Below are 57,671 nucleotides of genomic sequence, written 5' to 3'. Positions count from 1 at the left end.
TCATCACCGAAGTCGTCTCGGGACCGGTCGGGCACCTCGCCACGGTCGTCCTGGTGGGTTCGGCGACCACCCCTCCGGTGACCGACGGACTGGGCGCGCGGTCGGCGCGGCTGTACCCCGCGGCCACGCGGAAGGAGGCCCTGGCCCACAAGGAGGCTCCGGCCGACGAGAACGGCGGGAGGTCCGCGGGGGCGCCGGCCGGCGGAACGCACGCCCGCCGTCTCTTCGTGGTCACCGCCGCCCAGTTCCGCGACGAGAGATGGGCCGACGCCCCGCTGCGCGAGACCGACGCGCTCCTGGTACTCGGCTGGATCACCGACGCGGAATGGCACATCGCGGTGAACACGGACGGCTCCCTGGACACCGGCCGCCTGGGTGTCCTCGTCGACACCCACACCGCGCGCTTCGCCTGATCCGTACGACCTGTCCGACCTGTCCGACCCGTGGAACTCGTCCGACCTGTTCGACGGCTTCGGCCGGTCGGCTACTGGCTGGTGCCGGGCACACCGTCCGGCACCAGGCCGCGGTCGGCGAGGCTGCCGTCCAGCCAGGCCGCGGCCAGCTCCGCCCGGGAACGGCACCCGGTGCGCTGGAACAGCTGCGTCAGCCACCGCTCCACGGTCTTCTCGCTCGACGCCAGCCGCGCCGCGATCTGCCGGTTGGTCGCCCCGTCGCTGACCAGCACGGTCAGCCGGACGTCCGCCTCGTTCAACCGGTCGCTGGCCGGCCGCAGCCTCGGCAGTACGAGACTGCGCCGCCGCGCCATGTGCCCCAGCGTCGTCCGCGTGGCGCGCCCGATCCCCAGACACTGCCCGAGGTACGAGGCCTCGGCCAGCCGCCGGTCGGAGTCGTCGCCGATCTCCACCAGGCACAGCCGGCAGAGCAGGCCCATGTACACATCACCCCGCCGGTCCACCGACCGCAGAGCGGCCAGCGCGCCGTCCACCTCGCCGTGCACCAGCCCCCGGCCCAGCAGCACGGTCTCGCGCGTCATCGCGGAGCCCACTTCCTCGTGCAGCGCCTCCAGTTCGCCCAGCGTCCGGCGCATGACCTGCGGCATGCCTTCCAGCAGGGCGTACGACAGATGCCGCAGCAGCACCTTCTCGATGCCCGACAGCAGACCGTCCGCGCGAGCCCGCCGTACGTCCTCGCGCGCTCCCTCCAGTGCCTGGTCCGTCCGGCCCGACCAGTACCGCAGGCTCATCCTGGCCCAGGCGACGAGCGGGTGGGTCACCCCGTCGGGAATCAGCTCCAGCCACGCCCGGGCGTGCCCCAACTCCCCGCGCGCGCAATGGATCTCGGCCGCCAGCGCGCGGGCGCACTGCGCGGTGCCGGCCTCCGTGCCACGGGTCCGGCTGCGTGCCTCGATCCGGCGGGCTGCCGACAGGGCCCGGTCCCAGTCGCCCTCCAGATAGGCGCGGACCATGGCGTGGTGGCGTGCGGCGGTGCTGTCCCCGGACCCCGTGAACCGGTCTCCGAGCACGGCCGCCAGGGCGTCGGCGAGGTCCGCGTGAGTGGCCGCGTGCCGCAGCCGTTCCATGATGCGCGTCCCGTCCGCCTCCGGAGGCAGGGCGCCCAGCGTCTCCAGCAGCTCGGCGCGCCCGCCCGAGGCGGCGGCCAGCAGCCGTAGTTCCGCGGGAGAGGGCAGCGGCCCGGATCCGGGCCGGTGGCCGGTGACCGGGTGGCGCACGGTCGGGCCGGGCTCGCCCTCCGGCGGCCGTGCGCCCCGGCCGGCGACCGGGCCGATCCCGTACGGACCTGCCAGCGCCGCGAATCCCTCCACGGCGGCCAGCTGTGCCGGAACGCCGGTGCCCTGGGCGCCGGAGCCGTCGACGAACGGCAACCGGTGCTCGTGCAGCGCCGCCAGGGCCCACACCTCGGTGACGTACACCAGACGCTCCCGGTCCCGCTCCCGATCCCCGTGCCGCTCCCGATCCCCGTCCCGATCCCCGTCCCGCCCCTCGCCTCGGTCCCGGTCTTCGTCTCCCTCCTGGCTTCCGCCTCCGTCCCTGGCTGCGCCTTCGTCCCCGGCTGCGCCACCGTCCCCGGTGGCCCGCTCGGCGGGTGACGCGTCCAGGCAGGCGAGCAGTGGTTCGCCGAGGGCCAGCGCGCCGGGGTGGTCGGCGTGGCGCAGGCTCAGTTCGGCGGACTCGTACAGCACGCCGGGCGTCCTGCGGTCGTACGGGGCCAGGCGGCCCAGCGCCGAGGAATAGGCGCGGACCGACCGCGGCCAGTCGGATCTGGCGTCCGTACGGGCCGCCGCCAGCAGCACGTCCACCGCGAGCGCGTCGTCCAACTCTGCCCCGGCGGCGGTCACATGGTCGGCGAGCCGGGGGTAGCCGCCCCCCGCCGTCCGCGCGCCGAGCCGGTCGCTGAGCGACCTCGTGATCAGGGCGTGCAACGACGACACCTCGTGGTGGGTGGGCAGGGCGCGCAGCGCCGCGGCGAGCGCCGGGACGGCGAAGGACGCCCGGCCGTCCTCGTCCACCGTCAGGATCCCGTCCCCGACCAGCGGTGTCAGGGCCCGGTCGACGAGGCCGGCCCGCCGGGGGCCTCCCGGCTTCAGCCGGTGCAGATCGTCGAACCGTATCTCGGCGTGTTCCAGGGCGCGGGCCACCGCGGCGGCCGCGTCCAGGTCGGCGGCGTCCGGGGGCTCGCCGGGCCAGCAGAGGCGCGTCAGCCGTGCCAGGTCCGTGGTGAGCCGCAGTGCCTGTTCCGGCTCGGTCAGGCAGACATGGCCGCCGAGTTCGAGGAGGCCGCCTCGCCCGTCCATCGAGTCCAGCACCGACAGCACGGCCTCGGGGGTGCCCGCCATGGGGCCCAGCGCTCGCAGCACCGCCGCCACCAGTGCCGGCTCGACCGGGCGGCCGAGCCCGCGCACCATCAGCGCCTCGACGTCGGCGGGGCGCAGCGGCGGCAGTTCGAGCAACCGGTCGGCCGCCGAGGCCAGTTGGGAGGCTCCGGTGTCTCGCGCGTGCACCGGTCGGCCGGCCATCACCATCGGTACACCGGCCGGGCGGAAGACCCGGAGGAGCAGGCCGAGGGCGGAGGCCGTGGCCGACGGCAGACGCTCGACGTCGTCGATCACCAGCGCGAACGGGGTGTCACGGGCGGTGTCCGTGAGTGCCTCGCTCAGTACGGCGAGCTGGCTCAACTCGCCGTGCTGTCCCGCGGGTTGGCGCGATGTGCGGCGGGTGCCGCCGACGCGGACCGTGTTCCGGCGGTGGGGGACCTTGGCGAGTGCGCTGTGGACGCCGTCGGCCAGGGCGGGGGCACCGGGTGTGCTTCCGCTGTCGTGACAGCGCAGCCGCAGGACCTTGGCGCCCTCCTCGACCGCCGTTCGCCGGGCGTGTTCCAGTACGGCGGTCTTGCCCGTTCCGGCCGCGCCGACGATCAGCAGGACGCGTGCCGGGTCACCGGTGGACAGCAGGGCCCGGGTCACCTCCCGGATCTCGCCGTCCCGGCCTATGACAGGTCCGCCCTGGCCTATGACAGGTCCGTCCCGGCCTATGACAGGTCCGCCGTCGTGCACGCCCACGCCTCCTGATCCGGTCCTCGCCGGACGGGGACGACCAGCGGAAACGGCCACCTGCAAGCAGCCCCCGGCACATGACCATAATGGCTGTCGCCGGCCGAGGGCCCGGACGCAGGGCCTGCCGACGGCGCTTCCACGCGCGGGCGCTGCACCGCCCGCCCGGCACATGTCGTCGAGGAGAGCGCGGTGGACCATGACTGCTCCGTCCGAAGCCCCCTGGCTGCTGCACGGGGGCACGGCCGTGAGCCTGGACCGTACCGCCGGTCGGCCGGTGGGCCGCGAAAGGCAGTTGGACGAGGTCCATGGCCGGCTGGGCGATCCGGGCGGGCCGCGCCTGGTGCTCGTCCGCGGTGAACGGGGCGCCGGGCGGACCGAGTTCGTGCACGCGGTCGGTGAACTGCTCCGCGCCCAGGGGACGGCCGTGCTCGCCGTGGGCTGCGTACCCGGCGACGGCGTACGGCCGTTTCTGCTGGCGCTGCGGCTGGTCATGGCGCTGGAGGAGCACCGCCCGGCCGCGGCACACCGACGATCGACTCGGTCGGCGCGGCCGGCCACCGAGGCCCTGCGGGCGGCCGAGCAGCGTGACGGGACGGCCATGGCGGGACTGCTGCGCGCCGCTCTCGCACAGCCCGGGCTCGCGCCCGTTGTCGTGCTGATGGACGACCTCCAGCACGCCGACGCCGCCTCGCTGGCCGTGCTCCGGGAGACCGACTTCGCGCGAGTGCCGCACACCGTACGGCTGCTGGCCTCGGAAGCGGCCCGCGGTGGGCAGGGGGCGACCGGGTGGGAGAGCGTCGGCGGGACCCACACGCTCGTCCTGTCCCGGCTCGGATCGGAGGAGACCACCACCGTGGTGGCACGGCGGCTGCGGGCCGCGCCCGACACGACGCTGGCCCGGCGGGTGCGGGAGCTGACCCTCGGGGTCCCCGGCGCAATCGACGCACTGCTCACCGGGTGGACGCGGCAGGGCGCGATCAGAGTGGCCGACGGGCACGCCTTCGTCGGCGCGCGAAGACCGACGCCGGTGCTGTCGGACGACGACCGGTTCATGACGGCGCTGGACGCACTGGGCGAGCCGTGCCGCACGGTGGCCGGTGCCCTGAGCACCCTGTGGCCGCTCGGCGGCCGGGCCCTGCTGTTGATCGCGACATCGACCGGCCTCCCCACGAACGAGGTGAGCGACGCGCTCCGCGCCCTGACCGACGCGGACATCACGGAACCCCTCCCGGCGCTGGACGTCGACGGCACGCCCACCCCCGCGCCCACCTCCCAGGACGCCACCCTCCCCGCCCCCGACGACACACCCCCGCCCGGCTGGCGGTTCCGCCTGCCTGTCGTGGCGCATGCCGTTCGGGAGCGGCTCGGGCCCTTGGAGCGCAGCCGGTTGTCCGCCACCGCGGTGGAGGCGCTGTGGGCGGAACAGGACGCGGTGAGGACGGAGGACGCGGAAGGCGTCACCCCGCAGCGGCGAAGACCCGTGGGCGTGGCCCTGCCGGACGAGGCGGACGCGGTGGCCTACCTCGCGGACCGGGTCGCGGAAGCCGGATCGCTCGTCGACCTCGACCGCGCGGTCGCCGAACTGACCGCCGCCGCGCAGAGACTGCACCCCGACTCCGAGGGCAGGGGAGTGCTCCGCTGGTGCCGGGCGGCCTGCCACCTCGTCGAGCGGCCGGCCGACCGCGTCGCGGCCCTGCACCGGTACGCCAAGGCCGCCTACAACGCCGGCGACCACCACACCGCCCGCACCATCGCGGAGTCGGTCCTGCGCAACCTGGCGGACGTCCTCGGCCCCCGGGCGCTGCAGGACACCGCCGCCCTGTTCACGGCGGCGACGGCCAACGACCTGGACTGGCGGGCCCTGTCCCGGCTGGCCACGGCGCGCTGGTGGGACGAGCTGCGGCTGCCCGAACTGGCCGCCGTGACCGGCCGGGCCCTCGCCCTGAGCCAGCTGGAGCGGTGGCAGGAGGCACTGGACCTGCTGTCACGGACCGAACCTGTGTGGGCCACCGATGCCCATGCCCGGGCCAAGCCCGCCTACTTCCGAGCCGTGGCGGAACTGGCACTGGGCCGGCCGGAGCGCTTCCGGGAGTCACTGGCCTTCCCGGAGGCCCCGTACCTCGACACCGGTCACGTCCACGCGCTGGCCACCGCCATGTTCGACGAACTGCTCAGCGGCCGGGACCTGCGCGCGGCCGAGGCCCTGCTGGACGCGCAGGGCCTGACGGCCGATCTGCTGGCCCCGCGCAGCCTGTTCCTGTGGCGCCATCTCCAGGGCCGCTGGGACGAGGCCCTGGAGTCGGCCCGCTGGATGCTGGCGAACAACCAGACGAGCACCCCCGCGGCGGACAGCCATCTCGTCCCGGCGCGGACCGCCGCCGTGCTGCTGGCCCGGGGCCGCCCCACGAGCGCCCGCCGCCTCCTCGACAGCGTGCGCGCGGACACCGCGCGCGGCCCTGAGGAGGGCCCGCTGGAGTACTCCCTCGACGCCGTCGAGGCGGAGCTGCTGCGGGCCCTCGGCGATCCGGCAGGAGCCGAGAAGGCACTGCGCCGCGGCCTGGACGCGGCGGCGGTCCGCGGCCAGATCGCCGGCACCGACGAACTGTGGGCCGCGCTCGCCGAGACGCACGCGGACGAAGGACGTCCGGGCGAGGCGGCGACCTGCCTGCGACACCTGCGGCTGATCTCCGACCGCACGGGGGACGCGCGGACACGGCTGAGGTACCTGCTCGCCTCCGCCCACGTCCAGCGGCAGACCGGCCGGGCCGGTCCCGGCGCCTTCGGCACGGTGCACGGAAACCTGCGCGAGGCAGTGGAGTTGGCCCGCTCCCGCAGCCAGCCGTACGAGACCGCGGTGACCCTCGTCGCCGCCGCGGAGGCGGGCGCCGGCCCGCCCGCCCTGCTGCACGAGGCGTACGAACTGTTCGGCGGGAGCGGCGCCGCACTGCCCCGCTTCCACACCAGGACCGCCATGCGCGAGGCAGGAACCACCGTCCCCGGGCGCAGGGCGGCCACCGCCGAGAACGAGCAGCTGCTCGCGACGCTGATCGCCGAAGGGCTCACCAACCGGCAGATCGCCACGGTGCTGCGGCTCAGCGAGGACGCGGTCGCCAACCGCCTGACCCGGCTGTTCGCCCGTACCGGGCTGCGCTCCCGCACCGAAGTGGTCACCGCGGTGCTCACCAACTACCGAGTCCACCGAGGAGCGGCCGAACAGGGCTGAGTACGGCCGGGCAGGCCCCAACAGGCACCAGCAGGCCCCAGCAGGCCCGAGCAGGCCCGAGCAGGCCCGAGCAGGCCCGGAGCAGGCCCGAGCAGGGCCCCGGTACGCACCGCCCCGGCACCGAACGGCGATTGTTAGCCTTGCGTGTGACCGGATACCCCATACCCGCCCGGACCTCGCGCCGCCGGACCCCGCGATGAACGCCGTCGCCTCCTCCCCCCTCGGCGCCGCCACCACCCTCGCCGAACTCACCGTGGACCCTCACGCACGCCTGGCGCGACTGCGGGCGCACGAGCCCGTGTCCTGGCTGCCCGAGCTGGACGGCTGGCTGGTGACCCGCCGGGACCTCGCGATGAGCGTGATGCGGGACGCCGAGACCTTCACGGTCGACGACCCCCGGTTCTCCACCGCGCAGGTCGTCGGGCCGAGCATGCTGTCCCTGGACGGCGCCCCGCACGCCCGCCACCGTGAGCCCTTCACCGCCCCCTTCCGCCCCCGGGCGGTCCACGACGGCTTCGCCTCCTTCATCGAGGGGGAGAGCGACCGGCTCATCACCGCACTGGCCCCCGCCGGCAGCGCCGATCTGCGACGCGCCTTCGCCGGTCCGCTCGCGGTCGCCGTCGTCACCGAGGCGCTCGGGCTGGTCGGCACGAGCACCGCCACCGTCCTGTCCTGGTACGACTCCATCGTGGCGGCGGTCTCGGACATCACCGCCGGACAGCCGGCGGGTCCCGCCGGCACCGCGGCCTACGCACAGCTGCGGGCGGCGGTGGAGGCCACCGTCGCCGACCGGGACGCGGCCTCCCTCCTCGTCTCCGCCGCCGGACGGCTGACACCGGCCGAGGTGGCGTCCAACGCCGCGGTCCTGATGTTCGGCGGCATCGAGACCACCGAGGGCATGATCACCAACGCGCTGCTGCATCTGCTGAACCACCCCGACCAACTCGCCCTCGTCCGCGCCGACCCCGGCCTGCTGGACGGCGCCATCGAGGAGTCGCTGCGCCTCGAACCGGGCGCCGCGGTCGTGGACCGGTACGCCACCCGCGACACCGTCCTCGGCCCGGTCACCGTCCGCCGCGGCGACCTGGTCACCGTCTCCCTGGCCGGCGCCAACCGCGACCCCGACGTCTTCCCCGACCCCGACAGGTTCGACGTCCGCCGCGACAACGCGCGCCTCCAGCTGGCCTTCGCCCACGGCCCGCACTACTGCCTCGCCGCCCATCTCGCGCGCCTGGAGACCCGTATCGCCCTGAGGCATCTCCTCGAACGCCTCCCCGCCCTGCGCCTCGACCCGGACCACCCCACCGCGCCGTACGGACTGGTCTTCCGCAAGCCGCTCAGCCTGCGGGTGCTGTGGGGCAACCAAGCCTGACCGGCCGCCCGCCGTCCCCGCTGGTCAGCGGAGTGCGATCGTCCGCCGAAGTCGCGCGGCCGACCCTCCCGCGGTGCATTGCGGCCCGCCCCGAACGGTCCGATGGTGGACGCACGTGCCGGGCTGTGAGGAGGACGGGCGATGACAACTGACAGGGGCGCACCGGACGTCGAGCGGCGGCGACTGGCCGAGGCGGACGAGGGAGTGGCGCCCTGGCGGCGCTGGGGGCCGTATCTGAGCGAGCGGCAGTGGGGGACGGTCCGCGAGGACTACAGCCCGGACGGGGAGGCCTGGGCGTACTTCACCCACGACCAGGCGCGTTCGCGCGCCTACCGGTGGGGCGAGGACGGGATCGCCGGTGTCAGCGACGACAAGCAGCGGCTGTGCTTCGCCCTGGCCCTGTGGAACGGCCGCGACCCGATCCTCAAGGAGCGGATGTTCGGCCTGACCAACAGCGAGGGCAATCACGGCGAGGACGTCAAGGAGTACTACTTCTACCTCGACAGCACCCCCACGCACTCGTACATGAAGTTCCTCTACAAGTACCCGCAGGGGGAGTTCCCCTACGGCGATCTCGTCGCCACCAACCGGGCCCGTGGCCGCAAGGACTTCGAGTACGAGCTGCTGGACACCGGAGTCTTCGACGAGGACCGCTACTTCGACGTGTTCGTCGAGTACGCCAAGGCGGGCCCGGAGGACCTGCTGGTCGAGATCACCGCGCACAACCGCGGCCCGGACGAGGCCACGCTCCATCTGCTGCCGACGCTCTGGTTCCGGCACACCTGGTCCTGGGCCGGTGGCACCGCTGTGCCGACTCTGCGGCGAGTGCCCGGCGGAATCCGCGCCGACCACGAGGAGTTGGGCGCCCGCCGGCTGTACTGCGAGGCCGACGCCCCGGCGCTGTTCACCGGGAACGAGACCAACGACGAGCGCGTCTTCGGCAGCCCCAACTCCACGCCGTACGTGAAGGACGGCATCGGCCGTCATGTCGTCCACGGCGACACGGCGGCCGTCAACCCCGCCGGGACGGGCACCAAGGCGGCCCTGCACAGCGTGCTCACCGTGCCCGGCGGCGGGAGCGCGCGCATCCGCCTGCGGCTGACGGACGTCACCGAACTAACCTATCCCTGGAGCGAGTTCGACCAGGTGATGGCGGACCGCCGGGCCGAGGCCGACACCTTCTACGACGGGGTCGTCCCGGACGGGACGAGCGAGGACGAGCGGCGGCTGGTCCGGCAGGCACTGGCCGGGATGCTGTGGAGCAAGCAGTACTACCACCTCGACGTCGAGCGCTGGCTGGCCGAACACGGCGTCGACCCGCTCGGCGCCGACCCCCGGCTGCGCAACAGCAGTTGGTACCACATGGTCAACGACGAGATCATGTCGATGCCGGACACCTGGGAGTACCCGTGGTACGCGGCCTGGGACCTCGCCTTCCACACCCTCGCCCTCGCGATGGTCGACATCGGCTTCGCCAAGGGCCAGCTGGACCTGCTCCTGCGCCGCCTCTATCTGCACCCCAACGGCCAGATCCCCGCGTACGAATGGAACTTCGGCGACGTCAACCCGCCGGTGCACGCCTGGGCGACCCTCTTCGTCTACGAGCTGGAGAAGCAGCGCACCGGACACGGCGACCGCGCCTTCCTGGAGAACGCCTTCCTCAAGCTGATGAAGAACTTCACCTGGTGGCTCAACCGCAAGGACGCCGACGGCAACAACGTCTTCCAGGGCGGCTTCCTCGGCCTCGACAACATCGGTGTCTTCGACCGGAGCGCACCCCTGCCGACGGGCGGCCAGCTCGACCAGGCCGACGGCACCGCCTGGATGGCGCTGTACTGCCAGAACCTCCTGGAGATCGCCATCGAACTGGCCGTCGACAACCCGGTGTACGTGGAGCAGGCGCAGACCCTGTTCGAGCACTTCGCGTGGATCGCGGTCGCCACCAACCGCCTCGGCAGGGACAACGAGAGCCTGTGGGACGAGGAGGACGGCTTCTTCTACGACGTCCTGCGGCTGCCCGACGGCCAGGCGGTCCGGCTCCGGGTGCGCTCCCTGGTCGGGCTGATCCCGCTCGCCGCCACCAGTGTGGTCGGCGGCTGGGCCGACCAGCGGTTCCCCGAACTGGTCGCCGGGGCCAGGGAGTTCATCGACCGGCACCCCGCCGTGCAGGCCGTCGTGTCCGCACAGCAGACCGCGGGACCCGGTGTGCGCGGACGGCATCTGTTCGCCCTGTTCGGCCCGGACCGGCTCCGGCGCGTCCTGGCCCGCATGCTCGACGAGAAGGAGTTCCTCGGCCCGTACGGCATCCGCTCGCTCTCCCGCCACCACGCCGACCACCCGTACAGCTTCCAGGTCAAGGGGGAGACGTACGGTGTCGGCTATCTGCCCGCCGAGTCGGACTCCGGCATGTTCGGCGGCAACTCCAACTGGCGCGGTCCGGTGTGGTTCCCGGTCAACGTCCTGCTGATCCGTGCCCTGCTGAACCTGCACGCGTACCACGGTGAGGAGTTCACCGTGGAGTGCCCGACCGGCTCGGGGCGGCGGATGAACCTCTACGAGGTCGCCCGTGAGATCTCCGGCCGACTCACCGCGACCTTCCTGCGCGGCCCCGACGGGCACCGCCCGGTGCACGGCGCCCAGGCCAAGTTCGCCAAGGACCCGCACTGGAAGGACCTGCTGCTCTTCTACGAGTACTTCCACGGCGACGACGGGGCGGGCCTCGGCGCGTCCCACCAGACCGGCTGGACGGGCCTGGTCGCGGTCACCGCCACGCTGTTCCACCAGGTCGGCTCCGAGGACTGGGGCGCCCTGCGCGAGGAACCCCTGTCCTGAGTCCCTTGTCCTGAGCGCGGCGGGCACCGGGCCGCCTCACCGGCGGCCCGGGGCCCCCGCGCGCAGCCCGTCCATCACGAAGTCCAGGAGGCGGGCCGCGCGCGACTGCCAGTCCCCGTGGGGGTCGAGCTGCCAGAGCCCCGCGATGGCGAGGAGGAAGTCGTCCTCGGTCACCCCGGGGCGGATGGTGCCCGCCTCCTCGTTCGTGCGCAGGAGCAGCAGCGCCGCGGACGCCACCGGAGTGGGTTCGGGCTTCGCCGGGCCGCCGGGCGCGCTGGTGGCCTGCCGGATCGCGTCCGCCAGACCCGCCTTGGTCATGGCGAACCGGGCCAGGTGGTCCATCCACTCGCGCAGCGCCCGCTCCGGCTCATGGGTGTGGAGCAGCTCGCACGCGGCGTCGGCGACCTGCTGCATCTCGTGGCGGTAGATCTCCAGGACGAGCGCCTCGCGGTTGGGGAAATTGCGGTAGAACGTGCCCTGCCCGACGCCCGCCTTCTTGGCGATGACACTGAGCGGGGCGTCCGCACAGAGCGTCAGCTCGGCCACGGCCACTTCCAGGATGCGTTCGCGGTTGCGCTGCGCGTCCGAGCGCAGAGGTGCGTCCTTCTTGTGCCCCACGCGTCCTCCTCGCGGGTCCGTGGCCGAATCCCGTCCTTGCTAAGCGGACAGGTGTCCACTACGTTTTCTCGTGAGCGGACAACTGTCCGGTTAGGTACACCTTACCGGCGAGTCGTCCTGCCTGGACAGATGGCGGTGGTCGGCCGCGGTCCTGCCTGCTTGCATCATGCACGCTTCCGGCCCGCCACCGTTGCCCGGGGCGCCGTCCCCCCACCCGACACCACTCCCGGTCCGTGTTCCGACGCCTCCGCGCGTCCCTTACGTCTATAGCGGTTTTCCGTTCTCTCTGCCTGCCGGACCGTCCTCGTCGGACGGCCCGGGAATGTGAAAGAAGGCTGATCATGGCCACAGCGCCCCCGTCGACGTACAGCGCCGTCACTTTGAACATCAACGGCGAGAAGCACTCCCTGACCGTCGACCACCGCACCACCCTGCTCGACGCCCTGCGTGAGCGCCTCGATATGACCGGCACCAAAAAGGGCTGTGACCAGGGGCAATGCGGGGCGTGTACGGTCCTGATCGACAAACGCCGGGCCGTCTCCTGTCTGCAACTGGCGGTGGCGGCCGAGGGCCGGGAGATCACCACCATCGAGGGCGTCGCCGAGGGCGACCAGCTGCACGCCGTACAGCAGGCCTTCCTCGACCTCGACGGCTACCAGTGCGGCTACTGCACACCTGGCCAGATCTGTTCGGCCGTCGCCGTCATCGAGGAGCACGCCGCCGGCTGGCCGAGCGCCGCCACCGACGACGTACGCCCCGAAGCGGGACCGCCGCCCCTGACCCCCGACGAGATCCGCGAGCGCATGAGCGGCAACCTGTGCCGCTGCGGCGCGTACGTGTCCATCGTGCAGGCGGTCGCCCGCGCGGCCGAGGCCGACGCCGCCGCACGCGCCGCCCAGGCCGAGCAGGGCACCGAGCACGAAGGGGCAGCGGCATGAAGGAGTTCGGATATCAGCGCGCCCTCGACGTCTCCGGCGCCCTCGCGCTCCTCGACGCCGACCCGGACGCCCGGTTCCTCGGCGGCGGCACCAACCTCGTCGATCTGATGAAGACCGGCGTCGAGCGCCCCGGCCGGCTCGTCGACGTACGCGAACTGCCGCTGGACCGCATCGAGTCGACCGAGGACGGCGGGCTGCGCATCGGCGCGACCGTCACCAACAGCGACCTCGCCGCCCACCCCGACGTGCGCCGCCGCTACCCGGCCCTTACCCAGGCGGTCCTCGCCGGCGCCTCCGGGCAGCTGCGCAACATGGCGACCGTCGGCGGGAACCTGCTGCAGCGCACCCGCTGCGGCTACTTCGCCGACGTGACCAAGCCGTGCAACAAGCGCGAGCCCGGCAGCGGCTGCCCCGCCATCGAGGGCGAGCACCACAACCACGCCATCCTCGGCGCCTCCGACCACTGCGTGGCCACCCACCCCTCCGACCTCGGAGTGGCGCTCACGGCCTTCGACGCCGTCGTCACCTACGAGACGGCCGACGGGCCGGGCGAACTGCCCCTCACCGACTTCTACCTGCCGGTGGGCGACACCCCGCACCTGGAGACCGCCCTGCCGCCGGGCGCACTGATCACCGGCGTCGTCCTGCCGCCCGCCCCGGTGGCGGCCAACTCCCGCTACCGCAAGGTGCGCGAGCGGGCCTCGTACGCCTTCGCGATCGGCTCGATCGCCGCCGCGCTCGACGTCCGCGACGGTGTCGTGCACGAGGTGCGCCTCGCCTTCGGGGCCGTCGCGTCCCGGCCGTGGCGCGCCCGCGCGGCCGAAGCGGCCCTGATCGGCGGACCCGTCGACGCCGCCGCCTTCGCCGCTGCCGCCGACGCCGAACTGGCGGCCGCCCGGCCGCTGCCGCACAACGGATACAAGGTGACACTCATGCGCAACCTCGTCGTCGCCGTGCTGAGCGAACTCGCCGAGGAGGCCGCCCGATGACCACCACCACGACCGGAATCAGGGCGGTACCGGCCGTCGGCGCCGCGCACACCCGAGTGGAGGGCCGCGACAAGGTCACCGGAGCGGCCCGCTACGCGGCCGAGATCCCCTTCACCGAACTGGCCCACGGCTGGCTGGTGCTGTCCACGGTCACCCGGGGCCGCGTCAGCTCGGTGGAGGACGGCCCGGTCCTGGACATGCCGGGCGTCCTCGCCGTCCTGCACCACGGGAACGCCCCGCGCGTCGACACCGACTACGTGGGCATGCTGGGCATGCCGCCGGACCCGACCATCGCCGTCTTCCAGCACGACCGGGTGCCGCACGCCGGCTGGCCGGTGGCGCTGGTCGTCGCCGAGACCTCCGAGCAGGCCAGGGAGGCCGCCGAGGCGCTGGTGGTGCACTACGAGGAGGAGGCGCACGACGTCACCTTCGCCGGCGAGCACCCCGACGCGTACTCCGTTCCCGGCCCCGGCGGACCCGCGGTGACGGAGAAGGGCGACCTCGAAGCCGAACTGGCCGCCTCCGCCGTCGTCCTGGACGCCGAGTACACCACGCCCGAAGAGCACCACAACTCGATGGAGCCCCACGCGGCGACCGCCCTGTGGGACGGCGGCCGTCTTGAGGTCGTGGACTCCAACCAGGGCACGATCTGGGTCGCGGCCGAACTCGCCAGTCTCTTCTCGCTCGACCCGGCCTCGGTGCACGTGCGCTCCGAACACGTCGGCGGCGGCTTCGGCAGCAAGGGCGTCCGCGCCCACCAGGTCGCCGCGGTGATGGCCGCGACGATCCTGTCGCGCCCCGTCCGGGTCGTCATGACCCGCCGCCAGATGTTCTCCCTCGCCGGCTACCGCAGCCCAACGACCCAGCGGGTCCGGCTCGGCGCCGACGCCGAGGGACGGCTGCGCGCGCTGGAGCACAGCTGCCTGAGCCTGACCTCGACCGTGCACGAGTTCATCGAGTCCGGCGCCGGTGTGGCCCGCGTGATGTACGACGCGCCCGCCCACCACACCGCCAACCGGGTCGTACGGCTCGACGTGCCGAGCCCGACGTTCATGCGCGCCCCCGGCGAGGCGCCCGGCTCGTTCGCGCTGGAGTCCGCCCTCGACGAACTCGCCGAGAAGCTCGGCATCGACCCGATCGAGCTGCGCACGCGCAACGAACCCGAGGTGGGTCCGGTCTCCGGGCTGCCGTTCAGCACCCGCAACCTCCCCGCCTGCTTCGAGGAGGGCGCCCGCCGCTTCGGCTGGGCCGACCGGGACCCGCGACCGGGCGTGCGCCGGGAAGGCCGCTGGCTGATCGGCACCGGGACGGCGGCGGCCTCCTTCTTCGTGGGAGCGATGCCGTCCACGGCCGCCGCCACCGCGGAGGCCGACGGCACCTTCACCGTGCGGATCAACGCGGCGGACATCGGAACGGGCGCCCGCACGGCGCTCACCCTGATCGCCGCCGACGCCCTTGAGGTGCCGACCGACCGGGTGCACGTGCGGATCGGCGACAGCGACTTCGGTCCTGCGATGATCGCCGGCGGGTCGATGGGCACCCGCTCCTGGGCCTGGGCGGTCACGGCCGCGGCGGGCGAACTGCGGGAGCGGCTCGCCCTGAGCGACGGCATCCCGCCGGAGGGCATCACCGTCCGGTCCGACACCACCGCGGCCGTCGGAGCCCTCGCACAGAAGGAACGGCACTCCTTCGGGGCGCAGTTCGCCGAGGTCGCCGTGGACGTGAGCACCGGAGAGGTCCGCGTGCGCCGCATGCTCGGCATGTTCGCCGCGGGACGGATCATCAACCCGCTCACGGCCCGCGGCCAGTTCACCGGCGGGATGATCTGGGGCATCTCCATGGCCCTGCACGAGGAGGCGGTCAGGGACCGGAACACCGGCGCCCTGTACGGCGCCGACCTCGCGGGCTACCACGTCGCCTCGAACGCCGACGTACCCCTCGTCGAGGCGGACTGGGTCGACGACCCGGACCCGGACGACCCGGTCGGGATCAAGGGCATCGGCGAGATCGGCATCGTGGGCGCCGCGGCGGCGATCGCCAACGCGGTCTGGCACGCCACCGGTGTCCGCCACCGCAACCTGCCGATCCGGCCGGACCGCGTCATCACGGCGGGCCCGCATGTTTGACATCGCCGACGAGCTGAGCCGCTGGGTCGAGGAGGGCCGTGAGTTCGCCGTGGCCACCGTGGTGGCCGTCGGCGGCAGCGCACCGCGCGGCCCGGGCGCGGCCCTCGCCGTCGACGGCGAGGGCACGGTCATCGGCTCGGTCTCCGGCGGCTGCGTGGAAGGAGCGGTGTACGACCTGTGCGTGCAGGCGCTCCAGGACGGCGAGAGCGTCCTCGAACGGTTCGGCTACAGCGACGAGGACGCCTTCGCGGTCGGTCTGACCTGCGGCGGGGTGCTCGACATCATGATCACCCCGGTCGCCGCCGAGGCGCCGGTCCGTGAGCTGTTCCGCTCGGCGCTGTCGGCCGTCACCTCGGGCGAACCCAGGGCACTCGCCCGGGTCGTCCGGGGCCCGGCCGAACTCCTCGGCAGGGCCCTGCTGGTGCACCCCGACGGCTCGTACGAGGGGTCGTACGGCAACGGCTCCGCGGAGCTGGACCGGACGGCGGCGGCCGAGGCGCGGGCGATGCTGGACGGCGGACGCACCGGCACCCTCGATCTCTCGGAGGACGGCAGCAACTGCCCCGGCGGGCTCACCCTGCTCGTCGAGTCGAACGTGCCGCCGCCGCGGATGATCGTGTTCGGTGCGATCGACTTCGCCGCGGCGCTCGTACGGGCCGGCAAGTTCCTCGGCTATCACGTGACGGTCTGCGACGCCCGTCCCGTGTTCGCCACCCGGGCCCGCTTCCCCGAGGCCGACGACCTGGTCGTCGACTGGCCGCACCGCTATCTGCGGGGCACCGCCACCGACGGGCGCACGGTGCTGTGCGTGCTCACCCACGACGCCAAGTTCGACATCCCGCTGCTGGAGCAGGCGCTGCGGATGCCGGTCGCGTTCGTCGGGGCGATGGGCTCGCGCCGCACCCACGCGGACCGTGACCGGCGGCTGCGCGAAGTGGGCCTGACCGAGGCGGAGCTGGCACGGCTGCGGTCGCCGATCGGCCTCGATCTCGGTGCCCGTACGCCGGAGGAGACCGCCCTGTCCATCGCGGCGGAGATCGTCGCGGCCCGGCGCGGCGGAACGGGCGCGCCCCTCACGGGGACGCGCACCCCGATCCACCGTGACGGGGTGCAGCGGGAGGCGGCGGAGGCTGCTTGAAGGCCGGGAACGGGGCCCGGCCGTCGATCATGACGGCCGGGCCCCGTTCCGGTTCAGGGCACGTCAGACGCGGTCGGCCACGATGAGCAGGTACTGGAAACTGCCGTTCCGGTACGCGTCCAGGAACGTTTCCTCGATGCCCGTGACCAGATGCCCGGCCTCCTGGCGCAGCTCCCAGTAGGGGATCGTGTCGGCGGTGAGGTCCTCCACATGAACGGGCACGAGCCGGTTGCGGGCCATCGCGCGGAAGTACTCCGAGCGCGGATGGATGTCGCAGATGTAGTGCGCGTTGATGAGCGACACCTCGCGCGAGGCGCGGCCGTAGGCGTCGTTGTAGCAGCCGGTGATCGTCACATAGCGGCCCCCGCGGCGCAGCAGCCGGGCGTGCTCGGCGAAGAGCAGGTCCAACTCCACGTACATGGTCGACTCGTTGTTCCAGGAGGCCGCGTACGCGCCGGTCTCCAGGCCCGTGTCGAGCATGTTCCGGTGGTGGTAGCGCACCTTGTCGTCGATGCCCCGCTTACGGGCCTGCTCGTTGGCGAAGTCGGCCTGTTTCCGCGAGAGTGTCACCCCGTCGGCGTGGCAGCCGTACCGCAGATGGGCCACCACGCTGCCGCCGCCGCGCCCGCAGCCGGCGTCGAAGACACGGTCGGTGGGGGAGAGGTCGCCGAGCCGGGAGGCGAGCAGGTCGGCCTGGGCCTGCTCCAGCCGGTGCAGTTCGGCGGTGATCCGGTCGGGGCCCGAGCCGGGACCCTCGTCGAGAGCGGCCCGGTCGACTGCTCCGATGCCGTAGTGATGGTGGTACAGGTCGTCGATCTTCCCCAGTTCGAGGTTGACCGGGTTCTCCTCGGCGTTCCAGTAGTCCGCGACGCGGGTCTGGTACGTGGACTGGCTCGGCACCGATGCTGCGGTGGTCTCGGTGTTGGCGATGGTCAAGTGGGCACTCCTCGTGACGCTGTGACGACGGGTCGGAACGGTGGTGCTACCAGTAGTTGGGCAGGTGGTAGCGGTGGGAGTTGGTGGCGTGCCATTCGTGGTTCCCCGACACCCATGCGGCCAGGCCCTCGGCGTAGCGCGCGACGAGGGGCGAGGTGGCGGCCAGGACCGCCGACTCCTCCTCGAACGCTTCCATGATCCTGTTGTGGATCTCGACGGCCCGCAGATAGGCGGCCTTCAGTCCGCACCGCTCGTTGGCGGCGATGACCTGGGGCAGGTTCAGATGGGTGGGGTCGGAGGCCAGCTCCTTGGTGAAGGAGTACAGGTCGTTGACGATCGTGGTGGCGTTGCAGGCGAGCGCGGTGATCCGCTGGATCTCGGACCGGGCGTACAGGGCCGCCGGCAGTTCGTAGCCGTCGACGGCGTCGACGATCGACAGACAGGGCCGGAAGTTGTTGAACTGCCGCATCACCAGGTACTCCCAGATCTGCGGCACGTACCGGATCTCGGACCAGGCGGCCTCCGCGAGATAGCCCATGTGCAGCCGGGCCAGGTCGTGCACGATCCGGTCGCTCTGGCTGGGCGTGGCGAGCTCGCGGTAGTCTCGCAGGGCGTGGTGGTACGAGCGCAGCGGCCCGTCGGCCTGCATGCCGTGACGCCACTCCTCCTCCAGCTCGGGTGTGCCGTGGTACGGATCGAGCGCCGACTGGGCGATGACCAGCCGCCCGCCCAGCCCGCGGGCCGCGCCGCCCCTGCCCTCGACCTCCTCGCAGTAGCAGTCGTCGACGACGTTCTCGGCGAGCAGCAGTTTCCCGGCCGCCATGAGGTGGTCGAGGCTGATCGCGCCGGGGTGCTGGAGCACGACGGCCCGGCCGCACTGGAACCCCGCGAAGTCCCCCGTCCAGCTCTGGGGGAACAGGTCCAGCGCACGGGCCCAGGCCTCCAGCCTGCGGTCGATCTCCGCGGCCTTCTCCGGGTCGGCGGGCACGGCGGGCCGGTACCGCAGCCCGGGCACCGCGCCGCTGCGAGGGCGGGTGGTGGCGCGGGCGAGATTCGGCGGCCCGGGCAGGCGCGCGGCCGCGTGGGAAACGGGCGGGGCGCTCACTCCGCGGTCCGCCCGACCTGGACGTTCTCCAGGATTCCCGCCGCGTCGGGAACGAGGATCGCCATCGAGTAGTAGGCGGTGACCAGATAGTTCATGATCGCGGTGGTGTCGATGTTCATGAACCTGACGTTGAGGCCCGGCTGGTACTCCTCCGGAATGCCGGTCTGGTACAGCCCGACGACCCCCTGGTCGGCCTCTCCGGTGCGCAGGGCGATGACACTGCTCGTGTGCTGCGGGCTGATCGGGATCTTGCCGCAGGGCAGGAACGGGACACCGCGCCACGCGGGCACCTCATGGCCGTCGATGGTGGTGGTGCCGGGCACCAGACCGCGCCGGTTGCACTGCCGGAAGAAGGCCGCGATCGCCTTCGGGTGGGCCAGGAACACCCGGGTCTTGCGGCGCATCGACAGCAGTTCGTCGAGGTCGTCGGGGGTCGGCGGGCCGGAGAAGGTGCTGACGCGCTGGGCGTGGTCGACGTTGTGCAGCAGGCCGAACTCGCGGTTGTTGACCAGCTCCCACTCCTGGCGTTCGCGGATCTCCTCGATGGCCAGGCGCAGTTGCTGCTCGGTCTGGTCCATCGGGCTGTTGTAGAGGTCCGCGACCCGGGTGTGGACGCGCAGCACCGTCTGGGTGAGCGACAGCTCGTACTCGCGCGGGGAGAGGTCGTAGTCGACGAAGCCGCCGGACAGCGTCGGCTCGCCCACGTGCCCCGCCTGCATGGGGACGTCGGCCTCGCCCTTGCGGTTCATGGGCTTGCTCTGCCGCTCGGCGAACGCGGCGAGCTGCGCGGCGAGGGAGGGGGTGCGTGCCACGAACTGTTCGAGGCTGTCCCAGTTGAGCGTCAGCACCGTGCCCGCGGTGTCGGCCCTCACCGAGTGGTGCCAGCGCGGATCCTCCTGGCCGATGGCCTCGTCACCCAGCTGGGCGCCGTCCGTGACGACCCCGGTGACCTCCTCCTCGCCGTACTTGCCGGGGGTGTAGCGGGTGAACCGGCCGTGGACGACGAGATAGGCCTCCGTGACGGGCTGCCCGGCGTCGAAGAGGACCTGGCCGGCGCGGACCTCCCGCACGCGGAACCGCGCGGCGATCTCCTGGAGGGCCGCCGTGTCGGTGTAGCCGCGCAGGGCCGGCAGTTCGGTGAGCGTCTCGGGGATGACCTTGATGTCGTCGGCGCCGTTGTGGTCGAACTGCACCCGTCCCCGGCCGACGCGGAGCTGCAGTCGCCGGTTGACCCGGTAGGTGCCGCCCTTGACGTCCACCCACGGCAGCATCTTGAGCAGCCACCGCGAGGTGATGGCCTGCATCTGCGGCGCGGACTTGGTGGTGGTGGCGAGCTGACGCGCGGCCCGGGTGCCGAGACTGGTGAACGGTGCTTCGGCGTCGGGCGGGCCGACGGTGCTGTCGGGGGGACTTTCCGGGGCGGTCACATGTCCTCCGGGTACGTGATGCGAACGGGCGAGCGGTGCTGGGCGGACGCGGGGCGTCTGTCGGGCGCGGGTTCACGGGGCGCGGGTTCACGGGGCGGTGGAGGTCGGGGCGGTGGCTGTGGGGCTGTGCGGACGACTGGGCAGCGCGGAGCTGCGTGTAAAGCCAAACAGCCGCGGGTGGCGCCCGGGAACCGCGTGAAAGGGGCGTACTCGCGCCTCTGACGTGGGGCTCCGGTGCGCGAGGTGCGTCACCGTCGGCGCCGCGCTCCCACTCCGGCCGCCGCCTCCGTGCGACCGGCGCGAGGGCGCACGAGGGGTTTGCGGCGGCCTGCCCCGGGCGCGGACACCCGCGCCGACCGGCCCTTCGGTCAGGTGATCGAGCGCGGGTCTTGCCGGGGCGGGGGAAAGGCTGCACACTGGTACCGAACGAATGGTCGGTAGGGAAGCTGGTATCGATGACCACGACACACTCCGCCGGGACGCCCGTCCCGGAGCAGTTGTTGCAGGAGCACTTCGACGCGACCATCGCGCGGGACCAGCGGATCGAGCCCCGCGACTGGATGCCCGACGGCTATCGCAGGACGCTCGTCCGGCAGATCGCGCAGCACGCCCACTCGGAGATCATCGGGATGCAGCCCGAGGGCGAGTGGATCACCCGCGCCCCGTCGCTGCGCCGCAAGGCCATCCTGTTCGCCAAGGTCCAGGACGAGGCGGGCCACGGGCTGTATCTGTACTCGGCCGCCGAGACCCTGGGTGCCGATCGCGCCGACCTGACCGAGCGGCTGATCGAAGGCCGCCAGAAGTACTCGTCGATCTTCAACTACCCGACCCCGACCTTCGCCGACGTCGGCGTCATCGGCTGGTTCGTCGACGGCGCGGCGATCTGCAACCAGGTCCCGCTGTGCAGGAGTTCGTACGGGCCCTACGCGCGCGCGATGGTGCGGATCTGCAAGGAGGAGTCCTTCCACCAGCGGCAGGGCTACGAACTGCTGCTGACCATGATGCGCGGCACCGAGGCCCAGCGGGACATGGTCCAGGACTCCGTGAACCGCTGGTGGTGGCCCTCGCTCATGATGTTCGGCCCGCCCGACGGCGACTCGCCCAACTCCGCGGCCTCGATGGCCTGGAAGATCAAGCGGCACACGAACGACGAGCTGCGCCAGCGGTTCGTCGACATGACCGTCCCGCAGGCCGAGAAGCTCGGCGTGACCCTCCCCGACCCGGAGCTGCGCTGGAACGCGGAGCGCGGCCACCACGACTTCGGCACCCCCGACTGGTCCGAGCTCAAGCGGGTCATCGGCGGCGACGGCCCCTGCAACGCCGAGCGGATGGAGCGCCGCAGGAGCGCCCACGAGGACGGCGCGTGGGTACGGGAGGCGGCCACGGCCCACGCGGCCAAGCAGGCACGGCGCGCGCGTGCGCGGACGCAGGAAGGGGCCACGGCATGAGCGACTCCACCCCGGAGGCGACGGCAAAGACCGCCCAGGGCGACTGGCCGCTGTACGAGGTCTTCGTGCGCGGCAAGCGCGGACTGAACCACGTCCACGTGGGCTCCCTGCACGCCGCCGACGACACGATGGCCCTCACCCACGCGCGCGACCTCTACACCCGCCGCAACGAGGGCGTCTCGATCTGGGTGGTGCGCTCCGAGCACATCGCCGCGTCCACCCGCGACGAGAAGGACCCGTTCTTCGCGCCGAGCGCCGACAAGGTCTACCGCCACCCGACCTTCTACGACATCCCCGACGACGTCCCGCACATCTGAGGAGCAGGGCATGAGCGACGACCATGTCTATCTGTCCCTCGCCGAGGGACACGAGGACGACACCCGCTGGGCGTACGGCACCGGCTTCGAGGACCCGCTGCACGGGGTGGACACCACCGTGCTCGAAGGCGTCGCAGCCGACCTGCTGGCCGCCGACTGCGTGGCCCTCGCCGACGACGCCCTGGTGAGCGCCCAGCGGCTCGCCGAGTGGACCACCCGCGCCCCCGAGCTGGAGGAGGAGGTCGCCCTCGCCAACATCGGCCTCGACCTCCTCGGCCAGGCCCGGCTGCTCTATGCACGCGCCGGCCAGGTCGACGGCACCGGGCGCGACGAGGACGCGTACGCCTACTTCCGGGACGCGGCCGACTTCAGGAACGTCCGGCTGGCCGAACTGCCGTGCGGGGACTTCGCGTTCTCGGCCGTGCGGCTGCTGGTGCTGGCCAGCTGGCGGCTCGCCCACTTCGAGGAGCTGTCGTCGCACCCCGACCCGGTCCTCGCGGCCGTCGCGGCGAAGGGCGTCAAGGAACTGACGTACCACCGGCAGTACGCGGCCGAGTGGGTCGTGCGCCTCGGCGACGGCACGGACGAGTCGCACCGCCGTACCCGCAGGGCGATGGAGCAGGTCGCCCCGTACTTCGGCGAGCTGTTCACGGCGTACGACGTACGGGACGAGGTGGTCGCCGTCCTGCGGCAGGTCACCGAGGCGGCCGGGCTGCCCATGCCGGTCTTCCGGCCGCTGGCCGGCGCAGGCAGGGACGGGGAGCACACCGAACATCTCGCGCCGCTGCTGGCCGAGTTGCAGAGCGTGGCCCGCGCCCACCCGGGGGCGACATGGTGACCGCCGTGCAGGACGTGCAGCGCGCCTGGCACATCGCCGAACAGGTGCCGGACCCCGAACTGCCCATGCTCACCCTGGCCGACCTCGGCGTCCTGCGCGGGGTCGAGGTCGGCGGGGACGGCACCGTGGTCGCGCGACTGACGCCCACCTACTCGGGCTGCCCCGCGATGGCCGAGATGCGCGCGGACGTGGCGGCACGGCTGCGCGACGCGGGGTACGCGCGCGTGGAGATCCGTACGGTCCTGGACCCGCCGTGGACCAGCGACTGGATCACCCCCGAGGGGCGCCGCAAGCTCACCGAGCACGGCATCGCACCGCCGGGAGCCGCACCCCGGCGCGCCGCCGGTCCGGTGCCCCTCGTCCTGGCCCCCACCCGCCGCACGGTGGCCTGTCCGCGCTGCGGCGCGGCGGACACCGAGGAGACGTCGCGCTTCTCCGCCACGTCCTGCAAGGCGCTCTACCGCTGCCGCGCCTGCCGCGAACCGTTCGAGTACGTCAAGGAGATCTGATGGCAGGCCTGAGGCAAGAGCCGGCGGGGGACACCACGGACCCGGCGGCCCCCGCCCCGACGGCCCCCGCCCCGGTGGTGCCCGCGCGTGTCCGCCGCCGGCCGGCCTTCCACACCCTGCGCGTCGCCGCCGTACAGCCGCTGTGCGACGACGCGGCCGCCGTGAGCTTCGAGATCCCGGCGGAGCTGGCGGGCGAGTTCGCCTTCGCGCCCGGTCAGTCGCTGACGCTGCGGCGCGTGGTCGACGGGCGGGACGAGCGGCGCTCGTACTCGATCTGTTCGCCGGCCGGTTCGGTGCCGCGCATCGGGGTGCGGGTGGTGCCGGGCGGTCTGTTCTCGGCCTGGCTCGTGCGCGAGGTGCGCCCCGGCGACACGGTCGAGGTGATGGCCCCCACCGGCACGTTCACACCCGACCTCGCCGAGCCCGGCCACCATGTGCTGGTCGCGGCCGGTTCCGGTGTCACGCCGATGCTCTCCATCGCCGAGTCGGTCCTGGCCGCCCACCCGCGCTCGACGGTCACCCTCTTCTACGGCAACCGCCGCACGGACACGGTGATGTTCGCCGACGAGCTGGCGGATCTGAAGGACCTGTATCCGGCCCGGTTCCAGCTCGCCCATGTGCTGTCCCGTGAGCCCCGCGAGGCCGAGGTGCTGTCCGGCCGCCTCGACGCGGAGCGGCTCTCGGCGCTGGTCGATTCGCTGGTCGACGTGGGGTCGGCGGACCACTGGTGGCTGTGCGGGCCGCACGGCATGGTCGTCGACGCCCAGCGGGTCCTGACCGGCCTCGGCGTGCCCGGCGACCGTGTCCACCGCGAGTTGTTCTACGCCGACGACGAGCCCGTACGAGAGGTGCGTCACGAGGAGGCGGCCGTCGAGGGGCCCGTCAGCCAGGTCACCGTCACCCTCGACGGCCGCTCCACCACCGCGGCGCTGGTCCGGGACCGGAGCATCCTGGAGGGCGCCCAGCGGAACCGGCCCGACCTGCCCTTCGCCTGCAAGGGTGGCGTCTGCGGCACCTGCCGTGCTCTGATCACCGACGGCAAGGCCGACATGCGCCGCAACTTCGCCCTGGAGGACGCGGAGGTCGACGCGGGCTACGTACTGACCTGCCAGTCGTACCCGGTCTCGGAGACGCTGACCGTGGACTACGACAGCTGAGGCGGCGGGCGTACGGCGGAGGGGCCCTGGGAGGGAGGGGCGCCGGGGGAGTGGCACCGGCGGACATGCACTCGATCTACTCATAAATCGGGGTTATGAGGTCATAGATCCAGCCCGGCTACAGACTTAGGATAGCCTTAGTTTAGGCTCCCGGTGAGTACTCCTGATCACCGCTCGAAGGGAACCTGATCATGCCTCGCCCCCTGCGGGTAGCCATAGTCGGAGCCGGCCCCGCCGGGATCTACGCCGCCGACGCGCTGTTGAAGTCCGCAGTGGCCGCCGAGCCCGGTGTCTCCATCGACCTCTTCGAGCGGATGCCGGCCCCCTTCGGCCTGATCCGTTACGGCGTGGCCCCCGACCACCCGCGCATCAAGGGCATCATCACGGCCCTGCACCAGGTGCTCGACAAGCCGCAGATCCGACTCTTCGGCAACGTCGACTACCCGGGCGACATCAACCTCGACGATCTGCGCGCCTTCTACGACGCGGTGATCTTCTCCACCGGGGCGACCGCCGACCGGCACCTCGACATCCCCGGTATCGGGCTCGACGGCTCGTACGGCGCGGCGGACTTCGTGTCCTGGTACGACGGGCACCCGGACGTGCCGCGGACCTGGCCGCTGGAGGCCGAGAAGGTCGCCGTCCTCGGCGTCGGCAACGTGGCGCTCGACGTGGCCCGCATCCTCGCCAAGACCGCGGAGGAACTGCTCCCCACGGAGATCCCGCCGAACGTCCACGAGGGGCTCAAGGCCAACAAGGCCCTGGAGGTCCACGTCTTCGGCCGCCGCGGTCCCGCGCAGGCGAAGTTCAGCCCGCTGGAGCTGCGGGAGCTGGACCACTCCCCGAACATCGAGGTCATCGTCGACCCCGAGGACATCGACTACGACGACGGCTCGATCGCGACCCGGCGCGGCAACAAGCAGGCCGACATGGTCTCCAAGACGCTGGAGAACTGGGCGATCCGCGACGTCGGCGAGCGGCGGCACAAGCTGTTCCTGCACTTCTTCGAGTCGCCCACCGAGATCCTCGGCGAGGACGGCAAGGTCGTCGGTCTGCGCACCGAGCGCACCGCCCTGGACGGCACCGGCAACGTCAAGGGCACCGGCGAGTTCAAGGACTGGGACCTCGGCGCGGTCTACCGCGCCGTCGGCTACCTCTCCGACAAGCTGCCCAAGCTGCCCTGGGACGTCGAGTCGGGCACCGTTCCGGACAAGGCCGGCCGGGTGATCGAGGAGACCGGCGAGCACCTGACGTCGACGTACGTCACCGGCTGGATCCGGCGCGGTCCGGTGGGCCTCATCGGTCACACCAAGGGTGACGCCAACGAGACGGTCGCCAGCCTGCTCGACGACCACGGGAACGGCCGTCTGCAGACGCCCGCCTCGCCGGAGCCCGAGGCGGTGGACGCGTTCCTCACCGGGCGCAACGTCCGCTTCACCACGTGGGAGGGCTGGTACCGCCTGGACGCCGCCGAGAAGGCGCTGGGCGAGCCCCAGGGCCGCGAGCGGGTGAAGCTCGTGGAGCGCGAGGACATGCTCGGCGCCAGCGGGGCGTAGCCCCCGCGGGAGGCGTACGAGCAACGAGTCGACGGGAGTGGCCCCAGCTGTGACAGCTGGGGCCACTCCCGTTTTCGCGTCCCCTTCCCGTCTGTTTTCCGTCCGCACGGCTTGCAATGTGAAACCGATCGGTTTACCTTCATGGGGAAGGGAAACCGATCGGTTTCCGTGTGGTGGGTCCGCTGAGGTTCGGAGAGAGTCATGACCGCAATCGAGGGTTCCGTCGTCCTGGTCACCGGCGGCGGCAGGGGAATCGGCAAGGCGCTGGTGGAAGGCCTCTTCGAGCGGGGCGCGAAGAAGGTGTACGCCACCGCCCGCGACCCGCGGACCGTCAAGGACACCCGTGCCGTACCGCTGGCCCTGGAGGTCACCGACCCCGCGTCCGTCGCGGCCGCCGCGGAACAGGCCGGTGACATCACCGTCCTGATCAACAACGCGGGTGTCTCCATGAAGACGTCGTTCCTGGACTCGCCGGTCGACGACGTGCGCAAGGACTTCGAGACGAACTTCTACGGGCCGCTGCTCACCGCTCGCGCGTTCGTCCCCGTGATCGAGCGCAACGGCGGCGGCCACATCCTGAACGTCCACTCCGTGCTGTCGTGGATCGGCCTGGCCGGCTCCTACAGCGCGTCCAAGGCGGCGCTCTGGTCCCAGACCAACTCCCTGCGGCTCGACCTCGCCCCGCGCGGGATCAGTGTCACCGGGCTGCACGTCGGTTACGTCGACACCGACATGACCGCGGCGATCGACGCGCCCAAGTCCTCGCCCGTGGACGTGGCGGCGCAGGCGCTCGACGGCATCGAGAGCGGCGCCTTCGAGGTGCTCGCCGACGATCTGACCCGCCAGGTCAAGTCCGGCCTGTCGGCCGACCTTTCGGTCCTGTACCCGCAGCTGGTCGCCTGACCGGCAGCCGGCAGCCGGCAGCCGGCATCCGGCATCCGGCAGACACGGTAGACCGATCGGTTTCTGCCGACCGAGCGACGGAGGTAGCCTCGCCCCATGGCCACCACCACGGACAAGACATCCACGAGGGACCGGCTGCTCGACGCGGCCACGGAGCTCTTCTACCGCGACGGCGTCTCCCTCGGCGTCGAGGCGCTGTGCCGGGCCGCCGGGGTGTCCAAGCGCTCCATGTACCAGCTCTTCGCGAGCAAGGACGAGGTCCTCGCGGCGAGCCTGGAGCGGCGCGCACCGGAGTACGGGCGCATGCTGCACCTCGGGCCCGAGGACCCGCGGTCGCCGCGGGAGCGGATCCTGTACGTCTTCGAGCAGTTGGAGCGGGTGGCTGCGCAGGACGACTACCGGGGATGCCCGTATCTGTCGGCGCTGGTCGAGCTCAAGGACCCCGGGCATCCGGCGAGCGTCGTGGCCCTGCGGGTCAAGGGCGCCCTGGTCGAGGCGTTTCGCGTGGACGCGGAGCGGGGTGGTGCGCGTGATCCCGAGCTGCTGGCCCGCCAGCTCACGCTGATCTTCGACGGGGCGAGTGCGCGGGCGGGGGCGAAAGCGGAGACGCTTTCAGGGCTGACGACCACTACGGCGGCGGCGCTGCTGGACGCGGCGGGGGTGAGCTAGCAGCTCGGGTGCGGGCCCGGTGGGGGCGGGCCGCGCAGTTCCCCGCGCCCCTAAAAACGGGGCTGCGCCCCAGTTTTTCCGCCCCGCAGGTCCCGCAGGCCCCGCAGGCCCCGCAGGCTGCTTGGGGGCGCGGGGAACGGCGCAGTCTTTTGTCTTTAGGGGCGCGGGGAACTGCGCGCTCAGCCCCCACCGGGCCCGCAGCCGAACGCCAGCCGCCCCTCTTGGGGGCGCGGGGAACTGCGCAGACCGCTCACACGGGGGACCCCCCGAGCCACTCGTACGCCACCCGCGCCGTGAACTCCCCCTGCCCGCCCCGGAAAACCAACCCCGCCGCCGCGAACGCGGGATCCCCGGCCCGCGTCACGACGTACGGCACGGCAATGCACCGCATCCCAGCCGCCCCCGCCGCCAGAACCCCCGGCACCGCGTCCTCCACCACCACACAGCGCCCCGGTGCGACCCCCAGCCGCCGCGCGGCCTCAAGGAAGACGTCCGGCGCGGGCTTGCCGTGGGCGACCTCCTCCGCCGACACGACGACCCGCAGGCGCTCGTCCAGACCCGTACCCGCGAGGATCGCCTCGATGGCAGGCCGCGACGATCCCGAGGCCACCGCCAGCGGAACCCCGTCACCGGCCAGCAGTTCCACGAACGCGCGCATCTGCGGGTAGACCGGAGTCGACGCACGGGCCAGCTCCAGATACCGCCGGTTCTTGTCGGCGAGCAGTGCGTCGGCCGAGGCGTCGAGCCCGTACCGCTCCTTCCAGAGAGCGATGGTCTCCTGCGTGCTGATACCGACGTACCGCTCGTGGTCGGCCCAGGTGAAGTCCGTGACGCCCTGCTCGGCGAGCGTCCGCCGGCCCGCCTCGTAGTAGTTCGGCTCGCTGTCCACGAGGGTGCCGTCGAGATCGAAGATGACCGAGATGCCGTCGAGATCGTTCATGCGGTCCAGGATGCCAACGATCAGTTCCGGGCCGTACGGCCGATCGACTCGACGAGCGGCAGCACCCGCTGCGGCACCCGTTCCCGCAGTGCCACCTCCGTCCGCGTACGAACGACCCCCGGCAGACTGATCAGCGCCTGGATCACGTCTTCGAGGTGGCCGTTGTCCCGCGCCACGACCCGCGTCAGCAGATCCCCGCCACCGGTGATCGAGAACGCCTCGATGATCTCCGGCACGGCGGCCAGCGCGTCCCCCACGTCGTCGAGATGCCCCTGCGTGACCTCGATGTGCACGAACGCGAGCACCGGGTGGCCGAGCGCGGCGGGGGAGAGCGAGGGGGCCGACCCGGTGATCACACCGTCCCGCTCCAGCCGGTCGAGCCGCGCCTGCAGCGTGCCGCGGGCCACCCCGAGGACGCGGGCGTACTCCCGCACGCTGGTGCGCGGCTGCTCCAGGAGCAGCCGGAGGATTCGGGTGTCGAGCTCGTCCACGGCCATGGTCCGTTGGTCTCCCTGCGGTCCTGAGTGATCGTTCCCGACTGTACCAATGGCCCAGTGGGTCGGAAGCCTGTTGAGCCATTGCCCCTCTGCTGCTTAACGTGGCCGTATCGATGGCGTCGTGAAGCGCCGGACGGCAAGGAAGCCGGACCGGACGCACGACGCCATTCCCATGCTGTGGGCCGCGTCCGCGGGACCGCATGCGCAAGGTGTCGTCGACGCGAAACGGGGGCGGGCAGCCGACGGTGAAGAAGATGTTCATGGCACCGGACCCGGGCCTGGTACGGCTGCGGCTCTCGCTGCGCGCGGTGCTCGGCATCGGTCTCGCGGTGGCCCTGTCGGAGCTGGCCGGGCTCTCCCTGCCCGCCTCGATCACCGGCGGCCTCACCGCGCTGCTGGCGCTGTTCACGGTCGGCGACGCGACCGTGCGGGGCCAGGCGGTCACCACCGCCCTGCTGCCCGCCGTCGGCTTCCCCGTACTCGCCCTCGCGGCCGTCCTGCACGCGGTACCGACCGCTCGCGACGCCGTCTGGCTGGCCGTGGTCCTCGGCGGGGTGTACGCCCGCCGCTGGGGCCCGCGCGGTCACGCGCTCGGCATCTTCGCGTTCATGACCTTCTTCATCACCCAGTTCCTGCACGCGGTTCCGGCCCAGCTTCCCCAGCTGTACGCCGCGATGACCCTGTCCCTGGCCGCGTCCTCGGCGGTGCGGTTCGGCGTGTGGTGCATCGAGCGGCGCACGCCGGCCCCGGTCGTGCCCGCGCCGCCCACCGGCCGCGGCCTCGCCCGGCCGACCACCCGGCAGGCCTTCCAGGCGACGGCCGCCTGCGCGTTCGCGATCGCCGCGGGCCAGGTCCTGTCGCACGAGCGCTGGTACTGGGCCGTCGGCACCGCCTGGTGGATCTTCGTCAACACGTCCTCGCGGGGCGAGACCCTGGTCCGGGGTTTTCGGAGGGTCCTGGGCACGGTCATCGGTATCGCCGTCGGCCTGGTCATCGCCGTTCCGCTGGACGGAGCCGTCGCTCCCACCGCGGGGCTCGTCGCGGTCTGCGTGTTCGGCATCTTCTACGCGGCCGCGGTGTCCTACACGTGGATGATGCTGGCGGTGACCGTGATGGCGGGCCTGCTGTACGGGCTGCTGGGGGTGCTCGACCCGGGGCTGCTCCTGCTGCGGGTGCTGGAGACGGGCGCGGGGGCGCTCGGCGCGGCGCTCGCCGTCCTGCTGGTGCTGCCGGTCACCACGCACGCCACCACCGACGCGTGGATCGAGCGCGCGCTGCACTGCGTCCATGCCTGCACCTCCGAGGCCGCCGCCCGGCTGGCCGGGTCACCGGCCGCCGACCCGGCCCGGTACGTCGCCGAGCTGGAACTGCTGCTGGGCCGGGTGCGGCTCTCGCTGGCCCCGCTGGTCCATCCGCTCGCCCCGCTGCGGGCCCGCAGGACGAGGGCCCGCCAGGTCGTCGAACTGCTGGACCGGTGCGCCCAGGAGGTCCGCGGCCTGGCGTCGATCGCGGCCGATCCCGATGCCTCCCACGACGAGCGGCTCGCCGCCGCGTGCCGGCGGGTGGAAGCGGCGGTGGAGGCCCTGACCGGGCCCGCCGCGGCACGCGGTGGGATCGACGTGCCCGCACCCGCGGCGCACCCCGCCGGCGGTGAGCAGGCGCTGACGCATCTGCACGGTCTGGAACAGGCGCTGAAGGCACTCGCCGTCCCCTTGCGCAGCCACCCGGTCAGCCTCGCCTGACACCGCCCCGGCTCCGCACGGGCCCCGTACTCCTTCAGGCGCAGTCGGTGTCGACGACCGCGGAACGGGTCGACACCGGGCCCCGCTCGACGGGCAGGGACGCATCGCGTGCCCAGGCCGACCAGGAGTCCACGAACAGGCCTACCTGCTGGCCGAGCAGGGCTCCGGCGAACACCAGCAGCGCGCTGGACACCCCGCCGCCGCAGTAGGCGCCGACCTCATGGCTGCCGATCGCCCGCCGGGACAGGAACCATCTCCGCAGATCGGTGGGCGACCTGAGCAGCCCTTCGGGGGTCATCAGTTCGGCGGAGTGGGCGTGGATCGCGTGCGGGACATGACCGGTCCTGGGATCGTCCAGCGTCCCGTTGTACGCGCTCATGGGCCGCGAGTCGAGCAGTGTGCCGTAGGCCGCGACCTCAAGGACGTCCGCGATGCCGAGCACCCGTCGGCCACCGCCCTCGGACCAGGACGAGGGCGCGGGCGAGGGCGCGTGCGCCGGGGCGGCCGGCCGCCGCTCCCGGGCGGGGCCCGTCGGGCCGCCCGCACGGGCCCAGGCCGGCAGGCCGCCGTCCAGGACGCGCACCGAACGGAAGCCCGCCCAGGTGAGGACGAACCACGCGCGCGCGGCGGACGACAGCTCCTCGACGCGGCGGGTGTAGACGACGAGGTGGTCGTCGGGCCCGACACCGTGCGCCAGCAGGGTGGCACGCACGTCACCCGGCTCCGGCAGCGGAAGATGGCCGCTGCGGGCCGTCGGCCGGCCGGCGAAGTCGGACGTGACCGAGGCCGGGATCGCGCCGGGAACGCTTCCCCGGATCGGGTCCGGGCCCGGTGCCATCACCCGCCAGGGCGCGACCTCGACGAACACCGACCGTGCGTGGTGGGCGGCCGCCGTCCGCGCGTCCACCAGGTGGGCGGATCCGGCCGCCGTCATCCCGGGGACCCCGAGGTGTGCGGGACGAACACCACCGGAAGGCTGTCCTTGAGGGCGTTGTAGATGCGGCACCGCTTCTTGTACTCGGCGACCAGTTCGTCGGCCGTCACATGGTCGACGCCGTCGATGAAGCACTCCATGATGAGCGTGCCGAGGTAGTCCCCCTCGACCCTGCGCTCGATGCGGGCGAAGATCTCGACCCGGCGCTCCGGCTGTCCGCCCTCGACGAAGTCGTGCCGGAACGCGTTGAGCGCACAGGAGACGAGGGAGGCGACGAGCAGGTCGAGGGAACTGGCCTCCTCGCCGCGCCCGCCGCTGCGTACCGATCCGTCCGACGCGATCTCGAATCCGGGCCCGGCGATGGCGTAACGGCCGCGGACCTCGGTGGTCCGCCCGTGCAGGTTGCTGACCACGGTCATTCTGTCGCTCACCGCAGGAAGTCTAGGCACGGGGTGCGTGACGGACCGTGGAGTCCGGGATCTGGACACCGTTCGTCGTGGCCACCCGGAGCTGGTCGGCCAGCAGCGAGACGACCCGGGTCAGGGAGCGGTTGTCCTCCTGGAGGACGGCGATCCGATGCTCCAGTTCCTCGATCCTGGCGTGCAGTTCGCGCTGGCCCGTCGTCCTGCGCTCCTGGCGGCCGACGGTCGCGGCGCGCGGTTCCCAGCCGTCTCCGTGACCGTCGGCGAAGACGGCGGGGGCGACGGAGCCGGGGACCGGGTCGTAGTCGTAACTGCCGTCGTCGTAGCGGGTGAGCCACTTGCGCAGGGACTGCGGGCCGACCTCGAACTCCTCGGCGACCTCCCGGACGATCGAGCGGTTCTCGGGCTCTTCGAGCCGCCTCTGCCGGACCCGTTCGACCGCCAGACGGCGGACCTCGTCGCTGTACTTCTTGTCGAACACCATGCCGGTTTCCCCGTTCAGGAGACTGCAACACTGTCGTCACGATACTTAGCGCGCACCCGTGTAAACATATCGGCTACGAGGCAGCAGTATCCAGCTGTGAGCGCGTCGTATCTTCAACCGGCCTTGATACGGGAAGTTTTATGTATCACTGCCGCACCTTCGCCTGAGGCAAGTGCAACTACGTGGCGCCGACCGGTCATTGACGACAGCGCGGGCGCCACCGCTCGCCCCTGAGCCGATCGAGAGGAAACCACAAGTCGTGTTCAGTTCACGTCCGCGGCACTGGCTTACCGCAGTGGGCGCCGCGCTGGCGCTTCTCGCCACCGCCGCCTGCTCGGGCAGCGGCAGCGGGGGGCAGAGCGGGGCAGGGGCCGATGTGGCCAAGAAGGACCGCTACGGAGGCACGCTCAACATCGGCCTCAGCGCCGATCCCGGCGGGGTCGACGCCGCCGTCGTCAACCAGGTCTGGCGCACGGTGGCCCGCGCACTCGCCGACTCGCTCGTCTTCTACAACCCCGAGACCAAGAAGGTCGAACCGTGGCTCGCCACGAGCTGGACGGTCAGCAAGGACGCGCGGACCTATGCGTTCGAACTGCGTGACGACGTCACCTTCCACGACGGCACCAAACTCACCGCGAAGGTCGTCAAGGCCAACCTGGAGAGCCTGAACCGGCCCGGCATCCACTCCAGCGCCAAGACCATCGTGCAGGGCATCAGCAAGATCACCACACCCTCCGAGCACAAGATCACCGTTGAGTTCGCGGAGCCGAACGCCGCCTTCCTGACGTCCCTCTCGCGCGCGTACGTCGGCATCGTCTCGCAGAAGACGGCCGAACTGCCCGTCGAGAAGCGGCAGAAGTGGCTGGACGGATCGGGCCCCTTCTACCTGGAGGAGTACACCCCGAACCAGCGCATCGTGCTGAAGAAGCGCAAGGACTACGACTGGGCGCCGAAGTACTTCGAGCACCAGGGGTCGGCCTATCTCGACGAGGTCGTCTACAAGATCATCCCCGAGGACTCGGTGCGCAACGGCGCGGTCATCGGCGACGACGAACTCCAGTTCATCTACTGGGTGAACGCCAAGTACGTCACCCAGCTGAAGAGCGCCGGGCTGACGATCTCCAAGACGCTCAACCCCGCGACCGGACTCGAACTGCCGCTGAACACCTCCTCCAGGTTCCTCAAGGACGTACGGGTCCGCCAGGCGCTCCAGATCGGCGTGGACCGCGAGCAGTTCGTCAAGATCGCCTCGGGCGGCGTGGACCAGCCCGCGACCGGCCCGCTGAGCAAGGACAACCCCTACTACTCCGACCAGAGCAAGCTCCTGAAGTACGACGCCAAGAAGGCCAAGTCGCTGCTGGAGCAGGCCGGCTGGACCAGGACCGGCTCCGACGGCATCCGCCGCAACGCCGACGGCGAACGGCTGTCGCTGCGCGCCCCGCGGGACGACGCGAGCCTCCAGGTCCTCCAGGACCAGTGGAAGAAGCTCGGCATCGAACTCGTCCTCGACCCACCGCTGGCCGCCGAGGCCAACGAGGCACTGCTCAGCGGCAAGTACGACGTCGCCTACTGGTACGCCTCCTCGCCCGACCCCGACGTCCTGCGCGCCAACTACGGCACGACGGACGGCTCCGACCGGAGCTTCGTCGCGGACGACGACAAGACCGGCAAGGAACTCGACAAGCTCCTCCAGGAGCAGAACCAGACCATCGACAAGGACGAGCGGCAGGCACTGGTCGACCAGGCGTCCCGCATCCTCGTCGACCAGGCGTACGAGGTACCGGTCTCCAACGACGTCGACATCTGGGCCCACTCGCCCCGGCTGCACGACATCACGCCGGTCGGGCTCGACCAGTACCTGATCAACGCGTGGCTGGCGAAGAAGTAGACGATGGCACGATACGGTCTTCGGCTCCTCTACGGCGTCATCGTGGTCTGGGGTGCTTTCACCGGGGCGTTCTTCCTGCTGTACATCGTCCCCGGTGACGCGGCGGGCGGACTCACGGCGGGCGCCGACGGCGCCGACGTGGAACAGCTCCTGGCCGAGCAGCGCGAGTTGCTCGGCCTGGACCGCCCCGTGCTGGTCCAGTACTGGGACGCGCTGACCGGAGCCCTCCAGGGGGACTTCGGCCAGAGCGTCTACCAGCGCCGCCCGGCGGTGGAGGTGTACTTCGAGTCCTTCCCCGAGACGCTCAAGCTGGCGTTCCTCGGGCTGCTCCTCGCGGTCGTGCTCGGCGTGACGCTGTCGGTGCTCATCGAGCTGACCGACTGGAAGTGGGCGCGCGAGCTGCTCATCTCGCTGCCGCCGGTCGCGGTGTCGCTGCCCCCCTTCCTGGTGGGCCTCGTGCTGCTGCAGGTGTTCGCCTTCCAACTGCACTGGATCAAAGCGGTCGGTGACCAGAGCTTCCTTGGACTGCTCATCGCCTCGGTGGCCCTCGCGGTCGCCGGCGGCGGCAGCATCTCCCAACTCCTCACCGCCAACCTTCGCGGCGCGCTGACCTCGCCCTACATCGAGACGGCCCGCAACTGGGGGCTCAGCCGGTTCGACATCGTCGTGCGGCACGCCCTGCGCAACGCCGCGCTGCCGGTGGTCACCTCGCTGGGCACCACCGTCGGCGTGATGGTCGGCGGGACGGTCCTGACGGAGACGGTGTTCTCCCGGCTCGGCGTGGGACGGCTGGTGGTCGACGCCGTGGACGGCCGTGACATGCCCGTCGTCCTGGTCGCGGTCACGATGAGCGCGGTGATCTTCGTCGTGGTGAACCTCGCCGTCGACGCGGTCTACCCGCTGCTCGACAAGCGGATCTCGTGGGACGGATGACATGACGACACTCGAAGCCAAGGAAGCGGCGGCGCCCACGGCGGTGCCCGGGCGGCGTCCGCGGCTGCCCGGGAACGCCGGCCGCCGGCTGGCCGCGCTGCTGCGCTCACCCGGACTCCTCGTCGCGTACCTGTGGATCGCCGTGGTCCTGCTCGCCGCGATCCACCCCGGCCTGTTCGCCTCCGGCGACCCGCTGCGGCAGGACGGCTCGCAGATGCTGCTCGCGCCGGGCGCCGACCATCTCTTCGGCACCGACGACTTCGGCCGCGACCAGTTCACCCGCACGGTGTGGGGCACCCGGCTGTCGCTCCAGGCGGCGGTCGTCGCGGTCGCCATCGGTCTGGTGAGCGGCTCGCTGATCGGTCTCGTCGCGGGCGCGCTGCGCGGCAGGACCGACAGCGTCCTGATGCGGATCGTCGACATCATGCTGGCGGTGCCGAGCCTGATCGTCTCCCTCGCGATCATCTCCGCGCTGGGCCGCGGGACGCTCAACATCGCGGTGGCCATCGGCATCAACAGCACGGCCGGCTTCGCCCGGCTGATGCGGTCCGAGGTGCTGAAGGTCGGCAACGCCAAGTACGTCGAGGCCTCGGTCTTCGCCGGGCACGGCTATGTCCGCCGCCTGTTCAAGCACGTCGTGCCCAACGCGTCCCGGTCCGTGCTGGCCGCGGCGACCATGGACATCGGCACGGCGATCCTGACCGTCGCCGCGCTGAGCTTCCTGGGACTCGGCGCGCCCCCGCCGACACCCGAGTGGGGCCTCCTGGTGGCCGAGGGACGCACCTTCATCGGCGTCCAGTGGTGGCTGAGCCTGCTGCCCGGCCTGGTCGTCGTACTCACCGTTCTCGCGGTCTACCGCATCGGCAGGTCGTTCAACCGAGGGAGGACCCGTGTCGTCGCCTGAACAGGTGCCGTCGACCGTGGAGGAGGACGCGCCGTTGTTGCGACTGCGGGACGTGAGCGCCGAGTTCACCGTCCCCGGCCGCGCCGCCGTACCCGTGCTGGACGGCGTGAGCCTGGACGTCGCGGCCGGCTCGATCCGGGCCGTCGTCGGCGAGTCCGGTTCGGGGAAGTCCACCCTGGGCCGGATCGTCACCGGCACCCTCGCCGAGAACGGCCGGGTCACCGCGGGCGAGGTCGTCCTCGGCGGCCGTACCCTCACCGGACTGTCCGAACGGCGCTACCGGGCCGTGCGCGGCAAGGAGATCGGCTACATACCCCAGGACGCGCTCCTGGGCCTCAACCCCCTGCTGCCGGTCGGCGTCCAGGCCGGGGAACCGCTGCGCGCCCACGGCCTGGGCTCCCGCACGGAGCGCCGCGAACGGGTCATCGACCTGTTCGCGAAGGTCGGACTGCGCGACCCCGCACGGTTGTACGGCCGCTATCCGCACGAGCTGTCCGGCGGAATGTGCCAGCGGGTGCTGATCGCCGCCGCGATGAGCACCAGGCCCCGGCTCCTGATCGCCGACGAGCCCACGACCGCCCTCGACGTCACGGTGCAGCGGACCATCCTCGACCTCCTGTCGAGCCTGGTGGAGAGCGACGGTCTCGGAATCCTGCTCATCACCCACGACCTGGGGGTCGCCGCGGAGCGGGCCGACGACATCGCCGTCGTCAAGGACGGACGGATCGTGCGCGGCGGGCGCACCGACGAGGTCGTCGCCGATCCCGCGGACGCCTACACCGAGGACCTGCTGCGGTCCTCCTCGCTCGGCTTCTCGGGCCGGCAGGCCGCGACCGCCCGGCTGGAGTACGCCCGTACCGTGCCCGCGGACTCCCCGGTCGTCGTCGAGGCCGAGGGCGTCGGCAGGACCTTCACCTCCCGCCGCGGCGCGGAGCCCGTCACCGCGGTGGCCGACGCCTCGTTCCGGGTGCGCAGGGGGACCACGCTGGGCATCGTCGGCGAATCGGGATCGGGCAAGACCACCCTCGTACGCATCCTCGCCGGCCTCACCCCGGCGGACACCGGCACGGTCGCCATCGACGGCGAACCGGTCGTCCACCACCGCCGGGGCACCGGACAGGCCGGCCTCTACCGCAAGGTGCAGATGGTCTACCAGGACCCCTTCGCCTCCCTCAACCCGCGCTCCACGGTCCGCGCGATCCTCGACGAACCCCTGCGGGGCCACAAGTACGGGACGGCGCAGGAACGCGCGCGCAGGATCACCGAACTGCTGGAGGTGACCGGCCTGCCCGCCGAGCTGGCCGACCGGTACACCGCCGAACTCTCCGGCGGCCAGCGGCAGCGGGTGGCCATCGCCCGCGCCCTGGCACCACGGCCCGACGTCGTCGTCCTGGACGAACCGGTCTCCGCCCTCGACGTGACCGTGCAGCGCCAGATCATCGGCCTGCTCGACTCGCTCCAGCGCGAACTGGGCCTGACCTACGTCTTCATCTCGCACGACCTGGGCGTCATCGCCGAGGTCTCCGACGAGATCGTCGTCCTGCAGCACGGACACATCGTCGAGCGCGGCCCGGCCCTCGGCGTCCTCACCGAGCCGCGGACCGACTACGTCAAGGAACTGCTGGCGTCGATCCCCGGTGCCGCCGCGCCCGGCCCGGCCGCCGGCGCGGGATCCGACCCGGCCGTCCTCGTGGGACCCGGCGGATCCGCGACAGAAAGGAACACCTGATGCCCGAGCGGCAACTGCACCTGGGCTACATGCACTGGCTCAACGGCACGCACTGGGGCGGCTGGCGCCACCCGGACGCGCCCACGGCCCAGGCCTTCGAGCTGGAGTACGCGACCAGGGCGCTGCGGATCGTCGAGGACGCGAAGTTCGACTTCTTCTTCCTCGGGGACACCCTCCCGGGCGACATCGTGGGCGAGCAGTGGGTCACCACCCACAACACCGGCCGCCTCGAACCCTTCACCCTGGCCTCCCAACTCGCCCTGAACTCCTCGAAGATCGGGCTTGTCGTGACGGCGCACCCGACGTTCTACGAGCCGTACATCCTGGCCAGACTGACCGCGTCCCTCGACCACCTCAGCGGCGGACGGCTGGCATGGAACGTCGTGCTGGGCGCCTCCGACCTGGCCGCCCGCAACTTCAGCCTCCCCGACCTGGGCGGCGCCCACCGCTACGAGCGCGCCGACGAGTTCATCCACGTCGTCCGGCGGCTGTGGGACAGCATCGAGGACGGCGCCTACCTCCAGGACAAGAGGACCGGGCGCTACATCGACGAGACGAAGGTCCACCGGCTCGACTGGCAGGGCAGACACTTCCAGGTCGCCGGCACCCTGCCGCTGGAGCGCCCGCCGCAGGGCCACGTACCGCTGCTGTACGCCGGTGCCTCCGAGCTCTCCCGCGAGCTGACCGCGAAGTACGCCGACGTCAACTTCACCGGTCCGGCGACACCGGAGGACTCGATCGCGTTCAACACCGATGTACGCCGCCGCGCCGAACGCCTGCGCGGACGGGTGGACCCGATCTTCTTCCTGCCGGGCATCACGCCCCTGGTCGCCGACACCCGGGCCCGGGCGGTCGAGCTGTACGAGGAACTGAACGAGCTGCTGCCTTTCGACGACGACATCGTCGAGGGCGACCAGGACGAGTCGTACTGGTCGGGGCCGGACTGGGCCCGGATCAAGGCCTCCCGGTTCCCGCTGCCCAAGGGCGTCCGCAGCGTCCGCTCGCTGTCGGAGCGCGTCGGCGCCGACCTGCGCCCCCTGGGCGTCGACGGCACCGTCAAGCCGGACACCGCCGACCGGTTCAACGATTACGGCCGCACCCTGCTGACCGCGCTGGCCCAGCGCACCGGCCGCACCGTGGACAACGGCGGCGTACGGGTCAGGGACGTCCTCGGCGCTTCGATCGCCGGGAACTTCCCCCTGGTGATCGGCACGGCCGAGCACGTCGCCGACACCCTGATCGACTGGTTCGACCGCGGCGCCGCCGAAGGGTTCAACGTGAGCGTGCCCCATCTGTGGGAGCCGCTGGAGCGCTTCGCGAACGAGGTGGTCCCCATCCTCCAGGAACGCGGCGTGTACCGCGCCGAGTACACGACGGACACCTTCCGGGGCCACTTCGGCCTGGACACACCCCCCAACAGCTTCGCCGCCCCCGACCCGGAGGAACGATCCGCATGAGCACCCGACGCAAGCTCCGGCTGGGCCTGGCCGCCTACGGCACCGGCTGGGACCTGGACGCCTGGCGGCTGCCGGAGGCCACCAACGCCGGCCTGCGCGACCCCAGCGTCATCCTCGACATCGCCAGGACCGCCGAGCGCGGCACCCTGGACTACGTCTTCGCCGGCAGCGCGCTGGGCAGCGAACCCGACCGCCTCAACCGGATCTTCCGCTGGGACAACTTCGTGTACGCCGGACACGCCGCGGCGATCACGAAGAACCTCGGGTTCGTCATGTCGGTCAACTCCTCCTTCGAGCACCCCTACGGCGTCGCACGGCAGGTGGCGACACTGGACAACTTCAACCAGGGGCGCACCGCGCTGAACGTCGTCTTCGGCATCGACCGCGACGGCGACCCGGTCGGCAACTACGGCAAGAACCCGGTGCCGACCGAGGAGACGAAGTACACGCGCGCCCGGGAGTTCACCGAGGTCGTCAACCGGCTGCTGTACGACAGCTGGGACGACGACCTCCTGCTCGACGACAAGCGCGGCGGCGCACTGGTGAAGCCGGGGTCCTGGCATCAACTCGACCATCACGGCGAGCACTTCGACGTCCGCGGACCGCTGAACGTACCGCCGCCGGTGCAGTCCCACATCCCCGTCGTCCAGGTCGGCCTCTCCGAGGAGTCCCTGCGGTACGGGGCCGACTTCGGGCAGGTGCGCTTCTCGCCGTACTTCGGCATCAGCCGCGGCAAGGAGGAGTACCGCAGGCTCAAGGAGCGCGTCGCGGCCAACGGGCGCGACCCGGAGAAGTTCAAGATCATTCCAGGGATCACCTTCTACCTCGGCGGCACCGCCCGGGAAGCGCGCGCGAAGTTCAACGAGATCAACACCCTGGAGCTGACGGAGGCCGTGCCGGCGGCCTTCTCCGAGGCCCTCGGCATCGACCTGTCGAGGGTCCGCGACAGCGAGCGCGTCCTCGACGTCGTCGACATCGAAACCCTCGCCGACGACGCGCTCAGGCCGCTGCTCAGCGACCGGGCGCGCGACACCAAGGACGACCGGGAACTGCTGCGGCAGATCCTCGCCACGCAGATCGGCGAGGACGCCACCCTGCGCGAGCTGTACCACTACGTCCAGCGCGCCCGGCACGCCCAGCAGCCGGCCGTCGTCGGCGACGCCAAGGCCATCGCCGACTGGCTGGAGGAGAACCTGGAGGAGGAGGTGCTCGACGGCGTCCAGCTGTTCCCCCCGTACCACCGCGGACCGGCCGACCTCTTCGTCGACCTCGTCGTCCCGGAACTGCGGCGCCGCGGCATCTTCCGCACCGAGTACGAGGCCTCCACGCTCCAGGGCCTGCTGGACACCGACGACACCTACTGATGACGCCCACTGGCAGCGCCCACTAGCGCCCACTGAGGAGAGAGGCCAACCGTGCCCCCCGCACTTCCACTCCCCGACGGACACCGCCGGCTCGGCTCGTCGGGTCTCGTCCTGTCCGAGATCGGCATCGGCGCCAGCACCTTCGGCCGGTCGGGCATGCGCGCGACCGGCCAGGAGGCGGTCACCGCGATCGTCGACCGCGCCGTCGACCTCGGCATCACGTACTTCGACCTCGCCGAGGGCTACGGCGACCGGCCCGGCCAGAGCGAGGAACTGTTCGCCGCCGCACTCGGCGACCGCCGCGAACAGGTCGTCATCGGCACCAAGTTCGGCCTGAACCTCAAGACCGAGCGCGGTGCCGCCTACAGCCGTCCCGGCTCCCGCAAGTACATCGTCGCCGCGGTCGAGGAGTCGCTGCGCCGACTGCGTACCGACTACATCGACCTGTACCAGATTCACTTCCCGGACCCCCTCACACCGATCGACGAGACCCTGTCGGCACTCGACACGCTGGTGCGATCGGGAAAGGTACGGTACGTCGGCGCGTCGAATTTCAAGGCTTGGCAGATCGTCGACGCGGAACACACCGCCCGAGCGCAAGGCCTCACCCGGTTCGTCTCGTCGACCGACGAATACAGTCTCCTGTGGCGGAAACCGGAGGAGGAACTGATTCCGGCGCTCGGTCACCACGGTCTCGGATTCATTCCGTATTTCCCGCTGCAGAACGGACTGCTCACCGGAAAGTATTCGGCGGGAAACGCTCCGGAGAATGCGAAGATAACCAACCTGAAACGCTATCTGCTGCGTTCGGCGCCGTGGGCCGCACTGGCGAGGTTCGAGCAGTTCGCGCGCGACCGGGACATCACCCCGAGCGCGGCGGCGCTCGGCTGGCTGCTGGCCCAGCCGACGGTCACCAGCGTGATCGCGGGGGTGACCGTGCCCGAGCAGCTCGACGAGAACGTGCGTGCCCCCCGGTGGGTCCCGACGGCCGACGAGGAGGCCGAGCTGCGCGGTCTGTTCACCGGCGACCTCTCGGGCGGCCCCGGTGTGGTCGACCGCGGGTGAGCCGCCCGGCGTTCCAGGGGTGCGGTGGGCCGCGACGCCCGGTCGCCGGAACGCCCGTGGGGCCGGGGGCGTCGCGCCCCCGGCCCTCCCGTCGTCACCGCGCCGCGGGCGGCCGGGCTCCGGGGTCGGTGCCGGTCGTGGTCGGCCGCGCGGGATCCGTGATCCAGGCGGACCACGAGCCCGGGTACAGAGCCGCCTCCACCCCCAGGGAAGCCAGCGCCAGCACCGTCGTCGTCGCCGACACCCCACCGCCGCAGTACGCGCCGACCGCGCGTCCGTCCAGGTGGTCGGCGTACAGGGCCCGCAACTCCGCGGCCCCGCGCAGCCGGCCCCCGGAGAAGTTGTCCGAGCCGGGGACGCTGTACGCGCCCGGAATGTGGCCCGTACCCGTCCGCCGCGGATCCCCGGCGTACGCCTCCGGGGAGCGCGCGTCGACGAGGTGCCCCGCGGTGGCGAGCCGTCCGGCGTCCTCCGCGGTCAGGACGGGGAGCGAACCGGGCCGCACGACGGCCGTGCCCGCGGCCGGCGGCGGCACGGCGGTGTCGAGCGGGCCGCCGAACGCCTGCCAGGCGGCGAGGCCGCCGTCCAGACACCGCGTGTCCGCCACCCCGGCCCAGCGGAGTATCCACCAGGCCCGGGCGGCCACGGCGGGATTGCCCCGGGTGTGGACGACGACCGTGCCGCCGTCGTCCACACCCCAGTCGCGCAGCCGCCCCTGCAGGTCGCCCACCTCCGGGAGCGGTCCTTGACCGGAACTCCCGGTGGGCGTTCCGACCAGGTCCGCCTCGAACTCCACATAGTGCGCACCGGGAATGTGCCCCGTCGCGTAGGAATGCCGAGGATCGACACCGTCCCCGTTCTTTCTTCCCACTTCGAGGACGACGGGCGGCGTGCTGATCGACGTGCTGCCGGACAGCACGGCACCGAGTTCACTCGCCGAAATGATGACGTTCCTGGCGGAGGCCGGGCACATTACTTCTCCTCTTCGCTCGCTTTTTCCATGAAGATACATCGCGAGAGGCTTTGTTCTATATATTTTTTATTACACCCTGACGAAATTGCCCATCAGTGCATCACGACCGTGAAGGAAAACTCCGGATGTCAGCCCTCGTCCCCTCCGGCAGCCCGTACCGGGCAGCACCCGACCGTTACGACCACCTCGCATACCGCCGCGCCGGGACCTCGGGTCTCGACCTGCCCGCCTTCTCCTTCGGGCTGTGGCAGAAGTTCGGCACCGACTACCCCTACGAGACACAGCGCGACATCGTGCTGCGCGCCTTCGACCTGGGGATCACCCACTTCGACAACGCCAACCGCTACGGCCCGCCGCACCGTGCCGCCGAGAAGTTCTTCGGACAGGTGCTGCGCCGGGACCTCGCCCCCCACCGGGACGAACTGATCCTGTCGACCAAGGCCGGCAACCCGATCGGGCCCGGCCCCTACCAGCGGGGCGGCTCCCGCAAGTCACTGCTGACCTCGCTCGACCACAGCCTGCGCGACCTCGGCACCGACCACGTCGACATCTTCTACAGCCACAGCCCCGACGCCGCCACGCCCCTGGAGGAGACGGTCGGTGCGCTGGCGAGCGCGGTCACCTCGGGGAAGGCGCTGTACTCGGGCATCTCCAACTACCCCGCCGAACGGGCCCACGAGGCCGCCGTACTGCTGCGCCGCGCCGGAGTGCCGCTGCTCGTCCACCAGCCGCGCTACTCCCTTTTCGACCGGCGCCCCGAGCGCGACGGGCTGATCGAACTCGCGGCCCGGGACGGCTTCGGTCTCGTCGTCTACAGTCCGCTGGCCCAGGGACTGCTCACCGACAAGTACCTCACCGGCACGGTCCCCGCGAGCGCCCGGGCCCACAACAGCTCCTTCCTGTCACCGGACGTCATCGACGACACCTACCGCAAGCGGGCGACGGCGCTCGACGAACTGGCCCGCGGACGCGGCCAGTCCCTGGCCCAGCTCGCCCTGCAGTGGGTCCTGCGGCTCCCGCAGGTCACCAGCGCACTGATCGGGGCGAGCTCGACCTGGCAACTGGACCACAACGTGAGGGCGCTGGACTTCCCGCCGCTCACCGAGGAGGAACTCGCCCTGATGGACCAGCACGGCGTCCACGGAACCGCCGTGCATGTCTGAACGGCACCACCGTTTGGTCTAGGCCATTCGCTGCTACCGTCGCCCCCAGGAAACCGAGCCCCAGGAACCGGGAAGGGCGTGGCGATGACATGGCACCGAGAGGGGACGCAGTGACGGACGGCGGCGGCGGACGGCGGCGACGGGCGTACATCGGCTCCTTCACGGCGGCGGGAGGCCTGGGCGTGCTCACCGCCGCCGTGGACGGGGACACCGGCGCGCTGACGCTGCTGAGCGCCGTGAACAGCGTCGCCGACCCCTCGTACCTGGCCCTGTCGCCGGACGGGGACATGCTCTACGCGGTGAGCGAGACGACCCGGGGCGCGGTCGCCGCCTACCGGGTGAAGGGCGACGAGCCGTCCCTGGCCGGCCCACTGACGCGGGTGGGCGGCAGCGGACCCACGCATCTGAGCCTCTTCGACGGTCATGTGCTGACCGCCAACTACGGATCGGGCAGCGTCAGCGCCCTGCCCGTGCGCCACGACGGGAGCCTCGGCGCCGTCTCCGGGGTGCTGCAGCACGAGGGCGCGGGACCGCACACCCAGCGCCAGCAGGGCCCGCACGCCCACCACGTCCAGCCCGATCCGAGCCGCCGGTGGGCGGTGAGCGTCGACCTCGGAACCGACTCGGTCCGGGTGTGCGCGCTGCGCGACGGCACGCTCGCGCTGCACCGGGAGATCGCGCTGCGGCCCGGTTCGGGGCCCCGCCATCTGGCGTTCCACCCGGACGGCGAGCGCGCGTACGTCCTCAACGAACTCGCGCCGACCGTCACCGCCTGCCGCTGGGACGCCGTCGAGGGCGCGCTCAGGCCGGTGGGGGAGACCTCCGTGCTGGCCGACCTCCCGGACGGCGACGCCTACCCGTCCGGCATCGTCGTGTCGCCCGACGGCCGCTTCGTGTGGACCGCCACGCGCGGCCAGGACGTCGTCTCCGTGCTCGTGCCCGGCGCACCCGACGAGGGCCTGAAACTGGTCGCCACGGTCCCCTGCGGCGGCGTCTGGCCGCGCGCCCTGACCCTGGACCCGACGGGCCGCTTCCTGTACGTGGCCAACGAGCGGTCGGGGCATGTCGCGTGGTTCTCGGTGGACCCCGACACGGGCATTCCGCAGCGCGGCGGGTCGGTCAAGGCACCCGCGGCGTCCTGCGTGGTGCTCGACTAGGCGTTCTGCCGAGGGGCCGCCGAGGGGTTGCTGAAGGGCGTCCCAGGAGGCTCGGCAACCCCGAAGGGCCCGGCTCCGGTCTCGGAGCGGGCCCTTCGGGGTTGGTGCCTGCGCGCGACTGCCCGGTCGGCGCCTCAGCGGACCGGCGCGCCCTGCGGCTGCGGCGGCGCGATACCGAGCGCCGACGTGTACTTGGCGAGCGCCAGCTTGCCGATCGCCGGGTACGGGCCCAGCGCCTCGGCGGCGGAACAGCCCGCCTCCTTCGCGGCCTCGTCGAGCAGACCCGGGTCGAGCTCGGGGCCGATCAGATACGGGGCGAGCGCGAGCTGCTGGGAACCGGAGTTGCGCAGCTGCTCCGCGGTGGCCGCGATCGAGCCCTCCTCGTCCAGCGCCGCCGCCATCACGGGCACGGCGAGCCGCGCGGCGAGCAGCATGCCGGTGATCCCGGCCGCCTGCACGGCCTCGTCACCGCCCACGGACGCCAGGATGATGCCGTCCGCGGCCGTCGCCACGGTGAACAGCCTGGCCCGGTCGGCGCGCGCCAGGCCCGCCTCGGACAGGCGCACGTGCAGCGCCTCGGCGAGCAGCGGGTGCGGGCCGAGCACATCCGTCAGGTCGGCCGCGACACGGCTGTCCATGACGGCCTGGCGGACGCGGCGCAGCAGCGCGTTGTCCGGACCGGCGAGCAGCGGCACGACCACGGCGACGGGTCCGTCGGGCTCCACCACGTCCACACCGGCCGCGCGGGCCTGCTCGAAGCGCTGCGCACGCTCCTCGGAGGCGTGCGCCAGCACCGACTGGAGGGTGGGGAACTCGTCGTCGTCCCCGTCGAGGTACCCGATCCTGGCGTCGAGGCCGGGCAGCTCGGAGCGCGCGATGCTCACGATCTCCTCGGCGAGGCTGCGGGTGGCGGTGCTGGGCGTGCCCGGCACCGCGAGGACGAGCGCGGGCGCGCCCTCGGGAGCCGCCAGCGGTTCCGGCCGGCGGTGCCGACCGGGCTGGCGGGGTCGCGGCATTCGTACTGGCAGGCCGGACGCGGGCCCAGTGGGGGAGCTCATGGCGCCGAATGTTACTGGTTTCCTGGGCTCCCCTGTTCGGGGAGGGTGCAGGTGAGCGGTATCCGTCCGGTTTTGTCTGATGAGTTACGCGCGGAGCGATCTCCCTGGTTATCTGTGGATCACGGAGAGCGATCTTGCGCACGGATGTCCGAGGCTCCCGCGCCGTCCGAGAGGTCCCGTACGACGAGGAGCATGCTGTCGTCGCGGGGCAGCGTGAGCCGGTCGTCGGCCAGCTCGACGGCGATGCCGACGGCCCCGTCGAGCGGGTCACCCGCGGCCGGCACCTCGCGCGCGTACGGCAGCCGCTCCGCCAGCGCGGCCCGCAGCGGTACGAGGAGGGGGTCGCCCATCCTGAACAGCCCACCGGTGAGTGCGAGGCGCACCTCGCCCGCCCCCGCGGCCCCGCCGGACGGCACGTCCGCCTCGGCGGGGCACACCGCGGCGGCCGAGTCGGCGATGTGCCGGGCCGCGGCGGCCAGGACCCCGAGCGCGGTCGGGTCGCCGCCGTCGGCGCAGGCGGCCACCTCGGGTGCGAAGGCCGCCAGCACGGCCGGCCGGTCCGGGCGCGGATAGAGCCGGCCCGGGACCGCCGGGGCGGAGCCGAACACGGCCTCCACGCGGGCCAGGAGCGGCGCCGAGCCGCCCGGCCGCCCGTCGTAGGCGCGCAGGGCCGCGTCGAGCCCGGCCTGGCCGATCCAGGCCCCGCTGCCGCTGTCGCCGAGCAGATGGCCCCAGCCGTCCGCCCTGCGCCACGTACGCAGGTCCGTGCCGATCGCGATCATCCCCGTACCGGCCGCGACGACCGCGCCCACCCGCTGCCCCAGCGCGCCCGTGTACGCCGCGACGGCGTCGGCGACCAGCGCCAGCCGCCGTACGCCGAGTTCGCGGGCCAGCGCCGACGGCAGCTCGGCGCGCAGCGAGTCACCCAAAGTGGTGAGGCCCGCGGCGCCGACGGTGACGGCCCGGAGCGTGCCGACCCCGGCGTCGGCCGTCAGCTGCCGGGCCATCGGGACCAGTTGCTCCAGCAGATGCCCGGCGTCGATGCCGCGCGGCCCGGTGCGCACCGGTTCCCCGGACGTCAGGGGAGCCGTCACCGGGCCCCCGTCGACGGCCAGGACGACCCGCAGGCCCGATCCGCCGGAGTCCACCCCCAGGACACCGGATCCGCCGCCCGGCCCGCTCCCCGAACCGGTCACGGCAGCCGCCAGTCCACTGGACGCGACAAGCTCCACCCCTTCCCTCGTTGAGGAGGAAGGGTAGCGCTCGGCGGACAGTCTCCGCGGGCGGCCTTCTCATACGCGCCGGGTGCGCACCGGGCATGGGTGAGGCCCTGGTGTGAGCCAGTAGAGTGACGCGCCGTGGCTCCACGACCTTTACACGAACTTGTCGAAGCAGGCTGGGCGAAGGCCCTTGAACCTGTGTCCGAACGCATCGCCGCGATGGGCGACTTCCTCCGGGCCGAGATAGCGGCCGGCCGGACCTATCTACCGGCCGGGGCGAATGTGCTGCGGGCCTTCCAGCAGCCCTTCGACGACGTCCGCGTCCTGATCGTCGGTCAGGACCCCTATCCCACGCCGGGGATGGCCATCGGGCTGAGTTTCGCGGTGGCGCCCGAGGTGCGGTCCCTGCCGGGCAGCCTGGAGAACATCTACCGGGAGCTGCATACGGACCTGGGCCTGCCCAGGCCGTCCAACGGGGACCTCACCCCGTGGACCCGGCAGGGCGTGCTGCTGCTGAACAGGGCACTCACCACCGCCCCGCGCAAGCCGGCCGCGCACCGGGGCAAGGGCTGGGAGGAGGTCACCGAGCAGGCCATCCGGGCGCTCGCGGCCCGGGACAAGCCGCTGGTGTCGATCCTGTGGGGGCGCGACGCCCGCAACGCCCGGCCGCTGCTGGGCGACCTGCCCTCCGTGGAGTCGGCGCACCCGTCGCCCATGTCGGCCGACCGCGGTTTCTTCGGCTCGCGGCCGTTCAGCAGGGCCAACGACCTGTTGACCCGGCAAGGTGCCGAGCCGGTGGACTGGCGGCTGCCGTAGGCCGGGGCGGGCACGACGGCCCGAGGTGACCCGGGGGCCCCGGAACCGACGTGGGGGCGGGTGTCCGGGGCTGTGACCGCAGCCCCGGACACCCGCCCCCACGGTGTGCCGCCTCAGGCGGCCGAGGGCGCTTCCTTCACGGGGGAGGCGCGGTCGAGCTCCCGCTCGGTGCGCCGCAGCACGATCGAATCGGCGATCTCGCCGCTGCGTACCGCCATGTTCGACAGCAGGGACGACGTCAGACCGTGGCTGTGCTCGGTGCCGCCCTGGAGATAGACACCGCAGGTCAGATCCGAAGCGGTGACGAGGCGGTAGTCGCGTTCCACCCGGTGTCTGCCCGCCGCGTCGCGCTGGAAGTGCTTGTCGAAGTCGCCGAGGAGGCGGGCCGGGTCCAGGCCGTCGTAGCCGGTGGCGAACACCAGCGCGTCGACGGCCAGTTCCTCCGTCCGGTCGTCGAGCAGCGAGCGCAGCATCACCCGGGTCCCGCTGCCGGCGCGGTTGACCTCGGCGACCCGGGTGAGGTTGCGGAAGTGCAGCCGCCGGCTGCCGCGTACCTGCTCGTCGTACGAACGCTGGTACAGGGCGCGGATGACATCCGCGTCCACCACCGAGTAGTTGGTGTTGCGGTGGTAGCGCCAGAACGCGTCCCGGGCCCGCTCGGTGCCGAAGTAGTACTCGTCGACGGCGTCGGGGTCGAACACCTGGTTGGCGAAGGGGGTGTCGTCGGCGATCGAGTACCCGTAGGACGGGATGACCGCGGAGATCTGCGCGTGCGGCAGCGAGTCGTAGAGGAACCGGGTGATCTCGGCCGCGCTCTGCCCGGCGCCGACCACCGCCACACTCTTGAGGTCGTCCGGGGCGTGGGCGCCGAACCTGCCCAGGAACTCCGAGCTGTGCCAGACCCGTTCGTCGGTCGCGGTGCCCTCCGGCAGCCGCGGTACCAGGCCCGTCGAGATGGCCACGTTGTGCGTGGTGACCACGCGGGTGGTGCCGTCGCTCCCGCGCACCTCGACCTCCAGGAGGTCGGGTGCCTGGCCCCCGGCCTCGGCGCAGGGCCGGATCGAGGTGACCTCGGTGCCGTAGGTGACCTGGTCGCCGACGCCGGCGGCCGCCCACTCCAGGTACTGGTGGAATTCGTGCCGGGTCGGGAAGAAGTCCTGATTGTTCACGAACTGCACCAGCCGGTTCGAGGCGTGCAGAAACGAGATGAAGCTGAACCGGGACATCGGATTCCTGAAGGTCGCCAGGTCCTTGAGGAATGAGATCTGCATGGTCGTGGACGGCAGCAGCATGTTCCGGTGCCAGCCGAACGTGGGCTGCTGCTCGAAGAAATGGGACGTGACCGGAGGCTGCTGAGCGCTCGCCCCGTGCTCATCCAAGGCGATCGCGAGCGACAGGTTGGACGGGCCGAAGCCGATACCGACCAGGTCGTAGATCTCTTGATTGCGCCTACCCGCTGTGCCCATAGAAGACTCTCCCGCTGCGTCTGGGAAACTGGGCCGGTAGCCCGAGAGACGAATCCGCAGTGTGCTCCAGAAAGTCCGCCAAAGGCAACTCGAAGAAGGCACGAAGGCTGTTCCTGAGATTCTCCGGATGTCCGATACCTGAAATCGTTGTCCCGTTGACGGGACGGCGGTACGGTCGGCGCGGATTTTCTGAAATCTTCGCGTGGCGCGGCCCATGGCTTATCTGTCCGAGTAGTGCGATCAGTCATGCCCTGAGCCATGCCCATGCTCTGAGAGAATTGCCGAAGGGGTGAATCCGGATGTTCGTGCCCAGCTTTTATCGCGAACCGGACAGTTCATGGATGGTGGACCTGATCCGTGGTAATCCATTGGCGCTCGCGGTGGTCAATGGCAGCCCCGAGGACGGTCCGTTCGCCACGCATCTGCCGGTCATCTTCGACCCCAGGACGTCCGGCGACTGGTCCGGAGAGCTGCCGGGGGCCACGCTGCTCGGCCATATGAACCGGGACAATCCGCACTGGGCGGCCCTGGAGACGGGCGGCGTCCTGCTGCTGACGTTCACCGGCCCGCACTCCTATGTGTCGCCCACGGTGTACGAGGTGACCCCGGCCGCCCCGACCTGGAACTTCACCACGGTGCATGTCCGGGGCAGGGTGGAGAAGATCGACTCGGTGGAGGAGACTCTGGACGTGGTGCAGTCCACCGTGCGCGCCTTCGAGGGGGCGTTCGGCAACGGCTGGGACATGACCGGGTCGCTCGACTACTTCCGCAAGATCGTGCCCGGCGTGGGCGCCTTCAGGTTCACGGTGACCGGGGCGGAAGGCATGTTCAAACTGAGCCAGGAGCAACCGGGCGAGGTGCGCGAGCGTGTCCGGGAGTCGTTCGGGCGGAGCGCCTGTACCCACAAGCGCGAGACGGCCGGGCTGATGAGCCGCCTGCCGTGACGTGGCGGAGGCTCCGGTGCCGCGGACCCGGGCGCCGGCGGCGCTGCCCGGGGCCGCCCGGCGTTCTCCCCGGGCCCGGCCGGATCACCGGGGCGCCCTCCAGGGGCCCGCGGTCACGCCAGGTGGTGTGACCGCCACCCACGTTCCGGATCCCCGAAGTCGATGCCCGGCCACCCCGTGGCCCGTGCCTCCTCCAAGGACGGCTGTCGGCACCTTCGGGCACCGGCGCCTGTCCCGTCGACGGGACGCGCATGCCTGCCGGGGCAACCACGGGCGAACGCATCTCCTCGCACGCTCCACGACCGTGGGGTGTTCGACTCGCCCCCGTCCACCGGCGGGCGGCCGGACGGGGCTCCCCCGAGGGATCGGGCCGACAGCGGGCGAAAGAGTGACGGACACGCACTCTCCGAGGGGCCCTTCGAATAGGAAAAGACCGATTTCGGGCCAAAAGTGCGACTCCATGGAGTGGAGTGCATTTTTTTAGGACTCTGCAAAGTAGTGTTCGATGGCGCCAGGGTCCTTGAACCGGTCGCGGGGTCGGGGATCTACTCGGATAGAGCCAGGAGGGTGCACGCTGTAACTGCGTCCCCCTGGCGACACGGGGTCTTTAATCGGCCAGAAACCATGGCCGGGTGAACGGGGGTGAGTCGGATTAGTTTATCCGGAGAGCTTTTCGGGCTGAATGGTTTCCGCGGTTGCCGATGTGGCCGTCGAATTCCCTGCTTATGGGAGCCATTTTTGGAGGTACGGTGAAAAATCGGCCCGAAGAGCTTGAGAGTCAAAAGGTCGTCCTGTTCGGCAAGGTCTCTGAAGGAGGACTTCGGCAACGAAGAGCCGGGAGCCACGAGGTACACCGCACCCAGGTGCTCACGACGGGGGTGGGACTCCAGATACCGGCGGGACTCACCTTCGACGACTGGGAACGCGCCGGCCGTCAGCTCTCCGGAATTCTCAACTCGTCCTCGTGGTGGCTCGGTGACTGGCTGGCGTACGGCAAGGACCATTACGCCGACCGCTACCAGCGTGGAATCCGCGCCGCGGGTCTGCAATACCAGACCCTGCGGAACTACGCCTGGGTGTCACGGCGCTTCGAGTTCCACCGGCGCCGCGCCGCTCTCAGTTTCCAGCACCACGCGGAACTGGCGTCCATGCCCGTCGACGAGCAGGATCTGTGGCTCGACAGGGCGGAGCGGATGAAATGGACCACCAAGCAGCTCCGGAACGCGATCCGCGCCGAGCGTGAGGGCGACTCGCTCCGCAAGGAGGAGACCGGCGCCACCCGGCGCCTGGCGGTACCGGACAGCCGGCTGCAGTGGTGGCACAGAGCCGCCGCGCAGCTCGGCAGCGACCTGGACCAATGGGTGCTGTCCACTCTGGATGACGCAGCCGAGCGTGTCCTGAAGGATGTCGCCGCGCGGACCGCGCTCACGGACTGACCGGACCGGTCACGGCGGAGGCGGTCGAGCGGGACCGCCTCCGCCGTACGCCGTGAGGCCGGCCCGAGCCTCCGGAGCCGCCGGCCCGTGATCCCCTGATGCCAGGGACGCCACGCCGGGACGCGGCCCCGGTGGACCCAGCCCCGGGAGACGCAGCCCTAGGAGTGGAGTCTCATCCCGTCGGGCGGGCCGTCCGGGCTCGCGGGCGAACGGCACACCACGATGTCGCCGGTGACGGTACGGGCGCTCACGTGCACATGCTCCTCCAGTAAGGGTCGACTCTCCAGCAGTGAAAGGGACTTGTACGCCTTGCCGGATCCGCAGTCCAGATCCAGTTGGGCCGTCGTTCCGTCGGCGATGCCGATGTCGATCTGCCCGGACGTGGTGTCGGCGGAGACCGACCCCCGTACGACCTCCTCCAGCAGGATGTCCCCCTGGCTCGTCAGGGCCTCGACGCCGGCACGCGCCGAACCGATGCGTATGCAGCCCGCATCCGTGCGGGCGCGGACGATTCCGGCGACATCGCCCACCTCGATGTCGCCCTCGCCGGTCGTCCGGATGGTCGCACTGCCGTCGATCCGGTCGATGCGCACCTCTCCGCTGTTCGCCGTCGCCTCGGCATCCCCGCCCACGTGGTTCACCGTGATCTCGCCGAAGGCGGCGTCCAGGCGGACGGTTCCCGTGCGGTCGAGCCGGATGTGTCCGAGTCCGGTAGTGAAGCGACACCTGCCCAAGGTTCCACTGCACCGGAAATCCGTGGCGACCGCCTCGCCGTGGATGTTCGACCCGGTGGGCAGTTCGATCACGAGGGTCACCGCTCCCACCACGCCGGCGGAACAGCCCGGTTCCGGCACGCTCACGAGCAGCCTGCCGCTCGTGTAGTCGACGCGCGCGTGCTCCGCCGTACGGACGTCGACCGGGTCGCCGGGGTCCTGGGGGCGCATGCCGACCCTGGTGTTCCTCCGGTCCGTCGCGAGGATCTGGGCCTGGCCGAACGCCAGCTCAAGAACCACCTGGATCGGCCCGGGGGTGTCGAATGTCAGCATGACGTGGCTCCTCCGGGAGCTCGGCGGCGGTCGTGGCCGGGCGAGGGCGGAAGCCTCTTCGGCGCTGTGCGGTCACATCCCGCTGAAGGGTCCCCGAGGACGGTCCGGGGACGAATGGATGGCTGGCCGTGAACAGGAACCGTCCCCCAAATCTCGAACCGTGCCGCGGCCGCCCGTGGGCCGCCGCGCGTCGCCTTCACCGGTGCGCCGGGGGCGCCCCGCCCGGTCGTGCAACGGAACTTTGCGGAACCTCACCACACCCGGCACCCGGCTACCAACCGGCGCGCCGCTCTGGAACGCGTGATGACGTGCATATGCCTGTCGTACATCTCGTCGCCGGGCGGGCGGAGTGGGGCCCGTGCCGTACGGCCGGCTGTGACGCCTTGTGGCGTCATCGTAGCGAAATGACTATTTCACGAGGAGTGGATATTCAGACACTCTGGGTGAGTGTGAGGGGTGACGCTCAGCTCGGTCTCTGTGGTTACTCCTGGGTATTCGGTTCGCGTGCGTATGCGGTCCGGGCGCGGTCCGAGCGGTTGGCCCGTTGTTGATCCGGACCCGTGTGCGCCACTTTGGCGCCATGTCGACATCTGGTGTCCGGGACGGCTTTCCCCACGTCCGCGGTGTCGTGCGCCGCGCATCGCCCCGCCCTCGACCGCTCGGCGGGCGGCGCGGGTCCCGGTGGCGTGATCCGGACGCCCGAGGACCGTGAGGCGGCGTGCGGGACCGGGTCGACCGGCGGGGCGCCGCAAAGGTGTTCAGGGCCCGGAGACGGCTGATCGCGGCACCGGAGGAGGGGCCGCGTCGTGGGTTCGCCGGGCGGGTGCCGGGGTCGGGCGTGCGCCGGCGGCGGGCGCTCCGCGCTGCCCTGGGCCGTCGGGCCGCGGCGCCAAGAGCGTTCCGGTGAGGGCTGCTTGGGCCGTCACCGGCACGTGAGGACGGCCGTCACCCGGCCCCGGGAACGCCGAACCGGGAATCGGCCCACGCCCGAGCCGACCCGCGCCGGAGCAGGTCCATGCCCGAGCAGATCCACGCCCGAGTCGGCCCACGCCCGAGTCGGCCCACGCCCGGTCCGGGTCACGTCCCGGGCGTCCGGCCGTCCCGCCCCGGCGGCAGGAGGGGGAGGGGAACGCGCTGTGTCAGCCGCGCAGTTCGAGCATGCAGCACTTCACGCTGCCACCCGCCTTGAGCAGCTCGCCGAGCTCCGTCCCGATGGGCTCGTACCCCTGCTCGCGCAGGCGCGCGGCGAGCCCGGTGGCCCGCCGGGGGAGTATGACGTTCCGCCCGTCCGACACGGCGTTGAGGCCGAAGACCTCGGCGTCCGCCACGTCGGCGCGGATCGCGTCGGGGAAGCGCTCGGCGAGGAGCTTCTGACTGGCCGTCGAGAATGCCCCGGGGTAGTACATGACGTGTCCGTCGCCGAGCACCGACAGGGCCGTGTCCAGGTGGTAGAAGCGCGGGTCGACCAGCATGAGGGACACCACGGGGCGGCCGAAGAACTCCTGTGCCTCGCCGTGCGACCGGCTGTCGCTGCGGAAGCCGGTGCCGGCGAGGATCACGTCGCCGGCGAGGAGGAAGTCTCCCTCGCCCTCGTTGACGTACTGCGCCATCTTCACCTCGGGCCAGCCGCGTTCACGGAACCAGTCCAGGTAAGCGGCGGACTCGTCGGCCCGCTGCTCGTGCCGGAAGCGGGCGACCAGGACCTTGCCGTCCACGACGGTGGCGCCGTTCGCGGCGAAGACCATGTCCGGCAGGCCGGCCACGGGCTCGATCAGCTGCACGTCGTGACCGAGGGCGGCGAACGAGTCGTGCAGGTGCTTCCACTGGTCGAGGGCCACGTCGGCCGAGCTGGGTCTGCTCGGTTCCATCCACGGGTTGATGGAATACGTGACGTCGAAGTAATTCGGGCGGCACATGAGATAGCGCCTGGGCGACGCCTGCCGGTCGCCCGACCGGCGTGCTTCCACGGAACTTTCTGACACGTTTACCCCTTTGGTTCGCCAGATCGTGTCTGGAACGGAGATGCGGCACCGGATGCGGATGAAGCGCGGGTCGCGCGCCACGGGAATCGCCGCCGAAGGGCGGACCTTCACACCGGTGAGCGGAAACGCCGGGACGGGAGTCATGTCCTGTCGGCGGGACGTCGGCCGACGAGGACGGGATCGGCGCACCGGAGATCTCCCGGCCCGACCACTCTCCCTCGGTGCACCGGAAAGACGATAGCCGGAACAACCAAGGGGCCGTACGGTTCGCGGCATTGCGTTCCGAAGAAAGCACCGGGCGCCCGCTCCCGGCCGTGGACGCGCATTCTGCGCCGTGGTGCCGGGCGGTGAATTCCGGGCCGGTGGAGCCTCGTTGTTTCAGGTGGAGGAATGCGCGGAAAGGCTTCCTCAGGGGTGCTCTCGGCCGTCGTCCCTCGTCTCAGGGGCGGTGCCCTGCCGGCGTCCTCGCTGACGTCCTTCGGACGGGACGAGGTGGGTGAGGCGTTCGTACACGCAGGCCGCCGAGGTCAGGACCATGTGGTGGTACCAGCCGGGAAGTGAACGGCCCTCGAAGTCGAGCAGCCCGAAGTCCCGTTCCAGGTGCTCGATCGAGGACGCCGTCCCCGCGGCCAGGTCGGCCAGCGAAGCAACGTTGTCAAGCTGGGGGTGGGTGAGATTGGTGACCCACATCTGGCGCGGACGGGTGCCCGAGGGCACCTCGGCGAAGAGCCGGTACGGGGGTCCGACCTGCCCGCGCTGGGGTCCGGTGAGGTGGACCAGGGCCGTGTGCATCCGGGTGCCGCGTCTGCTCCCGTCGGGTGCGGTGACGACGACCCCTTCGGGCGGGCCGAGCGCGGGGCCCGCCTTGGTGAACAGCCGGGCGGTGGTGGTCGGTTCGGGTTCGCCGGCCGGGAGGACCGTCAGGTTCTGCGGCACCGCCATGACGAAGTCACGTCCCCGGCGGCCGAGTTCATGGATGAGCAGGGGAGTGTCGGGGACGCTGCTCAGGTCGGCGACGACCGTGTGGGACATACCGGCCGTGCGGGCGCCGAGCGTGTCGACCAGATGGAGCACCTGCATCCAGACGGGGCGGTACGGAACGCTGTCGGGGATGCGTGTGCGGCGGCGCAGCTCTTCGTCCTCGGCCCACGGGGCCGGCAGATGCAGGCGCCAGTCGACGGGGACCTGCACGGCACCGAAGCACATGAGCGCCCCGAGTCCCAGCTGTCCGTTGAGGGTGCGTCCCGAAGGGGGATCGAAGTAGCGGTGCACCCCGACCGAGTTCTCGCCGCGCTTGGGGAGGACCGCCCGGCCGATCGCGCAGACGGGGTCGGGGCCGTACCGATGGGCCCAGTGCGTGAGCGCGCTCAGTACCGGATCCCACTCCCAGGGGCTGAGGCTGACCAGTTGCCGCAGCGATTGGATGGCCGTGGCGGAGGTGGAGACGGTCTGGGCGAGGCGGCGGACGGATTTCTTGCCGGGCGTGGCGAGCAGCGCCTCGACGTAGGTGTGCGCCCACCGGCGTTGGTCGGCGCGTCTGAGACTGCTGAAGATCGTCTCGGTGAAGCAGGTGAGGGAGGTCTCCAACTCCCTGGTCGACTCGCTGAAAACTGTGTCCGAAGATCGGGTTTGGGGCGTGGTCATGGCGCAATAACTCCCCCGAGGTTACTGTGCGTTGCGGTCGCCGAGTCTAGGTTGGCTTCGCTTGTGGCGCCACCAAGTTACCTCTGTGGCTGAAAGTGGTGCCTAGCATGGCGCAACATGGCTCCTTGTGTTGCGCCGCGCACTCCTCGTGTTCGGGGAGCCGTCTTCCCGACCGCGGGCCGGACAGCAGAAGGCGGGCCGCCTCGCGGGAGGCGCGAGGCGGCCCGCCTTCTCGCCGCGCGGGGGACACGGCGGTCCGAGGGGGAGAGGTCAGGCGCTGTCCGCGGCCATCGCCTCACGCAGGCTCCTGGGCCGCAGATCCGTCCAGTTGGCCTCCACGAAGTCGAGGCACTCCTGGTGCCCCGCCTCTCCGAAGACGATCCGCCAGCCGGCGGGTACCTCGACGAAGGACGGCCACAGGGAGTGCTGTTCCTCCTCATTCACCAGGACGTAGAACCTGCCGTCTGCGTCGTCGAACGGGTTGCTGCTCACGGTCGCCTCCGATTCAAGTCGGTTGTGATGTGCTTCTCCGAGGGGGCACCCATGGCTTCGAGCCGACCGGTGTCCCGTCGGACAGGACGGCGGGCCGGACGCCGAGCGGCTGGCCGCCGGCGCCCGGACGGATGTCCGTAGAAGTCGTTCTCCCATGATGCATCGTCATTCCGGAGAGCAAACAGTGCTGTTGCCCAGCAGCCGTTCTATACGTCCGGGAAGACTTGCCGAAGGAACTCCTAGCATATGTCCGATGTCCTGGCGACGGGACATGTCATCGGT

47 protein-coding genes (1 of these 47 cut by a window edge) are annotated in these 57,671 nt (G+C 71.6%); 29 read left to right on the top strand and 18 right to left on the bottom strand.

What is annotated here, in order from left to right; genetic code table 11:
- Positions 1-413: the end of a hypothetical protein gene (locus tag J8N05_RS37110; protein ID WP_210891020.1), read on the top strand. It extends 496 nt beyond the left edge of the window; only the last 413 of its 909 coding nucleotides appear in the window; its start codon lies off the left edge, out of view; the stop codon is at positions 411-413.
- Between the two features lie 71 nt (positions 414-484).
- On the opposite strand, the gene J8N05_RS37105 is transcribed toward J8N05_RS37110, so the two are convergent.
- Entirely contained in the window at positions 485-3,538 is a 3,054-nt protein-coding gene (locus tag J8N05_RS37105) for a helix-turn-helix transcriptional regulator (protein WP_210891019.1), read from the bottom strand.
- Between the two features lie 190 nt (positions 3,539-3,728).
- Between J8N05_RS37105 and J8N05_RS37100 the strand changes: the two genes are divergently transcribed.
- The 3 genes from J8N05_RS37100 (at position 3,729) to J8N05_RS37090 (ending at position 10,959) form a co-directional block, all read left to right on the top strand.
- Positions 3,729-6,755, top strand: coding sequence for a helix-turn-helix transcriptional regulator (locus J8N05_RS37100; RefSeq protein ID WP_210891018.1), 3,027 nt, complete (start codon positions 3,729-3,731; stop codon positions 6,753-6,755).
- Positions 6,756-6,951: 196 nt separating this feature from the next.
- On the top strand, positions 6,952-8,127 hold the full coding sequence (locus tag J8N05_RS37095; protein ID WP_210891017.1) for a cytochrome P450: 1,176 nt from the start codon (positions 6,952-6,954) through the stop codon (positions 8,125-8,127).
- A gap of 141 nt (positions 8,128-8,268) precedes the next feature.
- The gene (locus tag J8N05_RS37090) at positions 8,269-10,959 is read left to right on the top strand and encodes an MGH1-like glycoside hydrolase domain-containing protein (protein WP_210891016.1); all 2,691 of its coding nucleotides are present in this window, start codon (positions 8,269-8,271) and stop codon (positions 10,957-10,959) included.
- A gap of 36 nt (positions 10,960-10,995) precedes the next feature.
- Here the strand turns inward: J8N05_RS37090 and J8N05_RS37085 are convergent, their stop codons facing one another.
- Entirely contained in the window at positions 10,996-11,577 is a 582-nt protein-coding gene (locus J8N05_RS37085) for a TetR/AcrR family transcriptional regulator (protein WP_210891014.1), read from the bottom strand.
- 341 nt (positions 11,578-11,918) lie between these two features.
- Here J8N05_RS37085 and J8N05_RS37080 point away from each other — a divergent pair, with 341 nt between their 5' ends.
- Genes J8N05_RS37080 through J8N05_RS37065 form a run of 4 tightly spaced genes read left to right on the top strand, consistent with a single transcriptional unit; the run spans position 11,919 to position 16,768 of the window.
- Entirely contained in the window at positions 11,919-12,515 is a 597-nt protein-coding gene (locus J8N05_RS37080) for a 2Fe-2S iron-sulfur cluster-binding protein (protein ID WP_210891012.1), read from the top strand.
- Positions 12,512-13,504, top strand: a complete 993-nt coding sequence (locus J8N05_RS37075) for an FAD binding domain-containing protein (RefSeq protein WP_210891010.1) — start codon at positions 12,512-12,514, stop codon at positions 13,502-13,504. Before J8N05_RS37080 ends, J8N05_RS37075 begins: the two co-directional genes overlap by 4 nt.
- Positions 13,501-15,630 carry a xanthine dehydrogenase family protein molybdopterin-binding subunit gene (locus J8N05_RS37070; protein WP_210891009.1) on the top strand — a complete coding sequence of 710 codons (2,130 nt, stop codon included), beginning with the start codon at positions 13,501-13,503 and terminating at the stop codon, positions 15,628-15,630. The genes J8N05_RS37075 and J8N05_RS37070 overlap by 4 nt, the downstream gene beginning before the upstream one ends.
- Positions 15,623-16,768 (top strand): XdhC family protein, encoded by a 1,146-nt coding sequence (locus J8N05_RS37065; protein WP_210891008.1) that lies wholly within the window; start codon positions 15,623-15,625, stop codon positions 16,766-16,768. Before J8N05_RS37070 ends, J8N05_RS37065 begins: the two co-directional genes overlap by 8 nt.
- A gap of 63 nt (positions 16,769-16,831) precedes the next feature.
- Here the strand turns inward: J8N05_RS37065 and J8N05_RS37060 are convergent, their stop codons facing one another.
- From J8N05_RS37060 to J8N05_RS37050, 3 genes are read right to left on the bottom strand one after another with little or no spacing between them, the layout of a single operon-like run.
- Positions 16,832-17,704 (bottom strand): geranyl diphosphate 2-C-methyltransferase, encoded by an 873-nt coding sequence (locus J8N05_RS37060; RefSeq protein ID WP_210891007.1) that lies wholly within the window; start codon positions 17,702-17,704, stop codon positions 16,832-16,834.
- 46 nt (positions 17,705-17,750) lie between these two features.
- On the bottom strand, positions 17,751-18,809 hold the full coding sequence (locus J8N05_RS37055) for a family 2 encapsulin nanocompartment cargo protein terpene cyclase (protein WP_210891006.1): 1,059 nt from the start codon (positions 18,807-18,809) through the stop codon (positions 17,751-17,753).
- Entirely contained in the window at positions 18,806-20,236 is a 1,431-nt protein-coding gene (locus J8N05_RS37050; protein ID WP_210891005.1) for a family 2B encapsulin nanocompartment shell protein, read from the bottom strand. Before J8N05_RS37050 ends, J8N05_RS37055 begins: the two co-directional genes overlap by 4 nt.
- Before the next feature lie 455 nt (positions 20,237-20,691).
- Here J8N05_RS37050 and paaA point away from each other — a divergent pair, with 455 nt between their 5' ends.
- The 8 genes from paaA to J8N05_RS37010 all read left to right on the top strand — a co-directional run bounded on the left by paaA (position 20,692) and on the right by J8N05_RS37010 (position 27,633).
- Positions 20,692-21,684, top strand: a complete 993-nt coding sequence (paaA, locus tag J8N05_RS37045; protein ID WP_210891004.1) for a 1,2-phenylacetyl-CoA epoxidase subunit PaaA — start codon at positions 20,692-20,694, stop codon at positions 21,682-21,684.
- Positions 21,681-22,001, top strand: coding sequence for a 1,2-phenylacetyl-CoA epoxidase subunit PaaB (gene paaB, locus J8N05_RS37040; RefSeq protein ID WP_210891003.1), 321 nt, complete (start codon positions 21,681-21,683; stop codon positions 21,999-22,001). Before paaA ends, paaB begins: the two co-directional genes overlap by 4 nt.
- A gap of 10 nt (positions 22,002-22,011) precedes the next feature.
- Positions 22,012-22,839 (top strand): 1,2-phenylacetyl-CoA epoxidase subunit PaaC, encoded by an 828-nt coding sequence (gene paaC / locus J8N05_RS37035; protein WP_210891001.1) that lies wholly within the window; start codon positions 22,012-22,014, stop codon positions 22,837-22,839.
- A complete protein-coding gene (paaD, locus tag J8N05_RS37030) occupies positions 22,833-23,348 on the top strand; it encodes a 1,2-phenylacetyl-CoA epoxidase subunit PaaD (protein ID WP_210890999.1) in 516 nt (171 codons plus the stop codon). The genes paaC and paaD overlap by 7 nt, the downstream gene beginning before the upstream one ends.
- On the top strand, positions 23,348-24,505 hold the full coding sequence (paaE, locus tag J8N05_RS37025; RefSeq protein WP_210890997.1) for a 1,2-phenylacetyl-CoA epoxidase subunit PaaE: 1,158 nt from the start codon (positions 23,348-23,350) through the stop codon (positions 24,503-24,505). The genes paaD and paaE overlap by 1 nt, the downstream gene beginning before the upstream one ends.
- Before the next feature lie 191 nt (positions 24,506-24,696).
- On the top strand, positions 24,697-26,061 hold the full coding sequence (locus J8N05_RS37020) for an FAD-dependent oxidoreductase (RefSeq protein ID WP_210890995.1): 1,365 nt from the start codon (positions 24,697-24,699) through the stop codon (positions 26,059-26,061).
- A 201-nt stretch (positions 26,062-26,262) separates the two neighbouring features.
- Entirely contained in the window at positions 26,263-26,964 is a 702-nt protein-coding gene (locus J8N05_RS37015; RefSeq protein ID WP_210890993.1) for an SDR family oxidoreductase, read from the top strand.
- 96 nt (positions 26,965-27,060) lie between these two features.
- The gene (locus J8N05_RS37010; RefSeq protein ID WP_210890991.1) at positions 27,061-27,633 is read left to right on the top strand and encodes a TetR/AcrR family transcriptional regulator; all 573 of its coding nucleotides are present in this window, start codon (positions 27,061-27,063) and stop codon (positions 27,631-27,633) included.
- Positions 27,634-27,883: 250 nt separating this feature from the next.
- Here the strand turns inward: J8N05_RS37010 and J8N05_RS37005 are convergent, their stop codons facing one another.
- Positions 27,884-28,573, bottom strand: a complete 690-nt coding sequence (locus J8N05_RS37005) for an HAD family hydrolase (RefSeq protein ID WP_210890989.1) — start codon at positions 28,571-28,573, stop codon at positions 27,884-27,886.
- A 20-nt stretch (positions 28,574-28,593) separates the two neighbouring features.
- Entirely contained in the window at positions 28,594-29,070 is a 477-nt protein-coding gene (locus J8N05_RS37000; RefSeq protein WP_210890988.1) for an Lrp/AsnC family transcriptional regulator, read from the bottom strand.
- Positions 29,071-29,324: 254 nt separating this feature from the next.
- Here J8N05_RS37000 and J8N05_RS36995 point away from each other — a divergent pair, with 254 nt between their 5' ends.
- Entirely contained in the window at positions 29,325-30,812 is a 1,488-nt protein-coding gene (locus J8N05_RS36995) for an FUSC family protein (RefSeq protein ID WP_210894074.1), read from the top strand.
- Positions 30,813-30,846: 34 nt separating this feature from the next.
- Here the strand turns inward: J8N05_RS36995 and J8N05_RS36990 are convergent, their stop codons facing one another.
- The 3 genes from J8N05_RS36990 to J8N05_RS36980 are packed head-to-tail and all read right to left on the bottom strand — an operon-like array spanning position 30,847 to position 32,652.
- Positions 30,847-31,746, bottom strand: a complete 900-nt coding sequence (locus tag J8N05_RS36990) for a sulfurtransferase (protein WP_210890986.1) — start codon at positions 31,744-31,746, stop codon at positions 30,847-30,849.
- Positions 31,743-32,177, bottom strand: coding sequence for an OsmC family protein (locus tag J8N05_RS36985; RefSeq protein WP_210890984.1), 435 nt, complete (start codon positions 32,175-32,177; stop codon positions 31,743-31,745). The genes J8N05_RS36990 and J8N05_RS36985 overlap by 4 nt, the downstream gene beginning before the upstream one ends.
- Positions 32,178-32,187: 10 nt before the next feature.
- Entirely contained in the window at positions 32,188-32,652 is a 465-nt protein-coding gene (locus tag J8N05_RS36980) for a hypothetical protein (RefSeq protein ID WP_210890982.1), read from the bottom strand.
- Positions 32,653-32,911: 259 nt separating this feature from the next.
- Here J8N05_RS36980 and J8N05_RS36975 point away from each other — a divergent pair, with 259 nt between their 5' ends.
- Genes J8N05_RS36975 through J8N05_RS36945 form a run of 7 tightly spaced genes read left to right on the top strand, consistent with a single transcriptional unit; the run spans position 32,912 to position 41,992 of the window.
- Positions 32,912-34,540: an ABC transporter substrate-binding protein gene (locus tag J8N05_RS36975; RefSeq protein WP_210890980.1), complete on the top strand. Its 1,629-nt coding sequence runs from the start codon at positions 32,912-32,914 to the stop codon at positions 34,538-34,540.
- A gap of 3 nt (positions 34,541-34,543) precedes the next feature.
- A complete protein-coding gene (locus tag J8N05_RS36970) occupies positions 34,544-35,473 on the top strand; it encodes an ABC transporter permease (RefSeq protein ID WP_210890978.1) in 930 nt (309 codons plus the stop codon).
- Position 35,474: 1 nt separating this feature from the next.
- Positions 35,475-36,377, top strand: coding sequence for an ABC transporter permease (locus tag J8N05_RS36965; RefSeq protein WP_210890976.1), 903 nt, complete (start codon positions 35,475-35,477; stop codon positions 36,375-36,377).
- Positions 36,364-38,106, top strand: a complete 1,743-nt coding sequence (locus J8N05_RS36960; RefSeq protein ID WP_247706841.1) for a dipeptide ABC transporter ATP-binding protein — start codon at positions 36,364-36,366, stop codon at positions 38,104-38,106. The genes J8N05_RS36965 and J8N05_RS36960 overlap by 14 nt, the downstream gene beginning before the upstream one ends.
- Complete coding sequence (locus J8N05_RS36955) at positions 38,106-39,563, top strand: NtaA/DmoA family FMN-dependent monooxygenase (RefSeq protein ID WP_210890974.1); 1,458 nt, start codon at positions 38,106-38,108, stop codon at positions 39,561-39,563. The genes J8N05_RS36960 and J8N05_RS36955 overlap by 1 nt, the downstream gene beginning before the upstream one ends.
- Positions 39,560-40,927: an NtaA/DmoA family FMN-dependent monooxygenase gene (locus tag J8N05_RS36950; RefSeq protein WP_210890972.1), complete on the top strand. Its 1,368-nt coding sequence runs from the start codon at positions 39,560-39,562 to the stop codon at positions 40,925-40,927. The genes J8N05_RS36955 and J8N05_RS36950 overlap by 4 nt, the downstream gene beginning before the upstream one ends.
- Before the next feature lie 51 nt (positions 40,928-40,978).
- On the top strand, positions 40,979-41,992 hold the full coding sequence (locus tag J8N05_RS36945) for an aldo/keto reductase (protein ID WP_210890970.1): 1,014 nt from the start codon (positions 40,979-40,981) through the stop codon (positions 41,990-41,992).
- Positions 41,993-42,086: 94 nt separating this feature from the next.
- Here the strand turns inward: J8N05_RS36945 and J8N05_RS36940 are convergent, their stop codons facing one another.
- On the bottom strand, positions 42,087-42,965 hold the full coding sequence (locus J8N05_RS36940; protein WP_210890968.1) for a sulfurtransferase: 879 nt from the start codon (positions 42,963-42,965) through the stop codon (positions 42,087-42,089).
- Positions 42,966-43,090: 125 nt separating this feature from the next.
- On the opposite strand from J8N05_RS36940, the gene J8N05_RS36935 reads away from it, so the two are divergent.
- Positions 43,091-44,128 (top strand): aldo/keto reductase, encoded by a 1,038-nt coding sequence (locus J8N05_RS36935; protein WP_210890966.1) that lies wholly within the window; start codon positions 43,091-43,093, stop codon positions 44,126-44,128.
- Between the two features lie 89 nt (positions 44,129-44,217).
- On the top strand, positions 44,218-45,285 hold the full coding sequence (locus J8N05_RS36930; protein WP_247706840.1) for a lactonase family protein: 1,068 nt from the start codon (positions 44,218-44,220) through the stop codon (positions 45,283-45,285).
- 134 nt (positions 45,286-45,419) lie between these two features.
- Here J8N05_RS36930 and J8N05_RS36925 read toward each other — a convergent pair whose 3' ends face one another.
- Both J8N05_RS36925 and J8N05_RS36920 read right to left on the bottom strand, forming a co-directional pair.
- The gene (locus tag J8N05_RS36925) at positions 45,420-46,343 is read right to left on the bottom strand and encodes a sirohydrochlorin chelatase (RefSeq protein WP_210890964.1); all 924 of its coding nucleotides are present in this window, start codon (positions 46,341-46,343) and stop codon (positions 45,420-45,422) included.
- A 119-nt stretch (positions 46,344-46,462) separates the two neighbouring features.
- Positions 46,463-47,539 (bottom strand): N-acetylglucosamine kinase, encoded by a 1,077-nt coding sequence (locus tag J8N05_RS36920; protein WP_247706995.1) that lies wholly within the window; start codon positions 47,537-47,539, stop codon positions 46,463-46,465.
- A gap of 162 nt (positions 47,540-47,701) precedes the next feature.
- Between J8N05_RS36920 and J8N05_RS36915 the strand changes: the two genes are divergently transcribed.
- A complete protein-coding gene (locus tag J8N05_RS36915; RefSeq protein WP_210890962.1) occupies positions 47,702-48,379 on the top strand; it encodes a uracil-DNA glycosylase in 678 nt (225 codons plus the stop codon).
- A gap of 113 nt (positions 48,380-48,492) precedes the next feature.
- Here the strand turns inward: J8N05_RS36915 and J8N05_RS36910 are convergent, their stop codons facing one another.
- A complete protein-coding gene (locus tag J8N05_RS36910) occupies positions 48,493-49,845 on the bottom strand; it encodes a lysine N(6)-hydroxylase/L-ornithine N(5)-oxygenase family protein (RefSeq protein WP_210890960.1) in 1,353 nt (450 codons plus the stop codon).
- 299 nt (positions 49,846-50,144) lie between these two features.
- Here J8N05_RS36910 and J8N05_RS36905 point away from each other — a divergent pair, with 299 nt between their 5' ends.
- Together J8N05_RS36905 and J8N05_RS36900 are read left to right on the top strand one after the other, a co-directional pair.
- The gene (locus J8N05_RS36905) at positions 50,145-50,789 is read left to right on the top strand and encodes an FMN-binding negative transcriptional regulator (protein ID WP_210890958.1); all 645 of its coding nucleotides are present in this window, start codon (positions 50,145-50,147) and stop codon (positions 50,787-50,789) included.
- 878 nt (positions 50,790-51,667) lie between these two features.
- Complete coding sequence (locus tag J8N05_RS36900; RefSeq protein ID WP_247706838.1) at positions 51,668-52,225, top strand: LmbU family transcriptional regulator; 558 nt, start codon at positions 51,668-51,670, stop codon at positions 52,223-52,225.
- 158 nt (positions 52,226-52,383) lie between these two features.
- Here the strand turns inward: J8N05_RS36900 and J8N05_RS36895 are convergent, their stop codons facing one another.
- The 4 genes from J8N05_RS36895 to J8N05_RS36880 form a co-directional block, all read right to left on the bottom strand.
- Positions 52,384-53,271 carry a DUF4097 family beta strand repeat-containing protein gene (locus J8N05_RS36895; RefSeq protein WP_210890954.1) on the bottom strand — a complete coding sequence of 296 codons (888 nt, stop codon included), beginning with the start codon at positions 53,269-53,271 and terminating at the stop codon, positions 52,384-52,386.
- A gap of 1,139 nt (positions 53,272-54,410) precedes the next feature.
- Positions 54,411-55,238, bottom strand: coding sequence for a dimethylargininase (gene ddaH, locus J8N05_RS36890; protein WP_407700017.1), 828 nt, complete (start codon positions 55,236-55,238; stop codon positions 54,411-54,413).
- A 423-nt stretch (positions 55,239-55,661) separates the two neighbouring features.
- A complete protein-coding gene (locus J8N05_RS36885; RefSeq protein ID WP_210890951.1) occupies positions 55,662-56,897 on the bottom strand; it encodes an IS701 family transposase in 1,236 nt (411 codons plus the stop codon).
- Positions 56,898-57,167: 270 nt separating this feature from the next.
- Positions 57,168-57,389 carry an MbtH family protein gene (locus J8N05_RS36880; protein WP_210890949.1) on the bottom strand — a complete coding sequence of 74 codons (222 nt, stop codon included), beginning with the start codon at positions 57,387-57,389 and terminating at the stop codon, positions 57,168-57,170.
- Positions 57,390-57,671: the final 282 nt, after the last annotated feature.

This window comes from Streptomyces liliiviolaceus, from assembly GCF_018070025.1.
GTDB lineage: Bacteria > Actinomycetota > Actinomycetes > Streptomycetales > Streptomycetaceae > Streptomyces > Streptomyces liliiviolaceus.
The sequence above is the reverse complement of the archived record's forward strand: the minus strand, read 5'-3'. Positions and strand labels throughout refer to the sequence as shown.

Excerpts from the sequence above, each read along its gene's own strand:
- paaE (WP_210890997.1), top strand. The coding sequence starts at position 23,348 with ATGGCAGGCCTGAGGCAAGAGCCGGCGGGGGACACCACGGACCCGGCG.
- J8N05_RS36950 (WP_210890972.1), top strand. The coding sequence starts at position 39,560 with ATGAGCACCCGACGCAAGCTCCGGCTGGGCCTGGCCGCCTACGGCACC.
- paaD (WP_210890999.1), top strand. The coding sequence starts at position 22,833 with ATGGTGACCGCCGTGCAGGACGTGCAGCGCGCCTGGCACATCGCCGAA.
- J8N05_RS37005 (WP_210890989.1), bottom strand. The coding sequence starts at position 28,573 with ATGAACGATCTCGACGGCATCTCGGTCATCTTCGATCTCGACGGCACC.
- J8N05_RS36885 (WP_210890951.1), bottom strand. The coding sequence starts at position 56,897 with ATGACCACGCCCCAAACCCGATCTTCGGACACAGTTTTCAGCGAGTCG.
- J8N05_RS37075 (WP_210891010.1), top strand. The coding sequence starts at position 12,512 with ATGAAGGAGTTCGGATATCAGCGCGCCCTCGACGTCTCCGGCGCCCTC.
- J8N05_RS37070 (WP_210891009.1), top strand. The coding sequence starts at position 13,501 with ATGACCACCACCACGACCGGAATCAGGGCGGTACCGGCCGTCGGCGCC.
- J8N05_RS37020 (WP_210890995.1), top strand. The coding sequence starts at position 24,697 with ATGCCTCGCCCCCTGCGGGTAGCCATAGTCGGAGCCGGCCCCGCCGGG.
- J8N05_RS37010 (WP_210890991.1), top strand. The coding sequence starts at position 27,061 with ATGGCCACCACCACGGACAAGACATCCACGAGGGACCGGCTGCTCGAC.
- paaA (WP_210891004.1), top strand. The coding sequence starts at position 20,692 with ATGACCACGACACACTCCGCCGGGACGCCCGTCCCGGAGCAGTTGTTG.
- paaB (WP_210891003.1), top strand. The coding sequence starts at position 21,681 with ATGAGCGACTCCACCCCGGAGGCGACGGCAAAGACCGCCCAGGGCGAC.
- J8N05_RS36895 (WP_210890954.1), bottom strand. The coding sequence starts at position 53,271 with ATGCTGACATTCGACACCCCCGGGCCGATCCAGGTGGTTCTTGAGCTG.
- J8N05_RS37015 (WP_210890993.1), top strand. The coding sequence starts at position 26,263 with ATGACCGCAATCGAGGGTTCCGTCGTCCTGGTCACCGGCGGCGGCAGG.
- J8N05_RS37000 (WP_210890988.1), bottom strand. The coding sequence starts at position 29,070 with ATGGCCGTGGACGAGCTCGACACCCGAATCCTCCGGCTGCTCCTGGAG.
- J8N05_RS36955 (WP_210890974.1), top strand. The coding sequence starts at position 38,106 with ATGCCCGAGCGGCAACTGCACCTGGGCTACATGCACTGGCTCAACGGC.
- J8N05_RS37100 (WP_210891018.1), top strand. The coding sequence starts at position 3,729 with ATGACTGCTCCGTCCGAAGCCCCCTGGCTGCTGCACGGGGGCACGGCC.
- J8N05_RS36930 (WP_247706840.1), top strand. The coding sequence starts at position 44,218 with ATGGCACCGAGAGGGGACGCAGTGACGGACGGCGGCGGCGGACGGCGG.
- J8N05_RS37095 (WP_210891017.1), top strand. The coding sequence starts at position 6,952 with ATGAACGCCGTCGCCTCCTCCCCCCTCGGCGCCGCCACCACCCTCGCC.
- J8N05_RS36910 (WP_210890960.1), bottom strand. The coding sequence starts at position 49,845 with ATGGGCACAGCGGGTAGGCGCAATCAAGAGATCTACGACCTGGTCGGT.
- J8N05_RS37090 (WP_210891016.1), top strand. The coding sequence starts at position 8,269 with ATGACAACTGACAGGGGCGCACCGGACGTCGAGCGGCGGCGACTGGCC.
- J8N05_RS36995 (WP_210894074.1), top strand. The coding sequence starts at position 29,325 with ATGTTCATGGCACCGGACCCGGGCCTGGTACGGCTGCGGCTCTCGCTG.
- J8N05_RS36980 (WP_210890982.1), bottom strand. The coding sequence starts at position 32,652 with ATGGTGTTCGACAAGAAGTACAGCGACGAGGTCCGCCGTCTGGCGGTC.
- J8N05_RS36965 (WP_210890976.1), top strand. The coding sequence starts at position 35,475 with ATGACGACACTCGAAGCCAAGGAAGCGGCGGCGCCCACGGCGGTGCCC.
- J8N05_RS36940 (WP_210890968.1), bottom strand. The coding sequence starts at position 42,965 with ATGTGCCCGGCCTCCGCCAGGAACGTCATCATTTCGGCGAGTGAACTC.
- J8N05_RS37080 (WP_210891012.1), top strand. The coding sequence starts at position 11,919 with ATGGCCACAGCGCCCCCGTCGACGTACAGCGCCGTCACTTTGAACATC.
- J8N05_RS36905 (WP_210890958.1), top strand. The coding sequence starts at position 50,145 with ATGTTCGTGCCCAGCTTTTATCGCGAACCGGACAGTTCATGGATGGTG.
- J8N05_RS36970 (WP_210890978.1), top strand. The coding sequence starts at position 34,544 with ATGGCACGATACGGTCTTCGGCTCCTCTACGGCGTCATCGTGGTCTGG.
- J8N05_RS36990 (WP_210890986.1), bottom strand. The coding sequence starts at position 31,746 with ATGACGGCGGCCGGATCCGCCCACCTGGTGGACGCGCGGACGGCGGCC.
- J8N05_RS37065 (WP_210891008.1), top strand. The coding sequence starts at position 15,623 with ATGTTTGACATCGCCGACGAGCTGAGCCGCTGGGTCGAGGAGGGCCGT.
- J8N05_RS36925 (WP_210890964.1), bottom strand. The coding sequence starts at position 46,343 with ATGAGCTCCCCCACTGGGCCCGCGTCCGGCCTGCCAGTACGAATGCCG.
- J8N05_RS36935 (WP_210890966.1), top strand. The coding sequence starts at position 43,091 with ATGTCAGCCCTCGTCCCCTCCGGCAGCCCGTACCGGGCAGCACCCGAC.
- paaC (WP_210891001.1), top strand. The coding sequence starts at position 22,012 with ATGAGCGACGACCATGTCTATCTGTCCCTCGCCGAGGGACACGAGGAC.